Origin of the sequence: Neobacillus sp. 19 (assembly GCF_049463095.1) — a bacterium.
Taxonomy (GTDB): Bacteria; Bacillota; Bacilli; order Bacillales; family Cytobacillaceae; genus Neobacillus.
Genome location: NZ_JBMPZU010000085.1, coordinates 1 through 52,694, shown reverse-complemented (window position 1 = coordinate 52,694; position 52,694 = coordinate 1). Strand labels below are relative to the sequence as shown.

At 39.1% G+C, this 52,694-nt stretch carries 53 protein-coding genes, 1 pseudogene and 1 riboswitch; of the genes and pseudogenes, 39 read left to right on the top strand and 15 right to left on the bottom strand.

Annotation, left to right across the window (positions count from 1 at the left end):
- A pseudogene (locus ACO1D1_RS24975) lies at positions 1–528 on the bottom strand (hypothetical protein); the annotation flags it as partial.
- 447 nt (positions 529–975) lie between these two features.
- Between ACO1D1_RS24975 and hisC the strand changes: the two are divergent.
- A complete protein-coding gene (hisC, locus tag ACO1D1_RS24970) occupies positions 976–2,088 on the top strand; it encodes a histidinol-phosphate transaminase (protein WP_149870467.1) in 1,113 nt (370 codons plus the stop codon).
- Positions 2,089–2,102: 14 nt separating this feature from the next.
- Positions 2,103–3,080, top strand: coding sequence for a C-terminal binding protein (locus ACO1D1_RS24965; RefSeq protein WP_423337507.1), 978 nt, complete (start codon positions 2,103–2,105; stop codon positions 3,078–3,080).
- Positions 3,081–3,322: 242 nt separating this feature from the next.
- Here the strand turns inward: ACO1D1_RS24965 and ACO1D1_RS24960 are convergent, their stop codons facing one another.
- The 5 genes from ACO1D1_RS24960 to ACO1D1_RS24940 all read right to left on the bottom strand — a co-directional run bounded on the left by ACO1D1_RS24960 (position 3,323) and on the right by ACO1D1_RS24940 (position 7,756).
- Positions 3,323–3,949 (bottom strand): cell wall hydrolase, encoded by a 627-nt coding sequence (locus ACO1D1_RS24960; RefSeq protein WP_317845662.1) that lies wholly within the window; start codon positions 3,947–3,949, stop codon positions 3,323–3,325.
- A 339-nt stretch (positions 3,950–4,288) separates the two neighbouring features.
- The gene (locus tag ACO1D1_RS24955) at positions 4,289–4,999 is read right to left on the bottom strand and encodes a DUF421 domain-containing protein (RefSeq protein ID WP_423337506.1); all 711 of its coding nucleotides are present in this window, start codon (positions 4,997–4,999) and stop codon (positions 4,289–4,291) included.
- 129 nt (positions 5,000–5,128) lie between these two features.
- Positions 5,129–5,332 carry a hypothetical protein gene (locus ACO1D1_RS24950; protein ID WP_423337505.1) on the bottom strand — a complete coding sequence of 68 codons (204 nt, stop codon included), beginning with the start codon at positions 5,330–5,332 and terminating at the stop codon, positions 5,129–5,131.
- Between the two features lie 106 nt (positions 5,333–5,438).
- Positions 5,439–6,794, bottom strand: coding sequence for a D-serine ammonia-lyase (locus ACO1D1_RS24945; protein ID WP_149870463.1), 1,356 nt, complete (start codon positions 6,792–6,794; stop codon positions 5,439–5,441).
- Between the two features lie 89 nt (positions 6,795–6,883).
- Complete coding sequence (locus tag ACO1D1_RS24940) at positions 6,884–7,756, bottom strand: molybdopterin-dependent oxidoreductase (protein ID WP_423337510.1); 873 nt, start codon at positions 7,754–7,756, stop codon at positions 6,884–6,886.
- A gap of 491 nt (positions 7,757–8,247) precedes the next feature.
- Here ACO1D1_RS24940 and ACO1D1_RS24935 point away from each other — a divergent pair, with 491 nt between their 5' ends.
- The 17 genes from ACO1D1_RS24935 to ACO1D1_RS24855 all read left to right on the top strand — a co-directional run bounded on the left by ACO1D1_RS24935 (position 8,248) and on the right by ACO1D1_RS24855 (position 24,151).
- Positions 8,248–9,471, top strand: coding sequence for an MFS transporter (locus ACO1D1_RS24935; RefSeq protein ID WP_149870461.1), 1,224 nt, complete (start codon positions 8,248–8,250; stop codon positions 9,469–9,471).
- A 184-nt stretch (positions 9,472–9,655) separates the two neighbouring features.
- The gene (locus tag ACO1D1_RS24930; RefSeq protein WP_149870460.1) at positions 9,656–9,979 is read left to right on the top strand and encodes a BC1872 family protein; all 324 of its coding nucleotides are present in this window, start codon (positions 9,656–9,658) and stop codon (positions 9,977–9,979) included.
- 155 nt (positions 9,980–10,134) lie between these two features.
- On the top strand, positions 10,135–10,524 hold the full coding sequence (locus ACO1D1_RS24925; protein WP_149870459.1) for a GntR family transcriptional regulator: 390 nt from the start codon (positions 10,135–10,137) through the stop codon (positions 10,522–10,524).
- Between the two features lie 46 nt (positions 10,525–10,570).
- Complete coding sequence (locus ACO1D1_RS24920; protein WP_149870458.1) at positions 10,571–11,662, top strand: DUF1648 domain-containing protein; 1,092 nt, start codon at positions 10,571–10,573, stop codon at positions 11,660–11,662.
- A gap of 125 nt (positions 11,663–11,787) precedes the next feature.
- The gene (locus ACO1D1_RS24915; RefSeq protein ID WP_423337504.1) at positions 11,788–13,044 is read left to right on the top strand and encodes an aminopeptidase P family protein; all 1,257 of its coding nucleotides are present in this window, start codon (positions 11,788–11,790) and stop codon (positions 13,042–13,044) included.
- Positions 13,045–13,271: 227 nt separating this feature from the next.
- Entirely contained in the window at positions 13,272–14,030 is a 759-nt protein-coding gene (gene fabG / locus ACO1D1_RS24910; RefSeq protein ID WP_149870456.1) for a 3-oxoacyl-ACP reductase FabG, read from the top strand.
- A gap of 48 nt (positions 14,031–14,078) precedes the next feature.
- Positions 14,079–14,858, top strand: a complete 780-nt coding sequence (locus ACO1D1_RS24905; RefSeq protein ID WP_423337503.1) for a DeoR/GlpR family DNA-binding transcription regulator — start codon at positions 14,079–14,081, stop codon at positions 14,856–14,858.
- A 67-nt stretch (positions 14,859–14,925) separates the two neighbouring features.
- Positions 14,926–16,188 (top strand): aspartate aminotransferase family protein, encoded by a 1,263-nt coding sequence (locus ACO1D1_RS24900; protein WP_149870454.1) that lies wholly within the window; start codon positions 14,926–14,928, stop codon positions 16,186–16,188.
- A 22-nt stretch (positions 16,189–16,210) separates the two neighbouring features.
- On the top strand, positions 16,211–17,224 hold the full coding sequence (locus ACO1D1_RS24895) for a phosphotransferase enzyme family protein (RefSeq protein ID WP_423337502.1): 1,014 nt from the start codon (positions 16,211–16,213) through the stop codon (positions 17,222–17,224).
- A 41-nt stretch (positions 17,225–17,265) separates the two neighbouring features.
- On the top strand, positions 17,266–17,592 hold the full coding sequence (locus ACO1D1_RS24890; RefSeq protein WP_423337501.1) for a hypothetical protein: 327 nt from the start codon (positions 17,266–17,268) through the stop codon (positions 17,590–17,592).
- A gap of 55 nt (positions 17,593–17,647) precedes the next feature.
- Entirely contained in the window at positions 17,648–17,932 is a 285-nt protein-coding gene (locus ACO1D1_RS24885; RefSeq protein ID WP_149870451.1) for a BMC domain-containing protein, read from the top strand.
- Between the two features lie 134 nt (positions 17,933–18,066).
- Positions 18,067–19,668: an APC family permease gene (locus ACO1D1_RS24880; RefSeq protein ID WP_149870450.1), complete on the top strand. Its 1,602-nt coding sequence runs from the start codon at positions 18,067–18,069 to the stop codon at positions 19,666–19,668.
- A gap of 37 nt (positions 19,669–19,705) precedes the next feature.
- Positions 19,706–20,380: a metallophosphoesterase family protein gene (locus tag ACO1D1_RS24875; RefSeq protein ID WP_423337500.1), complete on the top strand. Its 675-nt coding sequence runs from the start codon at positions 19,706–19,708 to the stop codon at positions 20,378–20,380.
- Positions 20,358–20,639 (top strand): metallophosphoesterase family protein, encoded by a 282-nt coding sequence (locus tag ACO1D1_RS24870; protein WP_423337499.1) that lies wholly within the window; start codon positions 20,358–20,360, stop codon positions 20,637–20,639. Before ACO1D1_RS24875 ends, ACO1D1_RS24870 begins: the two co-directional genes overlap by 23 nt.
- Positions 20,640–20,688: 49 nt before the next feature.
- Positions 20,689–21,588 carry an acetamidase/formamidase family protein gene (locus ACO1D1_RS24865; RefSeq protein ID WP_149870448.1) on the top strand — a complete coding sequence of 300 codons (900 nt, stop codon included), beginning with the start codon at positions 20,689–20,691 and terminating at the stop codon, positions 21,586–21,588.
- A gap of 41 nt (positions 21,589–21,629) precedes the next feature.
- Positions 21,630–22,730, top strand: coding sequence for a P1 family peptidase (locus tag ACO1D1_RS24860; RefSeq protein ID WP_149870447.1), 1,101 nt, complete (start codon positions 21,630–21,632; stop codon positions 22,728–22,730).
- A gap of 146 nt (positions 22,731–22,876) precedes the next feature.
- Complete coding sequence (locus ACO1D1_RS24855) at positions 22,877–24,151, top strand: serine dehydratase subunit alpha family protein (RefSeq protein WP_149870446.1); 1,275 nt, start codon at positions 22,877–22,879, stop codon at positions 24,149–24,151.
- Between the two features lie 90 nt (positions 24,152–24,241).
- On the opposite strand, the gene ACO1D1_RS24850 is transcribed toward ACO1D1_RS24855, so the two are convergent.
- Positions 24,242–25,276: a CAP domain-containing protein gene (locus tag ACO1D1_RS24850; RefSeq protein WP_423337498.1), complete on the bottom strand. Its 1,035-nt coding sequence runs from the start codon at positions 25,274–25,276 to the stop codon at positions 24,242–24,244.
- 310 nt (positions 25,277–25,586) lie between these two features.
- Between ACO1D1_RS24850 and ACO1D1_RS24845 the strand changes: the two genes are divergently transcribed.
- The gene (locus ACO1D1_RS24845; RefSeq protein WP_423337497.1) at positions 25,587–27,044 is read left to right on the top strand and encodes a protein adenylyltransferase SelO; all 1,458 of its coding nucleotides are present in this window, start codon (positions 25,587–25,589) and stop codon (positions 27,042–27,044) included.
- Between the two features lie 69 nt (positions 27,045–27,113).
- On the opposite strand, the gene ACO1D1_RS24840 is transcribed toward ACO1D1_RS24845, so the two are convergent.
- Positions 27,114–27,380: a hypothetical protein gene (locus ACO1D1_RS24840; RefSeq protein ID WP_423337496.1), complete on the bottom strand. Its 267-nt coding sequence runs from the start codon at positions 27,378–27,380 to the stop codon at positions 27,114–27,116.
- 93 nt (positions 27,381–27,473) lie between these two features.
- Positions 27,474–27,582, top strand: a riboswitch (TPP riboswitch).
- A gap of 66 nt (positions 27,583–27,648) precedes the next feature.
- Between ACO1D1_RS24840 and ACO1D1_RS24835 the strand changes: the two genes are divergently transcribed.
- The 7 genes from ACO1D1_RS24835 (at position 27,649) to ACO1D1_RS24805 (ending at position 32,887) form a co-directional block, all read left to right on the top strand.
- Positions 27,649–28,335, top strand: a complete 687-nt coding sequence (locus ACO1D1_RS24835) for a thiamine phosphate synthase (RefSeq protein WP_423337495.1) — start codon at positions 27,649–27,651, stop codon at positions 28,333–28,335.
- Positions 28,319–29,449: a glycine oxidase ThiO gene (gene thiO / locus ACO1D1_RS24830; RefSeq protein ID WP_423337494.1), complete on the top strand. Its 1,131-nt coding sequence runs from the start codon at positions 28,319–28,321 to the stop codon at positions 29,447–29,449. The genes ACO1D1_RS24835 and thiO overlap by 17 nt, the downstream gene beginning before the upstream one ends.
- 10 nt (positions 29,450–29,459) lie before the next feature.
- The gene (gene thiS / locus ACO1D1_RS24825; protein WP_423337493.1) at positions 29,460–29,663 is read left to right on the top strand and encodes a sulfur carrier protein ThiS; all 204 of its coding nucleotides are present in this window, start codon (positions 29,460–29,462) and stop codon (positions 29,661–29,663) included.
- A gap of 1 nt (position 29,664) precedes the next feature.
- A complete protein-coding gene (locus ACO1D1_RS24820; RefSeq protein ID WP_423337492.1) occupies positions 29,665–30,432 on the top strand; it encodes a thiazole synthase in 768 nt (255 codons plus the stop codon).
- The gene (locus ACO1D1_RS24815) at positions 30,429–31,448 is read left to right on the top strand and encodes a thiazole biosynthesis adenylyltransferase ThiF (protein WP_149870440.1); all 1,020 of its coding nucleotides are present in this window, start codon (positions 30,429–30,431) and stop codon (positions 31,446–31,448) included. The genes ACO1D1_RS24820 and ACO1D1_RS24815 overlap by 4 nt, the downstream gene beginning before the upstream one ends.
- Positions 31,449–31,636: 188 nt before the next feature.
- Entirely contained in the window at positions 31,637–32,494 is an 858-nt protein-coding gene (locus ACO1D1_RS24810; RefSeq protein ID WP_149870439.1) for an HAD family hydrolase, read from the top strand.
- 207 nt (positions 32,495–32,701) lie between these two features.
- Positions 32,702–32,887 (top strand): DUF2187 family protein, encoded by a 186-nt coding sequence (locus ACO1D1_RS24805; protein WP_149870438.1) that lies wholly within the window; start codon positions 32,702–32,704, stop codon positions 32,885–32,887.
- Between the two features lie 193 nt (positions 32,888–33,080).
- On the opposite strand, the gene ACO1D1_RS24800 is transcribed toward ACO1D1_RS24805, so the two are convergent.
- The 3 genes from ACO1D1_RS24800 to ACO1D1_RS24790 form a co-directional block, all read right to left on the bottom strand.
- Positions 33,081–33,311 (bottom strand): ABC transporter, encoded by a 231-nt coding sequence (locus ACO1D1_RS24800; RefSeq protein WP_423337491.1) that lies wholly within the window; start codon positions 33,309–33,311, stop codon positions 33,081–33,083.
- A gap of 265 nt (positions 33,312–33,576) precedes the next feature.
- Positions 33,577–33,936, bottom strand: a complete 360-nt coding sequence (locus tag ACO1D1_RS24795; RefSeq protein WP_149870436.1) for a Lin0512 family protein — start codon at positions 33,934–33,936, stop codon at positions 33,577–33,579.
- Positions 33,937–34,092: 156 nt separating this feature from the next.
- Positions 34,093–34,335: a glutaredoxin family protein gene (locus ACO1D1_RS24790; protein WP_423337490.1), complete on the bottom strand. Its 243-nt coding sequence runs from the start codon at positions 34,333–34,335 to the stop codon at positions 34,093–34,095.
- Between the two features lie 136 nt (positions 34,336–34,471).
- Here ACO1D1_RS24790 and ACO1D1_RS24785 point away from each other — a divergent pair, with 136 nt between their 5' ends.
- Positions 34,472–34,645, top strand: a complete 174-nt coding sequence (locus ACO1D1_RS24785; protein ID WP_423337489.1) for a hypothetical protein — start codon at positions 34,472–34,474, stop codon at positions 34,643–34,645.
- Between the two features lie 268 nt (positions 34,646–34,913).
- Here the strand turns inward: ACO1D1_RS24785 and ACO1D1_RS24780 are convergent, their stop codons facing one another.
- The 3 genes from ACO1D1_RS24780 to ACO1D1_RS24770 all read right to left on the bottom strand — a co-directional run bounded on the left by ACO1D1_RS24780 (position 34,914) and on the right by ACO1D1_RS24770 (position 36,528).
- Entirely contained in the window at positions 34,914–35,102 is a 189-nt protein-coding gene (locus tag ACO1D1_RS24780; RefSeq protein WP_149870434.1) for a hypothetical protein, read from the bottom strand.
- 45 nt (positions 35,103–35,147) lie between these two features.
- On the bottom strand, positions 35,148–35,852 hold the full coding sequence (locus ACO1D1_RS24775) for a YhcN/YlaJ family sporulation lipoprotein (protein ID WP_423337488.1): 705 nt from the start codon (positions 35,850–35,852) through the stop codon (positions 35,148–35,150).
- A 271-nt stretch (positions 35,853–36,123) separates the two neighbouring features.
- Complete coding sequence (locus ACO1D1_RS24770) at positions 36,124–36,528, bottom strand: YkvA family protein (RefSeq protein WP_149870432.1); 405 nt, start codon at positions 36,526–36,528, stop codon at positions 36,124–36,126.
- Positions 36,529–36,841: 313 nt separating this feature from the next.
- Between ACO1D1_RS24770 and ACO1D1_RS24765 the strand changes: the two genes are divergently transcribed.
- The 7 genes from ACO1D1_RS24765 (at position 36,842) to ACO1D1_RS24735 (ending at position 45,220) form a co-directional block, all read left to right on the top strand.
- On the top strand, positions 36,842–38,188 hold the full coding sequence (locus tag ACO1D1_RS24765) for a sigma-54 interaction domain-containing protein (protein ID WP_423337487.1): 1,347 nt from the start codon (positions 36,842–36,844) through the stop codon (positions 38,186–38,188).
- A gap of 108 nt (positions 38,189–38,296) precedes the next feature.
- Entirely contained in the window at positions 38,297–39,292 is a 996-nt protein-coding gene (gene speB / locus ACO1D1_RS24760) for an agmatinase (protein ID WP_423337486.1), read from the top strand.
- Between the two features lie 72 nt (positions 39,293–39,364).
- Entirely contained in the window at positions 39,365–40,768 is a 1,404-nt protein-coding gene (locus tag ACO1D1_RS24755; RefSeq protein WP_223820779.1) for a sodium:solute symporter family transporter, read from the top strand.
- A gap of 140 nt (positions 40,769–40,908) precedes the next feature.
- Positions 40,909–41,685, top strand: coding sequence for an arylamine N-acetyltransferase family protein (locus tag ACO1D1_RS24750; protein ID WP_423337485.1), 777 nt, complete (start codon positions 40,909–40,911; stop codon positions 41,683–41,685).
- Between the two features lie 252 nt (positions 41,686–41,937).
- Complete coding sequence (locus ACO1D1_RS24745) at positions 41,938–43,143, top strand: quaternary amine ABC transporter ATP-binding protein (RefSeq protein WP_423337484.1); 1,206 nt, start codon at positions 41,938–41,940, stop codon at positions 43,141–43,143.
- A gap of 1 nt (position 43,144) precedes the next feature.
- Positions 43,145–44,872: a glycine betaine ABC transporter substrate-binding protein gene (locus ACO1D1_RS24740; protein WP_149870427.1), complete on the top strand. Its 1,728-nt coding sequence runs from the start codon at positions 43,145–43,147 to the stop codon at positions 44,870–44,872.
- 141 nt (positions 44,873–45,013) lie between these two features.
- Entirely contained in the window at positions 45,014–45,220 is a 207-nt protein-coding gene (locus tag ACO1D1_RS24735) for a hypothetical protein (protein ID WP_149870426.1), read from the top strand.
- A 73-nt stretch (positions 45,221–45,293) separates the two neighbouring features.
- Here the strand turns inward: ACO1D1_RS24735 and ACO1D1_RS24730 are convergent, their stop codons facing one another.
- Positions 45,294–46,682, bottom strand: a complete 1,389-nt coding sequence (locus ACO1D1_RS24730) for a sigma-54 interaction domain-containing protein (RefSeq protein WP_423337509.1) — start codon at positions 46,680–46,682, stop codon at positions 45,294–45,296.
- A gap of 267 nt (positions 46,683–46,949) precedes the next feature.
- Between ACO1D1_RS24730 and ACO1D1_RS24725 the strand changes: the two genes are divergently transcribed.
- The 4 genes from ACO1D1_RS24725 to ACO1D1_RS24710 all read left to right on the top strand — a co-directional run bounded on the left by ACO1D1_RS24725 (position 46,950) and on the right by ACO1D1_RS24710 (position 52,690).
- Positions 46,950–48,299, top strand: a complete 1,350-nt coding sequence (locus ACO1D1_RS24725) for an aspartate aminotransferase family protein (protein ID WP_423337483.1) — start codon at positions 46,950–46,952, stop codon at positions 48,297–48,299.
- A gap of 39 nt (positions 48,300–48,338) precedes the next feature.
- On the top strand, positions 48,339–49,763 hold the full coding sequence (locus tag ACO1D1_RS24720) for an aldehyde dehydrogenase family protein (RefSeq protein WP_423337482.1): 1,425 nt from the start codon (positions 48,339–48,341) through the stop codon (positions 49,761–49,763).
- Between the two features lie 284 nt (positions 49,764–50,047).
- Positions 50,048–51,502 (top strand): aldehyde dehydrogenase family protein, encoded by a 1,455-nt coding sequence (locus ACO1D1_RS24715; RefSeq protein ID WP_423337508.1) that lies wholly within the window; start codon positions 50,048–50,050, stop codon positions 51,500–51,502.
- A 24-nt stretch (positions 51,503–51,526) separates the two neighbouring features.
- Positions 51,527–52,690, top strand: a complete 1,164-nt coding sequence (locus ACO1D1_RS24710) for an SDR family NAD(P)-dependent oxidoreductase (protein ID WP_423337481.1) — start codon at positions 51,527–51,529, stop codon at positions 52,688–52,690.
- The last annotated feature ends 4 nt before the right edge of the window (positions 52,691–52,694 follow it).

The window sequence follows — 52,694 nt, the reverse complement described above, 5'->3', positions numbered from 1 at the left end:
CTGTTTTGTTACTCGTTCAGTTGTTATGAAGCCGATATTGGCCCAAACCCAACAACCTAGATAGGCGTTTTCGCATTTATCGTGAAACGCTTTCGCGTTTTTCGTGCGCCGCTTCACTCGCCGGTCTATTTTCATCCGGTCGAACAGCTGGAGTAAAGGAGGGATTAGAATTGGGATAAAGGCAATGTGTACAGGGACTAAGTTTTGTGAAAAACTGGATATTCCAGCAATCACTAACAGAATAACTCCCCGTTTCCCTTTCATGAATTTCAATAATTTTTTTACTAATATCCCCGTAATCCCAGAATATTTAATCATGACGGCAAAAATCCCTAGTAAAATAACACTTAATGCCGTTTCAGCTTGCCCGCCCATTCCTGAAATGAGCATGTTCATCGTTTCAATTGTGGAGAGTCCTCCTATTAAGCCTGCGCTAAGTGCAGCTAGTAAAATACTTATTAGCACGTTCACCCGCAACATGCTTAATACCATTAGAAGCAATACAGAAATAATCACAGCATACATGATTCGTTTCCTCCTTTTCACGTTATCAATAGTAGAAATACGCCGCGCCACGGATCAAAAGCATAATTGAACAATACTTATTTTAAAAAAATAGGTTCATTTTAAATCCTCCTCCTCGCAATTGTTACAATATTATGAATCTTTTTAATATTACCTTATCAATTCACATTCAGATAGTACTCTTTTTTATGAAATACTATAGTTTTTTAGCTTGGTTGAAGGGAAGGCAGAAAAGGTTAACTATATTCGTTGGAGTATTTTCTTCATCAACTAAATTATTGTTTTATTGTGAACTTTTTTGACTTAAATAGTGAAACAGCTTAGTTTTATTCTGAATATTGTGTAAAATATGTATGAGTTTAAGAATATGACTCTATGTATGTGAAATAAATTTAACTATCAGGAACCGGTTTAAACATTGATGAACCATTTTTCAAAGGAGGATTTACCATGTCAGAACATTTATGGCGTCATACCATTCGAAATTTGGAACCATATATACCTGGTAAAGCAGCTGAGGAGGCTAACGAATTATCAAAATTACATGAAGTGTTTCGACTTGCTACGAATGAAAATCCGTTAGGACCTTCGCCAAAAGCAATTGAAGCAATGCAAAAGGCAGTCCTAGAGGGGCATTTTTATCCGGACCTTACCGGTTTGGAGCTTCGCAATAAACTTGGAAGGCTGCATGGAATCGACCCTGAAAACTATGTCATTGCTAATGGAGCAGACAATATTATTAACCTAGTGATTGCCTCATACGTGAATCCCGGTGAGGAAGTCGTGTATTGTACGCCTACATTTTCCGAATATCAAAAAAACACACTCCTTGTTGGGGGAAATCCTGTAGAGATTCCTACGACAAAGGATCACAAGTTTGATCTTGAAGCCATTCTTGATGCCATAAATGAGCAGACCAAACTTGTAATCATTTGCAATCCTAATAATCCGACGGGCACAATAGTAGATGGGGAAGAGCTTCAATTATTTTTCAGAAGATTGCCAAAACATGTTATTGCTGTCCTAGATGAAGCATATGGGGAATTTATCAGCAGCAAGGACTATCCAACTGGGGTAGAGTATATCAAGGAAGGGTACCCAGTGATTACGATTCGTACGTTTTCCAAATTGTATGGGCTTGCTGGAATGAGAGTTGGCTATGCGATGGCGCAAGAAGCACTGATTAGGCCACTACAAATAGTTCGCGAGCCATTTGCTTGTAATAGAGTAGCCCTTGCCGGTGCGGTAGCTGCCCTTGATGATGAGGTATATAAAGAAAGGGTCCTGCTGGAAAATAGAAAAGAAATGGAAAAATTAGTGAATGTATTCCTATCTCTTGGGTATAGTGTAGAAAAAACGCATACGAATTTCCTTTTTATTGACATGAAGCAAGATACTGCTAAACTAGCAAAACAATTATTATCACAGGGTTTTATGATTCGTCCATGTGCCGCTTGGGGATTTCCAACTTTTGCACGGATTAGTATCGGTTCAGCCAAGCAAAATGAAAAGCTCATCACGGTACTGCAGGAATTGAAGATTCAAGCTTCACACCATATTTAACGAGGGTGGATGCAATGAAAAATGGAAAACATTTAGTTTGGATCCTTGATGATGAATGGATAGATCATAGTGTGGAAAAGGTCATTTTTGAGCAAAATGGTTTTGAAGTAAAGGTTACCCGCTCGGAGACAATGGAAGCGGATCTGCCGCATTATGCTCCATATGCGGACGGTGTTATCGTCCAAGTAGGTTTTCCCTGTCAAGCTGATTTAATAAAAAAGCTAGATTCGTGTCGTGTTATTACCGCATCGTCTGTTGGATATAACACCATTGATCTTGAAGAGGCTACAAAAAAGGGGATTAAGGTAACCCATGTGCCGGAATTTTGTACGGAAGAGGTTTCTGATCATACAATTGCCCATATGCTCACGATTACCCGACGATTCCCAGCGTATCACAGACAAGTAAAAGAAGGGAAATGGGAGCCAATGGATACCCTTCCAATTAAGCGCTTCAGTTCAAATACGGTAGGATTGCTTGGCTTTGGAAAAATTGCTCGCATGGTTGCAAAAAAATTGAAACCTTTCGGCGTTCGCCTGATAACCTATGCACCTACAGCACCACAAGAAGTATTCACTAACTATGCCGTGGAAGCAGTGTCATTCTCAGAATTACTGAAGCAATCAAACATTTTGAGTCTGCATGTTCCTCTTAAACCAGAGAATCGAAATATCATTAGGTACGAACAACTTAAAATGATGCAAAAAGGCTCATTTATTGTGAACACTAGCCGGGGCGGGCTGATCCATGAAGAGGACCTGTATCAAGCGATTTTTGAAGGCCACATTGCCGGTGCAAGTCTTGATGTACTCTTAAATGAACCGCCAAATCCCAAAGATCCATTGCTTAATATGGATGAGGTGTTTGTCATCCCTCATTCCGGCTATATCTCCGTGGATGCTCTTCGGGAACTTAAAAACAAAACCTGTCAAAATATTATCGACGGAATTGCTGGAAAACCTTTAGTGAAAACCTTGAATCCGGTGAAATAGATCAATTGCAACCATAATTTTGCGTTTGTTTTTTAGAGGATATTCTACTTGTAGAAAGTATCATATTCCAGATGAATATAAATAGATTTATAGTGGAATCGGAGGGTATGGAGTAAAAAAATTTATTTATAAGCCATCCGCCTTTGGATGGCTTATAAATTTTTCAAGAAAATTCATTGGGCTTGTCTCCATTAAAATTGGTCTCATTCTTGAATGGAAAGGGCAAATTCTTTTTCAAAAAATCATTGTTTAAATACATGCTGCCCAATGACAAGTGTTGTTGCTTTGGAATCGAGCCAACGACTCGTAGCAATGGCGGGGTTATAGAAAAATAGCGACCCGGCAGCGACATTCCGGTTCTCATTCAAAGCTTCGTGTACAGCCTTGATGGATTCTTCATCCGCTTGCTTATTTATTTGTCCATTCTGTACTGGCTGAAATTGCCCCTGTTGATAAATGACCTCTTTAATTGTGTTCGGAAAAGATGGGCTATCAACTCTATTAAGTACAACACAGGCTACAGCAATTTTACCTTGATAGGGCTCATTTTGGGCTTCGGCTCTTACTAACCTGGCAAGCAAGTCAATTTCGTTTTCTGAATACCCCACAACCATTGCTGATTCTGTTGATTGCTCCTCTTGTTTAGTTGTATTCTCAGCTGCTTTAATTGTATGTACAGTTTGACCAACATAGATTAAATCAAGATTTTGTATTTGCGGGTTAAGCCTTGATAGCTCTTCCAAAGTGAGACTATTTTCTCTTGCAATCTCTGTCATCGTGTCACCACTTTTAACGGTGTAAGCAAAAGCAGGGGAGGCAAATAAGAGTGTGGCAGCTACTGTTAGTGCGGCAATTAGTTTTTTCATCATTTCATTCCTCCTAGTTGATTTCTCGTAAATCACTGATTAGTTTCTATTTCTATGAAATAATTAAATAGATTAGTATTACAGTTTCTTTACGTAGAAAAGACAAGGATGTCATTTAAATAGAAATAAATGGGTTTAATAAATGATTGATTATTCATTCATTTTTGTATAAAGTGAAATGCAGGGTTCTGAAAATTCGAACAGAAGAGGTAACTACCAAAGGAGTGTACAGGGATCAGTCATGATACAAGTGTCAACAAAAGAGGATGTTATTTGTGTCTCCCAAATGAAAAAAAGCCTTTCCAAGTGATAATAGGCTTTTTTCTTCATTTGCTGCACCATTTATTCAATATCAATTGGCGAATCTAAGTGATCATCATAAAGATCGATAAACAAATGACCAGTGGAAGAAATGACAGCATATTGGACGTCCTTTAAACCAATTTTCCTTAATGTTAATTGGTCAATAAGCCATGAATTAGAATAATGATCATTAAAATTCTTCGTAATCAATGTCCCATTCATAATGAGCTCTTTCGGAATCAAGACATCGTTATTCCGAATGGTTGGATTGATATCTTGCTTCGTTATATTTTGATATTTTGTTTTTTTTAATACAGATAGCTTCCCACTTACCTCCAAAATTGCAAACTCCACTTCGATGATATCGAATATTCCTAATTCCCTAAGCTGTTGATTTAAATCATCAAGCGTATACCTTATTTTTTTCATATTCCCATCAAGAATTTTTCCCTTTTCCATGATAACTGTTGGGTGGCCAGATAACCATTTACGGATCATCCTATTTTTGGAAGAAATGAAGGAAAAGGCGAAATAGATGAAAATTAGTGTTAAAAAAGACAGCAGCATAGGAAAAAATTTAAGATTAGTATCAAAACCCATATTGGCTATAAATGAACCAATGGTGATTGACAAAGCAAAATTATACAGATTAATATGAGCGTTAATCTGTTTCCCAAACCAAAGGGAGGAAACCATCAAGAGTAAGATGGAGACGACTGTGCGAATTATTGCAAAAAGTATCTCATCCATTGCGATTCATCCTTACTATTTAATCAGTAATCTTTTTTATTTAATATGTACTAGGTACTTTAAATTTATATAGTTGAAAGAAAATTAAAAGCCTTTTCTATACAATTGTGTATAAAAAAGGCTTTTTCCTTATTTTTTTATTGGTGGATTGTTGATGTCAACGTGAAAAGGAAGGGAATTTCCAAAATTGCCATTACCATAAAACTGTTCCTGAATTTTAAGATTTGCAGTGTCCGCCTCAGAATCCCCAATAATGTTCCTATAATCTGAGTCATTAAAGTAATCATCCATTTTTTGATTTGCTTCTACAGCTTCTTTTTCCTTTTTATGCATTGTTAAAACCCCCCTTATACTAGATGATTGTATGTTTCCCATTTTTCACAAATTAATTAGAACTTAATAAGCAAAAAGCGGAGGGGGTTCAAATAGCACTTTACTTCTATTTCTCCAACTCAATATTCAAGCCTTTTTGATAATATTCCGCCATTATTTCTTTAGGAACCATATTTCCGCCAGTGCCCCAAATAATGTGTGTACTCTTACTCATCTTTTCCATTAATTGATGCTGTTGTAAATATTCGGTTCCCTCATTAGCCAATTTAATGGGTCCGATCATGCCCGCTAATGCTGAAGGTTCTAAATAAAGTTTCTCCGTCTCAACTAGGTCTTTTAGCAGTTTATACATCTGTTCATCACTAATCGTATAATTTCCACTCAAAAATGGTTCGATTGTTTTACCTACAAATCCTGATGGTCTTCCGACAGCAAGCCCATCAGCATCAGTTATATTATCAATCCCAACTTCTTGTACAGATATTTGATCATGAAGTCCTGTCATTAATCCAAGTAACATACAGGGAGAGTGGGTGGGTTCCGCAAAGAAACAGTGTACATGATCTTGAAATAATAACTTCAAACCAAAGGCAATTCCTCCAGGACCACCGCCTACTCCACAAGGCAGATAAACAAACAATGGATGATTTTCATCTACTGTGATCTCAAACTCTTCTAATTGTTTTTTCAATCGAGAGGCTGCCACCGCATACCCTAAAAAAAGGTCGTGAGAATTTTCATCGTCCACAAAATAACAGGAGGGATCTGCCTCTGCTTGAGTTCGACCTTCCTCAACTGCTTTACTATAGTCCGCTTCATATTCCATAACCTGAACATTTTTACTGCGAAGCAAGTCTTTTTTCCATTGCTTTGCATCAGCTGACATATGAACAGTCACATTAAAACCTAGCTTTGCACTCATAATGCCAATACTCAGTCCTAAATTTCCAGTAGAGCCAACTGCGATAGAGTAATGCGAGAAGAATGTTCGAAAACGATCACTATCTAAAATCGAATAGTCATCATCGACCGTTAACAAGTCATGTTGTATAGCTAGGTTTTCTGCATGTTTGAGAACTTCGTAAATTCCGCCTCTAGCTTTTATCGACCCCGATATAGGAAGGTGACTATCGCATTTCAATAGTAGATCTCCCAAGACAGGTTGTTGATAATTAAGTTCCAAGGATTGTTTCATTGCAGGGATTCTGACTAAAGGAGATTCTATGATCCCATTCATCTTTTTTGTTTCTGGGAAAACCTTCGCGATATAAGGAGCAAACCTGTTTAACCGTTCCTCTGCATCCCGTACATCTTCTTGTGTAAGTGGAGCTTTTTTGATTCCTGTTGTAAATTTTTCCATATTAGGATTGGTCCAAAATACTTCCTCTAACGAAATAAGTCTGCTTAGTAATGGAACCTGCTCTTTCCAAGATTGTAGATCTTTGCTTGCAATTTTCTCCATTAAATTGAAACTCCTTTAAAGTAGGCAATTATATTTTAAAAAAACAATCTAGTCTTATTTTATAATGAAAATGTTGTTGGGGGAAGAATTCATTCTATTAGTATTTTAATTTGTGAAATTTCATTAAACCCATATCCCTTACGATTCCAGAATGCTTGATCGGGTTGGGAGCGGCCATTTGAATCGAATGCACGAACTTTAATAGTGTACACTTGTTTTTTTTCGAAAATATGCGAATGGGACCACTTCACCCATTGGTATTTCTGAGGTTTGTCTTGAATGACTGCAGATTTCCAAGTATCCCCATTGTCTACACTGATTTCAACAGCAGTAATAACACCTTCTCCCGTCCAAGCTAAACCCGATATTTTATGCTCCCCAGGTATAAGTATTTGCCGGTCAAGAGGTTGTTGAACAACAGAATTAATCTGGTTAGTCGTCACGGGGAAAGAATCTTTGTTATGGTCATTGTAAGGATAATAGACATAGTCATCTGTTTGGAAAGGTCCAGAAAAATGATGGTGAATGACTCGAATGGTTTTTAACCATTTTACTGACGCCATGCCATACCAGCCTGGAACAATTAAACGATATGGAAAACCGTGCTTAAGACTAAGGGGTTTTTGATTATGCTCCCAAGCTATAATTACATTTGGATCGATTGCTTTTGCTAACGGAAGACTTCTTTCAAAATATTGCTGCTGTTTTTTCTTAATTCCGGAATCTTCCCCTTGAAAAACAATTTCCCGTGCTCCGGCATTTAATCCTGTAATTGATAGGAGAAAGGAGAGGGGGACACCCGTCCATCTCCCCTGACTCATTGCCCCTCCTGTCCATTGCTCACCGAATACTTTTGGTGAAAAATGAGCCCTCTTGTTTCCAGAACATTCTAATAAGACCATAATGGTTTTTGTAGGCATAGAAGTTATTTGATTGTATTGAAAAGCAAGCGGTTTTTTCACAGCACCTGTGATAGTGAGATAGAAAGGCTGAATAGGAGGTTCGGGATATGGAAAATGATTTCTTCGAAAAGATAAAGGAATTGGTGTTTCATGATCCTCCAGAAAATGAATGGGGGTTTCCTGATTTTCCGGGGTTAAACTGCGTGTGATTAGGTGAGGCTTTGCTTTAAAAACCCGGCCGTGATAATACAAGGGATACACTCCTTTCTGTTTCTAAAATGTATTAATTCAATGCGGATTTTATGTGCTAGTGACTAGCGATTGGACAGTTTTAAATTTTTTTATTGTCACATTTATTCTATCGTGGTAGTATTAGTTGAAAATAATTTTCCTTTAATCTGGTCCAGAGAGGCCAAAAAGGGCAAAATGTAAACATCGTATATATTTCCTTTATATATGATACCCTTTTGTCCTTTGGATGGAAGGGTATTTTATTTTGCCTAAGTATCTTTTAATCATAGTCCAGAGAGGCTTGGAAGGAGACGACAACATTGAATTATCAGAAGAAAACGGTTGTAGCATCAGTTGCAGGATTAACTTTAGAGGGTATGGACATTATGTTCATTTCCTTCGCCATGTCCATGATTATTGCGGAATTTCATATTGACTTAGCAACGGGTGGACTTATTTCTTCCATTACCAATATAGGTATGCTAGTTGGGGGAATGATTTTCGGTATTCTAGCAGATAAGTTTGGCAGAGTGAAGGTTTTTACTTACACGATTGTTTTGTTTGCCATCGGGACAGCACTAACCGGATTGGCGACAAATATTGAACAAGTTTACTTATTTAGATTTATTGCTGGTTTAGGTGCTGGAGGCGAATATGGAATTGGAATGGCGCTTGTCGCAGAAGCGTGGCCAAAGAGCAAACAAGGACGTGCATCTTCATATGTAAGTGTCGGCGCTCAATTCGGTGTCATCTTGGCAGCCCTCCTTAGTGCAATCATTCTTCCAACGTGGGGATGGAGAGGATTATTTTTCGTCGGGGTCATCCCAGTTATCTTTGCCTTTATCGTTCGTAAAAATTTAGATGAGTCACCAGAATGGCTCGCCTCGAAAAAAGTAAAAAAACTTGTACCAAAACAAGGAAACTTGAAGCAATTGTTTGCAACAAAACGAATCGCCTTAACAACAGTGGCTTTAGCAATTATGGCCACGGTCCAAATTGCCGGTTATAACGGCTTGATGATTTGGCTTCCGTCCATGCTACAAAAAACACAAGGATTGTCAGTTTCAAGTTCTGCGCTTTGGACAATTAGTACCGCTGTGGGAATGATTGCCGGTATGCTGACTTTTGGGCAAGTAATGGATCGTCTTGGAATGAAGAAGGCGTATGGAATATTCCTTTTCGCATCAGCGATTGCAGTATTCTTATATTCCTTTGCAACCGGAAGTACAGGGGTTTTAATTGGCGGTGCCATTGTCGGATTTTTCTCAAACGGAATGTTTGCGGGGTATGGGGCATTAATCAGTAAATATTACCCTGTTGAAATAAGAAGCACTGCCACTAATACGATTTTTAACTTCGGACGAGCATTAGGTGGATTATCTCCTATTTTAGTAGGATTCATTTTAGAGCACGCTACAGTCACCCTTGCAATGGGCTATCTTGCCATCCTTTATTGCGTATCCTTTATCGCTATGATTAGTTTGCGGAAAAGCAAGGTCGACCAGAGGCAAGAAAGTATTCCTGTGCTTACTGAAGCTATATGATGAACATAACAATAAAAAGCCAGGCACTCTCCAGAAAATGGGAGAGTACCTGGCTTTTTTATTTTTAAAATTTTCTAATAAATACTGGAAATCGAATGTAATGTGTTATATAATTACAATTAATTAATCAAACTGTTATATAACATATAAGGAACAATAAAATTAACGAAAAGGGGAAAAAAAAATGATGAAGACCGACTCAATTGCCCGGAGAATACTAGGATGGAAGTTAAATAGATGGGACCGATGGTATGACTTTGAAAAGGGGATGTTTATTCATGAGTCTGATTTCCAGCCAGAGCAAAACATTGACCATGCAATGAAAATTGTGGAGCGATTAGAAGAGTTGGGGTTTACTTACAGTATAAAAGACCTTACCAAAGTTTGCTTTAATGAGATTTGTGCAACGGGGGAGACACTGGCACAAGCAATTACGAATGCCGCTTACACAATCGTCGAACTCGGTTCCATTCCCGATAACGCAAGAATATGGCAGAAATTATGCTAATAACCCCTTTAAAACTATATTCACGGAACTAGAAGCTGTCGAGAAATTACTCGACAGCTTTTTCTATCCTTAACACATAATAAAATCAAATCTGTTCTAGATTGTATAGAACAATTTTGTTATAATAAATATAGAACAGATTGGAGGTCTAAAAAGTGATTATCCGAATTGAAGCTAACTCTGATATCCCAATTTACACACAACTAACCAACCAAATTATTGAAGGGATAGCGAGAGGCGATAGCCAATCCGGAGATACTCTTCCATCCGTGAGGGCTTTTGCGGCCGACCTAGGTGTGAATATGCATACAGTAAATAAGAGCTATCATGAATTAGAAAAAAAGGGAATTATTCGGATTATGCCAAAGTCGGGAGCTGTTATTTCTACACCTGAAAAATTATTGAATCACAGTTCCATATCTTATCAAAGGATTTCCACAGATTTCAGGCCCTTAATTGCCGAAGCACTTGTTTTAGGCATGACCAAAGAGCAGATTCAGAAGCTCGTAACATCGATTATTCAGGACATAAAAGGATCCGATTAACTTAAATTTGTTTAAATGTAAACGCACGAACAAGGAGGGGCGGTCAATGTCATTCATCATTTTTCTGATCATTTCTATTTCACTATCCGCTATACAAACAGCCATTCCGTTTTTAGTGAAACGAACAATCGTATTTGGGGTAACGATTCCTGAGTCATATATTAAAGATGAAAAAATCGCGGCCTATAAAAAAAGGTATAGCCTTATTGTTTTCTTCATGTCAATTATCACCCTCGGATTTTATACAATTTGGGCTTTAACAACAGGACCAGCAGAAGAACAAATTGTGTTAGCTGGAAGTGCTATACAATTTGTCATTATTTTAATCAGCATGTCCCTCTATTTTTACTTTCACGGAAAGACTGTTCAGTTAAAGACAGCACGGAAGTTTACAGAGGATTTACAACAAGTACAAGTAACGGATTTATCGATCCGATCCCAAGATGAGATGCTTCCATGGTATATTTATATATTGCCGATCATCATCACCATCGGGTTAATTAGTTATACTTTTCTCAAATATGATATCTTGCCTGAACAAATCCCCACACATTGGGGGCCTAATGGGAAAGCAGATGCCTTTACAGATAAAACTCCATTTTCGGTTATTTCGCAGCCATTGACTTTAATGCTTATGCAGTTCATGTTTCTTGGAATCAATTTTACGACCAAAAATTCTGGTATTAAATTAAGCGCAACAAGCATTCAAGCTTCAAAAGTTCGACAATTATCGTTACGAAAATATTCAAGCTGGTATATGTTTCTGGCGAGCCTGTTAATCACCTTGTTGTTTAGTTCCCTACAACTATCGACTATCCATCCAGGCTTATTTTCCAATAATGCGCTGATTGCCATACCAATATTATTCTTACTGTTGATATTAGTCGGAAACATTGTTTTCGCTGTGAAAGTAGGACGTTCTGATAAAAATTTAAAAGAAACTGCTGCTGGAAAAATCACCGATTATGATGAGGATTCATATTGGAAGGGCGGTCTGTTTTATTTCAATCGGAACGATCCGTCCATCTTTGTGGAGAAACGGTTTGGCGTTGGCTGGACGTTGAATTTTGGCAATCCCATCGGGTATCTAATTGTGATCGTGCCTCTCATTTTAATCATACTTATCACAAATTGGTAAATTACTTCACCTATGGAAACAGGAAAAAGTCGGTCATGATAGCCGGCTTTTTTTTATGGAAAAATAGAGTAAATTAGGGTTATAGTTAATTGAGGAACAAAAATAAAACGAAATGAGGTAAGAAAATGAATAAGGAGTTTTATACGAATAATCGCAATCGTTTATATGAGAAACTCGATGACCGGTCACTGCTGGTAATGTTTGCCGGAAAAGCACCGCAAAAATCTGCGGATGAGGCCTACATGTTTGTCCCAAACCGTAACTTTTATTACTTAACTGGTATGGATGAACCAAATATAATTCTATTAGCCTTAAAAACCAATAATAAAGTGGAAGAATATCTTTTTATCGAAAAGTCAGACCCGGTAATGGAAAAATGGGTCGGAAAAACAATTTCAGAAAAGGAAGCAGCCGAGGTCTCAGGAATAGGAAATATTCAATTAATCGATCAATTTGAATCTATTTTGTCTCGAATTCTACTTACAACCACGCTGTCTACAATCTATTTGGATCTTGAGCGAAGAGAGTTAGACCAAAACACGACGAAAGGCCAACAATTCGCCAGCAGGATACAGGCAAATTATCCATTCTTAAAAATAAAGAATGTATATCCAGATATTTGTGAGCTGCGAGTTTATAAAGCTCCAGAAGAAATCGAAGAGATGAAAAAGGCTATTGACATTACATATAAAGGCATTAAAAATATCTTGAGTCATGCGAAAACAGCAGCGAAAGAATATCAGCTTGAAGCCTATTTTGATTTCAGCCTTAAATCAGAAGGTGTAAAAGATTATGCGTTTCCAACAATTGTTGCAAGTGGCAAAAATGCTACAATCCTTCATTATGAGAAAAATAATGCAGACATTGAAGAGGGTAGCCTTGTCCTGCTTGATTTAGGTGCACAATATAACTATTATAATGCAGATATAAGCTACACCTTTCCTGTAAGTGGTAGATTTACTGATAAACAAAAAGCGTTTTACAATATTGTGTTAAAAGCATTAAAAGAAACGACAGCCCTTATCAAACCGGGTCTCCCATTTGCAAAATTGAATGAGCAAACAAAGAAAATCCTGGCCGAAGAGTGTATCAGGGTTGGATTGATCAAGGAAGAAAGTGAAATTTCTAATTATTATTATCACAGTGTCAGTCATTTCCTCGGCCTTGATACGCACGACGTGGGCAATTATAAGGACTTAATCCTACAGCCTGGTATGGTGCTAACGGTTGAGCCAGGCCTATATATCGAAGAAGAAGGAATCGGAATCCGGATTGAAGATGATGTTTTAGTAACAAAAGAAGGTCATGAAATACTTTCAAAGGATATTATTCGTTCTGTTGAAGAAATTGAAGCATTCATGAATGATAATGGAAGAAAATAGCATATTCAAAGTGTAAAGATAGAAACTGTCAGGAGGAAATCTTCCTGGCAGTTTTCTTTTTGTTTACAGAAAATCACACTGAATATTCAGTACTAAATAAACATACACATAACTATCAATTGAAATTCACAAGATTTCACACCACATCCCACAACTTCAATCAAAATTGTGTTTGTATTCTGTTGTTTTTTAAATAAGCCCAATTAAATTGGTGAGGAGCTGTTACAATGTTTAGTTCATTAAATAGTAAGACCGTTATCGTGACAGGAGGCAGTAAAGGGATAGGAAAAGGAATTGCCCGTGTATTTGCGAATCATGGTGCAAATGTAGCATTGGTAGCACGGAATCTAGCTGCTGCCGAGGACTGTGCTGCTGAATTGAAAAGTGAAAAAGGAAAAGTAGCTGCATTTTCAGCGGATGTTCAAGATCGTGAATCAATGAAAGCGGTAGCAAAAGAAGTCTATGAAAAGTTTGGAAGCATTGACGTTTTATGTGCCAATGCAGGAATCTTCCCTTCGGCAAACCTGGAGGATATGACAAATGAACAGTGGGATACAGTCATGAACACGAATGCGAAAGGCACTTTTCATGCGGTACAGGCGTGTATCCCTTACTTAAAGCTCGCTGAATTTGGACGGATAGTGATTACCTCTTCGATTACAGGACCTGTCACAGGTTACCCTGGCTGGTCTCATTATGCTGCAAGTAAAGCGGCTCAATTAGGTTTTATGCGGACAGCATCATTGGAGTTGGCAGGTAATCAGATTACGGTAAATGCTGTGCTGCCGGGAAATGTGCTGACAGAAGGGTTAGAAGGATTAGGGGAGGATTATTTGCAGGAAATGGCATCTGCTATTCCGATGAAAAAGTTAGGCACTGTGGAGGATATTGGCTATGCAGCACTTTTCTTGGCCTCAAAGGAAGCCGGCTTTATCACAGGTCAGACCATTATTGTTGATGGTGGACAAATTTTGCCTGAAAATTAATATGCCAAAAAAAGATTCCCATTTTTTACAAAGCAGGTGATAACATATATGTCTTTATCCTTTGAAGAACGCAAAACAACTATTATGGAATCTTTAGAAAAAGAAGAGAAAGTGCAAGTAAGGATGTTGGCTCATATACTCCAAGTTTCAGATGAAACCATTCGCCGCGACCTAGACCGGCTTGAAAAGGAAGGATTTCTGAAAAAGGTTTATGGAGGGGCAGTCAAAACAAAAATCCATAGCTGGGAATTACCTTTTGATGAAAAAACAATGATTAATAATATTGAAAAACATGCTATTTGCAGGGCGGCTGCCAGTCTTATTGAGGATGGCGACATCATTATGATTGGAAATGGGACTACGCCATTAGACATGATTCCATACTTAGTGGACAAAAAAGATATTACCTTGATTACTCATTCTGTGCCGATCATGCTCGGTGCGATGGATGTATTTAAAGGCCGTGTTATTTTTATTGGTGGTGAAATTGAAAGAAACCAAAAATATACAAGTGGTCCTCTTTCTGAGAGAATGCTAGAGCTGCTCCAGGCAAATAAAGCCTTTATTTGTGCGGGGGGAATTTCTACCGTTAATGGAATTACTGATTACGATATCAGCGGCTCAAGCATCTCACGAAAAATGATGGAACGTGCGGAAGAAGTAATCATATTGGCGGATCATACGAAGTTCGGGAAAACTACCTTCGCCAATATGTGCGCCTTGACAGATGCATCTAAGATAATCACCGATTCTAGCTGCTCGATTGAATGGAGGAAACTTGTAAGTGAAAGAGGAATTGAATTAATTGTTGCAGATGAAATGAATTAGCCGAAATAACAATTGTGATTTAAACAATCATGGCATAATATTTTAAGAGAAATGAGGATAGAAGTGTATGGTTGAATTTGCAAGTAAAAAAACAGTCATTGATCAATCGATTCAATGGTGGAATCCTGGGAAAACCAGTCAATGGCAAAAAGATGGTATTGACTTGGTTATGGGGAAACGAGAAGGGTATTACTTTTACGATATGAATGGAAAAAAATTAATGGATGTCCATTTAAATGGTGGGACCTATAATCTGGGACATCGTAATCCTGAAATTATTGCTGCATTAAAGGAAGCCTTAAATGAATTCGATATCGGAAATCACCATTTTCCGGCGATGACACGTGCCCAGCTTGCAGAACAACTGTCACAATGCACACCTGACGGACTACACTATTCGATCTTATCTGCAGGTGGAAGTGAAGCCATCGATGTCGCCTTAAAATGTGCAAGATATGCTACGAAAAGAAAAAAAATCGTCTCCATCATCAATGGGTATCATGGTCATACCGGACTCGCTGTCTCATTAGGGAATGAACGATATTCACGCCCTTTCTTAAGTGAAGGGGATCCGGCAGAATTTATTCATGTACCATTTAATGATTTACATGCGATGGAGAGAGCGCTAATAAATGAAGATGTTGCCTGTGTCATTATCGAAACCATTCCGGCAACCTATGGATTCCCGCTTCCGGAAAAAGGATATCTATCTTCTGTTAAACGATTGTGTGAACGGTTTGGATCATTATATATCGCTGATGAGGTGCAAACGGGTTTAATGCGGACCGGAAAACTTTGGGGCGTTGAACATTATGGAATCGAACCAGATATTTTAGTTACCTCCAAAGGCTTCAGTGGTGGAATCTATCCGATTGCAGCTACCGTTGTGAGTAAAAAGGCTGGCAATTGGATGAATGAAGATGGGTTTGCCCACATCTCCACATTCGGCGGTTCGGAATTAGGCTGTATTGTGGCGATGAAGGTGTTGGAAATCTCCAGACGGAGGGAAGTACAGCAAAACGTAGATTTTGTAGCCCGTTATTTACGGACAGGACTTGAGACGATTAAGAACCAAAATCCAGACTTTTTTACAGGGATTCGCCAATTAGGTGTTGTAATGGGGCTGGAGTTCAGCCATCCACAAGGCGCCATCTTTGTCATGCAGCAGCTGTTTAAAAATGGAGTTTGGGCCATTTATTCCATGCTTGATAATCGAGTTCTTCAATTTAAACCTGGTTTACTTTGCGATCAAGACTATTGTGATGAGTTACTTTCAAAATGCGAACTTAGTATAAAACAGGCAGCAAAAATGGCTTATAGTTATAGCTGACCATTAGAAGGGAGAAATGAAAATGAGCAGCTCCTCAGTTGATCCATTACATGAATCATTAAATAAATTTAATGAAATTGCGAATTCCGCCCTTCCCTGTTACCCATTTTTATCGCAATCTACGATTCAACTATTAAATTATTCAGAAAATGCTACGTATCTCGTTCATGATTCAGCTGCAGGTAATAAATATATATTACGTGTTGGGCGCCCAGGATATCATACAAAAAAGGAAGTAGAGAGTGAGCTTGAATGGTTGATGTCAATTGATGAACATTCATCTATTCAGGTTTCCCTGCCTATTTTAGGAGGAAATAATGAATATATACAAGTAGTTGACTATCAAAATGATCTTTATTACTGCACCCTTTTCACATTTTTAGACGGTCAGGCCCCCAATGAAGAAAACGAGAGTGAACTTATCAGTCAATTTAGGAAGCTTGGCGAAATTACCGCGCAATTGCATGGACATAGTATCGATCACCGGGAAAATCTTCGGAAAATCCGCAGGCTCACCTGGGATTACGATACCATTCTAGGCTCCAATCCAAAGTGGGGCAGATGGCAAGATGGCCTCGGGATGACAGCGGAGCGAACAGAATTGTTTACGGATGTTTCAGAAAAAATTAGACAAAGACTGAACCAATTTGGAAAAGGACCTGATCGATATGGCTTGATTCATTCCGATTTACGGCTTGCTAATTTATTGGTTGAGTGCGAACAAATTAAGGTGATTGACTTTGATGATTGTGGATTTGGCTGGTATCTCTATGACCTGGCTACCTCTTTAAGCTTTATCGAGCATTTACCATATGTACCTTCCCTAATTGCCTCATGGTTGAAAGGTTATCGTGGGATTCGCCCCCTTTCAGAAGAAGAAGAGGCTGAAATCCCTACCTTTATTCTGATGAGAAGACTTCAGCTGATTGCTTGGGTAGGGAGTCGTGATAATGAGACTACGAGGGAATTAGGAAGCGGATTTACAGAGTCTACTGATGAATTGGCAAAGAGATACCTGCAGGACGGGAAGATATAGGAAATGATCATAACGATAGTGCTTTTTAAGGTGGTGTAGGAATGGACGCGGAGTTAGTTGAAAAAATTACGAGATTAGTACTTTCGCGGCTGGAGGAAGAATCGAAACGTTTTGTTCAAAATGGTTGGAGTGAACAATCTTTCGAGGTGGATGAAAGGGTAGAATATCCCCCCCTTACGAACGAGGAGATAAAACAATGGAACAATATTACCTCCACAGTGGGATTTTCAAAAAAAGTGGATGAAATCCCTTCGCACATAGTTCCGCTAACGATGGAAGAATTGAAAACTTGGAAAAACCTCTCAGTTTCCATGAGCCCAAAAGAACGGGAACATAGTCGGGTGAAATTTTCCTCGTATCACGAGTGAGGGGGGAATAGGAACGGGACAAATGGATTTTTAAGAAAAGTAGGAGGAATGAAGCATGGCTATTAATGGCGCACTTGGCATGATCGAGACAAGAGGATTAGTGGCATCCCTTGAAGCAGCGGATGCGATGGTAAAGGCGGCAAATGTCAATCTAATAGGTAAGATTCATGTTGGCGGTGGGATTGTGACCGTCCTTGTAACGGGGGACGTGGGCGCAGTTAAAGCAGCGACGGAGGCAGGAAGTGAAGCGGCTCAGCGTGTGGGAGAGATTCTATCTATCCATGTCATCCCTCGTCCACATAATGAACTGCAAATGATTTTGCCAAAATTTGAAGGATAACAATCTTAATATTTTTAACATATAAGGGGGTGAATGATTGTTCTAATCCCTGATGGTGAATGAAAGTGGTGCCGTAAACAGTCATTGTGATTGTCAACTCGATTGCTAACTTTTAAGGAGAGAAGGGAGAAAAAATGTCTAAAGCTGGTCTCGCTTTGTTTGAACAGAAATCTACCGGTGGAATCGCTCGGCAAATTAGTCCCATTGACACGATGATTTACTCTGCTGCAAATCCAGGGCTGATGTTTGCGCTCGTTTATATCATGTGGGCGCCGTTTCTGTATCCAGGTGCCCATATGGTCTGGGCCATTTTGGCTGTGGCACAGATGTTCATTATTGCAGGTCTTTACTGGTTATTATCAGTCTCGATGCCTAGGTCTGGCGGGGAATATATCTATATTAGCCGGATTCTCCATCCCTCGCTTGGTCTGATGGCAAGCTTTATGATTACTTTTACCTCTATCTCATGGACTGGAATTCTTTTAAACTGGATCATTAAATGGTCTGTAGTCGAATTCTTCTATTCAATCGCATTAATTAATGGAAATGATGGAGCATGGCTGAATTTAGCAGAGTTTTTCAATAGAAATTATATGCATGCGATTATTGGCACGGGCTTGCTGTTGTTTATCTACTTTATCTATTATAAAGGAACAAAGTGGATGGTAAGATTGGCGTACCTAACTTTGGGTGCTACTCTTGTTGGAGCTGTTGTCTTTATCATTGCAAACTTAATCACTGGGCAAGGAACGTTTGCAGCCAATTTTACACAGCTGACAGGTTTAGCCTATGGAGATGTCATTCCAATCGCTAAAGCTGATGGATATACAACGGAGTTCCTCTTCGGTGCAACGGTTATGGCAGGTTCAACCTACATCATCCTAAATACACTTGGATCAACCTTTGGAGCGAATCTGGCTGGAGAAGTGCGAAACGTTCAAAAATCTCAGTTAATGGCATTATTTGGATCATTGGCGATTTTAATGGTAGTATGGGCGATCTTTTATGCGATGTCCTATATTAACTTCGGGGATATCTGGTCCAATAGCCTGTATTATTTATATAATTCTGGCCATGAAGCCTATCCATTTAAAGGTTATGATCCATTTATTACCATAATGATTGGGATCATGACAAAGAATCCTGTGTTTGTGTTCTTAATTGCCATCTGTTTTGCTGTTGCTACCTTTGGATCAGCTGCTGGTTTAGGCTTTGGGCCATCACGTAATATGGTTGCCTGGTCATTTGACCGTCTGATCCCTAGTAAATTTATGGAACTAAATAAAAAGACAAATTCACCTACGTATGCGCTAAGAACCGTTATTATTGGTGCCTGGTTTTTCTTAATGCTGGATATTTTCGTCCCTGCTTGGACAGCAAATATTGCTTACACCATTTTTACATGGTTCCTAGCTTGGATATTCCTTGGGATTGCCGGTATTGTTTTTTCAACAAGAAAGAAAATTTTGTTTAATTCCTCACCACCTATCGTAAAGACAAAATTTTTAGGTATCCATTTAGTCACGATTTTAGGCTGGCTAACCTTAGCGATTAGCGTCTCGATTTGTTACTATCTCCTAATCCCATTCTTAAGAGGGGATTTACCATTTACGATGATTGTGGTCTCCCTGTGTTTAATGTTGATCCCGATCATCATCTATTTTGTGATGAAACGTCACCATGCTAAAAAAGGAATAGATATTGATATTCAATTCCAGGAGATTCCATCAGACTAATCAATTTTTCAAAAATTAATAGGATGAGGTGGGGACTTTGAAAATTTTTTATGCAGGCGATCTGCACGGAGGAGAAACCGCGTTTCGAAAATTCACCAATGCCGGTAAGTTTTATCAAGCGGATTTAGTTATTTATGGCGGGGATTTTACAGGGAAAATGGTCGTCCCGATTGTTGAAAAGTCCGGCATTTATACATGCCGATATTATGGCTCCACGGTGAAAGTAAAGAAAGCAAATGAACTGCCAGACTTGGAAAGAAATTTAAGGGATGCGGGATTCTATCCATTCTTAGTGACAGAAGAAGAGCTAAATCAACTAAAAGAGAGCGACGCGGAGCGAATTATTAAAGAAAAGCAAATAGAAGTGGTTAAGGATTGGGTCGATTTGGCTGATGAAAGGTTTAAAGCAGCAGGAATTCCTTGTATCATGATTCCGGGCAGCGTGGATGACTTTTATCTTGATGAGATACTCAATGACGGAAAGTTTGTGCAAAATGGGGATGGAAGAGTGATTGAGGTAGACGGATTTGAAATCCTCTCAGTGGGCGGCGGGAAGCCAAGTGTATTTAAGTATCCGCGTGAATTTAGTGAGGAAGAACTAGCGGAGAAAATTGAAAACGCTGCCAATCAGGTTCAGGATATGAATAAATGTATCTTCAACATTCACATTCCTCCCTACAGACACCGATTTGGATCAAGGGACTTTGTATGATGATGAGTTGAAGCCTGTTCTCGACGGGGATTCCTTAGCAACAGCGCCAATTGGCAGTAAAGCTGTTCGTGAAGCCATTGAAAAATATCAACCCCTTCTCTCCTTACACGGGCATGTTCATGAAAGCCGGGGAGTGACCACTATAGGAAGGACAATATGTATTAATGCGGGAACAGATTATGATCAAGGCCTCCTTAGAGGCGCTTTAGTGGACGTGAATAAGGATGGAAAAGTGTCATATTCACTAACAGCCGGGTAAGCAATGCTTTATATGAAACTACTTCATTATTAAAAACGGAGTTGAGGTAATGGAAATTATTCACAAAGACCAATGTGTGCTGAAAATGTCACGCAACAATCCAGCGGTTAAAAAAGTAAAACCTGGGAGTATGGTCGTTTTTGAAACATATGATTGTTTCAGTAATCAAATACAGGAGGAAGATCAGCCGTTTAGCTCAGTAGGCTGGGATCAAATTAATCCTGCTACTGGCCCATTATATATTGAAGGGGCGGAGCCGGGGGATATATTAAAAGTGGAGATCTTAGAAATTAATATTGAAAGCAAAGGGGTTATGACGACGGCCCCGAAGCTTGGTGTTCTTGGTGATATTGTGACTGGGGAAACGACAAAAGTAATCCCAATCGAAGAGGGGAAAGCCATTTTTAATGAGATCATTCACATTCCCATTAAACCGATGATTGGGGTCATTGGGACGGCACCGGCAGTCACAGAAATTCCAACTGGCACTCCGGGAGAACACGGCGGGAATATGGACTGTAAGAAAATCGTCAAAGGCTCAACATTATATCTGCCAGTCAATGTTTCCGGTGCGCTCCTGTCAATGGGAGATTTACATGCGGTGATGGCGGACGGAGAAATTGTTATCTGTGGTTTGGAAATTCCAGGAGAAGTAACGATAAAGGTTGATGTGGTAAGAGGCGAAACTTATCCATTACCAATGCTTGTTAGTGAAGAGAAACTAATCACCATCGCATCTGCTAAGACATTGGATGAAGCGGCTAAACAAGCAACCATTAATATGCACACGTTTATTGTTGAACACCTTGGACTGCCGATTGATGAAGCAGGAATGCTATTATCCTTAGTGGGTGACTTAAGGATATGTCAGGTTGTTGATCCGCTTATGACAGCTCGAATGGAGCTGCCGCAATGGATATTGGATCAATATAAATTGAGAATAAAATAGAAGTATGCATGTGTTCGATGTGCTGAGGAGTGAGTTTTTGTATGAAAAAAAAACGTGGGCGTGATCTTGGATTGCCGTTTCCGGGTATACCAGGGGAATTTAATGCCATAACAGATGTTCCGGGTGTGGAAATTGGCTTTACTACAATTATTGAAGGTGAAGGGCAAGTACAAATCGGAAAAGGTCCAATACGTACAGGAGTAACAGCCATTTTGCCTCGCGGTAAAAAGGAAAAAATGGAACCAGTTTGGGCAGGTTTCTACAGTTTAAATGGGAATGGTGAAATGACAGGGGTCCATTGGATAAATGATGGCGGATATTTTCTGAGCCCAATCTGTATTACAAATACCCATTCAGTTGGAATTGCTCACCATGCTACAACAAAATGGATGGTGAATAACTATGAAAAACAATTCACTGATGAACATCTATGGGCAATGCCGGTAATAGCTGAAACGTATGATGGTGTTCTTAATGACATAAACGGCCAACATATCACTGAAGGGCATGTTCTTTCTGCAATTGACAGCGCTAAATCAGGACCAGTCGCTGAGGGGAATGTTGGCGGGGGGACCGGAATGATTTGCTACGAATTTAAAGGAGGAACGGGTACATCATCACGGGTTGTCACGATTAATGGTCAACAACAACATATCGGTGTGCTCGTTCAAGCAAACTTTGGATTACGTGAGTGGCTGACCATTCTAGGGGTTCCATTGGGAAAACATATGAGTAAAGAAAGTCTTTTAGAAAAGGAACAAGGTTCGGTTATTGTCATTATTGGGACTGATATTCCGATGCTTCCCCATCAACTGCAAAGGGTTGCAAAGCGTGCTGCCATAGGCATTGGCAGGAGCGGGAGCCCTGGGGGAAATAGTTCTGGTGATATTTTTCTTGCCTTTTCAACTGCCAATGAAATGGAAATTCCCCAATTATCAAAAGAGAAATTAACGATGGAATTTGTCAATGATGAGGTATTTGACCCCATTTACGAAGCTGTTTGTCAGGCAGTTGATGAATCAGTCGTTAACGCGATGATTGCTGCGGAATCGATGACCACTGTTAAACCATTTGGGAAAATCGTCCCTGCAATCAACCACGAAGAGCTTATGCAAATTATGAAAGAATATCATCGGATTTAGGTAACAACTTGCGTCAAGTAAGAGGCCTGTTCAAATTTGAGCAGGCCTCTTACTTTTACCTGAATGAAACTGGAAATAAAACAGTAAAAAATATGGAGCATGATTATGTTAAAATGATAGAAAGTCAGCATTTTCTGGAGGGAATAATGGGGAAACATAAAATAATGGCAGTTTTAGAAAAAGAATTAGTGATTGCACTTGGTTGTACAGAACCAGTTGCCATTAGTTTAGCTGCCGCAACAGCAAAGAGCAAAATTAATGGACAGATCAAGTCTATCAGTGTAAAAGCAAGCGGAAATATTATTAAAAATGCCAAGTCGGTTGGAATTCCTGGTATGTCGGCAAAGGGTCTAGAGTTCGCTGCTGCTCTTGGAGCGGCTGCCGGTGACCCAGAGAAAAAATTAGAAATATTAGATGGGCTTACAATGGAAGACGAACTGGCGGCATTGAAACTTATAGAAGCGGGAAAAGTAGCTGCCGGCCAGGCAGATACTCCGAAAAGGCTGTATATTGAAGTCATAGTTGAAACAGAAAAGCAGACTGCAATGGTTGTCATTTCCGATAATCATAGTAATATCACCTTAATCGAAGTGGATGGAAAGCCTGTCTATCTTGGCGGATGTGAGAATATCGGAATCCAGACTGAGGAAGAGGAATTGGAAGCGTTAACAATCGATGAAATATATGAATGGGTGTTAACCACGGACATTGACGACTTAGCACTTGTAAAAAAGAGTATTGAATTAAATAAAAATATTGGTTTAGAAGGACTTTCCGGTAATTATGGTCTAAATGTTGGAAAAACGATTCAAGATAATGTGAAAAAGGGGATTTTATCCAACGATTTAGCCACTGCGGCCATGTCGCTTGCAGCAGCGGGTTCAGATGCCAGAATGGCAGGATCAACACTTCCGGTAATGGCGAATACAGGGAGTGGAAACCAAGGGATTGCGGTTACACTTCCAGTTGTCGCCGCAGCAGAAAAGCTGCAAGTGTCCGAGGACAAGATGATTCGGGCGGTTGCTCTTAGTCACCTGATAACCATCCATATCAAATCTAGATTTGGCCGCCTTTCTGCCTTATGCGGGGTCACCGCAGCGGGAATGGGGGCAAGTGGAGCAATTGTTTATTTATTGAACGGGGGCCTTCAACAGATAAAGGCAGCCATTCAAAATACAATTGGCAACGTGTCAGGAATGATTTGCGACGGAGCAAAGGCAGGCTGCGCCATGAAGGTTTCAACTTGTTCCAATGTCGCTGTCCAGTCCGCATTACTTGCCTTGAACCATCAGGAAATACAGTCAACAGACGGCTTTATTCACGATGATGTCGAAAAAAGTATTGAGAGCTTCTGCAAACTTGGAAATGAAGGTACAAGGCAAACAGATGAACTGATATTAAAATTAATGTTGGAAAAATAAAACGAGGTTCGCATTCCCGTTGGAGGACTTTTTACTTCTCGATTTCCTGTGAAAGTCCTTCATCATGGTTATGAAGGACATTTTACTTGATTATTTTGCATAAAAATTTTCGGTATAGTAGGGCTGTGATTGATCATTAAAAGCAACGCCTACTCCTAAATACTTATATCCCTTACGTAAAATATTTTGGCGGTGGCCAATCGAGTTCATTAACCCTTCATGGGCAAAAATACTGCTAAATTGACCATAAGCAAGGTTCTCTCCAGCAAGATAAAAGATAATTTGATCCTCCTTCATCCGATCAAATGGCGATTGCCCTTTAAGGTTTGTGTGATCAAAATATTGATTAACAGCCATATCCATGCTATGTTTCCGAGCAGTTTCTTTTACTTGATTATCCCATGACAGAATGGGAAGCTGGTGCTCCACACGAGATGCATTTGTTAAATCGAATAGCTGGTATTCAAATCCTTCCTTCAATTCCGGACTTGCACTAGTGTAGAGTTCATGTTTCTTTTGTTCCAAATCTTTGTTGATTAATTGCATGGCAGTCACTGTATTGTTTTCGTGTTTGTCGTAGAAAATGGTAACATAGACTTCGTCTAGCAGATATACATCATAGTCCGCATTTTCTTGTATTTGCAAAATAGTCAGCCCCTTTTGAATCCCGGACAGTGGTTTTCCAAGCACAGCTCGAACGGTTTCTTTCGAACTACCTCCCTTAATCCCATTGCTAGAGGCAATTAAATCTTGATTTGTGTATAAACCAACTGCTTGATTTTTATCATCGAACATGACCATAAAAAAGCTTTGATAATTGTTGTGAAAAGCATACCACTTTTCCCCATATTCATTCAGCGATTCCCGGTTTGCCTGGCCAAGTTTGTTTTCAATATCTTTTTTGGTGGCGCCGAGCTCTATATTATGAATGGAAAAGACTTGATCAGCTGGGGTTTTTAACGTTACCTTTTCTCGATCAGCTGGCTCTTCCGTTAGCGGATTTTTATCTAAAAAAAGGCCAAGCTGCTCTACAAATTGTTTGACCTCTCCAGATAGAGATTCGATGGCTGCCTGAATTTCAGGATTTTTCTTGACATCATTTAATTTAGTTTCAATTTGTTTCATTGAAACTGCGTAATCGGAATTTGCAAATTTTTGTTTAATAAATGGTCCAGAAACATATAGTATAAATAGTATGACTAGAATTGAAAAAATTCGCCCCATCATCTCTCCTCCATTTCTATTAGAATTGTAACCAAACGAATTTAATTGTATAAGCAATATGCTTACGTTCAATACAAGCGTATTAGTTAAAATTCGTGAAAAAAACGGGTTTACTATATTATGATAGATGGATTTATGAAATCAAGTGGAAAAAAAATGAATCGATGTAGTGGAACGCACAAAAAATTTGAAAACAACAAAAGGAGATACGATGTTAGAAACTGGATGGAATTTTGAAAATAGTTATGCCCGTCTCCCAAATTCTTTTTTTACTTTACACAATCCAATACCCGTCGAGGAACCAGGGTTAGTTATTCTCAATGCGCCTTTGGCGGAATCACTTGGATTGAATATAGAGGCGCTGCAGAGTGAGGATGGTGTGGCGGTTCTTGCCGGCAACCGGGTACCCCAGGGAGCTGAGCCGCTTGCGCAGGCATATGCAGGTCATCAATTTGGGCATTTTACAAAGTTAGGGGATGGACGGGCTGTGCTGCTGGGAGAGCAGATGACGTCTAAAGGAGAACGAGTTGATATTCAGCTTAAAGGGCCAGGGAGAACACCATATTCCCGCGGCGGTGACGGACGTGCGGCACTCGGACCGATGCTGCGAGAATACATCATCAGTGAGGCCATGCATGCCTTGGGTATTCCTACCACCCGTAGTCTAGCTGTCGTCACAACCGGTGAAGCTGTCCAGCGTGAAACCGCTCTTCCTGGTGCCATCCTTACTCGTGTTGCTGCTAGTCATATTCGAGTAGGTACCTTCCAGTACGTGGCAAAATGGGGAACAATGGAGGAGCTTCGGACACTCGCAGACTATGCAATTAGCCGACATTATCCCGACATTGAAGCGGATGAAAATCGATATCTACGGTTTCTTGAAGAAGTAATCAAACGCCAGGCGGCACTTGTAGCCAAATGGCAATTGGTTGGCTTTATACATGGGGTGATGAACACTGATAATATGACAATTAGTGGAGAAACAATTGATTATGGTCCTTGTGCCTTTATGGATACATATGATCCCGCAACGGTTTTCAGTTCTATTGATACTCAAGGACGCTATGCCTATGGCAACCAGCCTTATATGGCGGGATGGAATCTCGCACGGTTCGCTGAAACTCTCTTACCGCTGCTAGATGAAAATCAAGAGAAGGCGGTTGAAAAGGCTCAAGATGCAATATCTCACTTTTCAAAAATATATGAAGCGAATTGGCTCGAGGGAATGCGAGCGAAACTTGGAATATTTAACGAAGAATCTGATGATGAAAAGCTAATAAATGACCTCCTTAGTTTGATGGAGAAGAATCATGCGGATTTTACCAATACATTCAGGGCGCTAACATTGGCTAATAATGAAGAAACTGGTTTGAATGGTGAGCCAGAATTTGCGGAGTGGTACGGTAAATGGAAAGCTAGATTAGACCGGCAGGAAGAATCGAAAACCTCTGTAGAACAATTAATGGGAAACAGTAATCCTGCGGTAATCCCACGAAATCATCGGGTAGAAGAAGCGCTGGAAGCGGCAGTGGAACAAGGTGATTTAATAGTGATGGACCGGCTGCTTAAAATTCTTTCTAATCCTTATGCCTATTCCCCTGAAAAGGCGGAATACTGCACACTTCCTGAGCCATCAACTGGTAGATACCGTACTTTCTGCGGAACCTGATATTAGTTTTAAAAAAACAGTCACACATTTAAGTATTTCATCATATAGTAACTTCTGTGTGAGAAATAATCAGGAAGGAAGTATGATGATGAATAACAACCAAATCATTACACCAACTAAAAATGATTTCAAGGATGGAGAAAATGGCTTCAAGATCGTTGAATTTAATGTCACTGATCCCACCGAAAGTTTATTTTCAGTAGTTACTCCTATTAAAAAGCAATAAGAGCGTTTTAAACTATCTTTTACATAGAAAGATGGTTTCGAATTTTTGGGCCCAAGTGCCAGGTATCTCATTTTTTCGAGGGTGATTGGCACTTTTGGTTCAGTTAACATGAGAGATTTTGCGACAAAAAAATAATTTGACATTTTCGCCTAACATGTTAACATTATCCATGTAAGGTAATCAATACAAATTAATAATTGAAGTTTATCCGCTAGAGGTGCCTTTTTAAAGGGCTGAGATTGAAGTGCTACTTCGGGACTCTATGAACCTGATCTGGATCATACCAGCGTAGGGAAGTGGAAACATGAATATTTGATGAACAAAAAATGTTCTTTTTTCAAATTTTCAACCACTTTCTTATCTAAAGGAAGTGGTTTTTTGTTTTTCACAGTATGCAATAAATGGCGGAATCTTCTGAAAGGGGTAACTTGTATTTTCGAAGATAAAGAATTTCATATCATATCCAATGGTAAGATGCCGATCGAGCAGTTTCAGGAAATTGTAAAGGATATCGAGCCCTATGTGACAGCAATACATTTACGGGAAAAACAAAAAACAGCCCGTGAACTATATGAAATGGTCCAACAATTAATTTCTGCAAACATCCCGCTAGCAAAGATTATTATTAATGACCGCCTGGATGTGGCCTTAACAGCAAAGGCCGGTGGGGTGCAATTAGCTTTTCACAGTTTAGAACCAGGTGTTGTGAAGGAAAATTTTCCTCAGATTCGGATAGGGAGTTCGATTCATTCTTATCAGGAAGGAGTGGCTGCAAAAGTAAATCGTGCAGATTATGTGATTTACGGTCATATTTTCCCTTCTCACTCAAAACCAGGAATGGCCCCGAAAGGCTTGGAGGAATTATCAAGGATAACACAACTTGACATCCCAGTTATTGCAATTGGAGGTATAACACAAGAAAATGCAGCGAGGGTAATACAGGCAGGAGCACAAGGAATAGCAGTTATGTCGGGTGTTTTAAATGCAGGCGATCCACTGGCAGCAGTTAAGTCATACATAAAAGTGTTGAAAAATGGAGGTGGAAAAAGTGGGGAATTCAGCTGATGTAATTATTATCGGTGGGGGAATCGTCGGAACTTCCATTGCCTATCAGCTATCAAAAATGGGAAGAAAAGTGATTATACTCGAAAAGGATCAACTAGCGTGCCAAGCAACTAGAGCTGCCGCAGGAATGCTGGCCTCACAAGCGGAAATCGAACAAGATGGTCCATTATTCCAAATGGGGTTAACAAGTCAATCTATGTTTTCAACTCTCGCAAATGAATTATTGGAATTTTCTGGAGTAGATATTGAGTTTGTCAATAAAGGATTGTTAAAAATTGCTGAAACCGAAGAAATAGCATCCGAAGTAAAAAAACAGGTTGATTTTCAAAGGGAGTGGGACCCTGCTATAACTTGGCTTGATAAAAAGGAATTATTAGAATTGGAACCATCCTTATCTCCAAGCATTTCAGGGGCAATGCTCATTCCTAACGATGGACATGTGCAGCCGGCAAAGTTAGCAAAAGCATTTACACAAGCAGCTGCCTATTTTGGGGCCGAGATTCGAGAACATACGGAAGTCGTTTCTTTAATATATGAAAATGGTCAAGTTAGAGGGGTTAACACGACCAATGGTGCTATCCGCAGTGAACAGGTTGTCGTTGCCGCCGGGGCATGGGCTTCGAAACTATTGTGTGAAGCAGGTCTGGAGATAAATGTTTATCCAGTAAAAGGAGAATGCTTTTCTGTCAGACCGGAAAAGCCGGTGATTAGCATGACCATTTTTTCCGACAAACGTTGTTATCTTGTACCAAAACGAAATGGGGAAATTTATATTGGTGCCACCATGATTGAACATACATTTGATCAAACAGTAACACCTAAAGGGATTGCTAGCTTAATTGAAAGAGCAACAAATCTGGTTCCACAGCTGAATGAAGCAGCATGGGAGCGCGTATGGTCCGGTATTCGGCCACAGACAGGAGATGGGTTGCCATACATTGGCGAACATCCCAGCCGGAAAGGGCTATACGTTGCAGCAGGGCATTTCCGAAACGGGATTCTATTAAGTCCCATAACAGGGAAACTGATGGCAAACCTTTTAACTGGGGGAATAACTGACCAAACGCTACTCTCAGCTTTTCATTTAGAAAGACATAAAAAAATAGTTGTATAGGAGGCACGGTATGAATGTTGTCTTAAATGGTGAGTTAATCCAACTCCCTGAACAAGTTGTTTGTATTGCAGATGTTCTAAATCATTTTGAAATTCAGGATAAAATCGTTGTCGTAGAAGTTAATGGTGAAGTCATAACGAAATTAGAACACCAGATTACCAGATTAGCAGATAAAGATCGAATTGAAATAGTCCATTTTGTAGGAGGCGGTTAATATGTTGAAAATTGGTCCTATATCCTTTCACTCTCGTTTATTATTAGGAACAGGAAAGTATCCAAGCTATGAAATTCAAAAGGAAGCAGTGGACGTATCTAATGCTGAAATCCTCACATTTGCTGTAAGACGTATGAATATTTTTGACCCAACCCAACCCAACTTTTTAGAACAGTTGGACACCACTAAATATACGCTTTTGCCAAATACTGCAGGGGCAAAGAACGCTTCAGAGGCTGTGCGCATTGCAAAATTAGCAAAAGCCTCGGGTCTTTGCGATATGATTAAAGTGGAAGTCATTGGCTGTGATCAAACCTTACTCCCGGACCCAGTTGAAACCCTAAAGGCAACAGAGGAATTAGTAAAGGAAGGATTTATTGTTCTCCCATATACCTCAGATGATGTGGTTTTAGCCAGGAAGCTTCAAGAAATTGGCTGCCATGCGGTCATGCCAGGGGCTTCGCCAATAGGTTCCGGTCAAGGGATTATCAATCCAGTAAACCTAAGTTTTATTATCGAACAGGCTGAAGTGCCTGTTATTGTGGATGCTGGAATTGGCTCACCAGCCGATGCTGCCTTTGCGATGGAATTAGGGGCCGATGGTGTGTTATTAAATACTGCAGTGTCAGCGGCAAAGAATCCGGTAAAAATGGCAAAAGCGATGAAGCTTGCGATTGAAGCTGGACGATTAGGATATGAAGCCGGTCGGATTGAGAAAAAGCGGTATGCAGCAGCAAGCAGTCCTAAGGAAGGAATGAGTATCGGGTGAATCCACGCTACTCAAGACAAGTATTATTTTCACCAATTGGAAAAGTCGGACAGCAGCTAATTTCCACTAAGCATGTACTTATCATAGGAGCAGGAGCACTTGGTACAGGCAGTGCCGAAGCATTGGTCCGCGCGGGAATTGGTAAGCTAACCATTGTTGACCGTGATTATGTGGAATGGAGTAATTTACAGCGGCAGCAGTTATATACAGAAGAAGATGCTAAAAAACGAACCCCTAAAGTCATTGCAGCCAAACGACGCCTATCGGAGGTTAACTCAACAGTGGAATTGGAGGCAATAATCGAAGACGCTTCAGCCTTTGAGCTTGAAGAATGGGCTAAAAATGTGGATCTAATCATCGATGCTACGGATAATTTCGAAACAAGAATGATGATAAACGATGTATCGCAAAAGGTTGTTGTTCCATGGATATACGGGGCTTGTGTCGGAAGCTACGGCATTTCCTACACATTTATTCCCGAGAAATCGCCTTGCCTTTCTTGTTTATTGGAATCAGTTCCTCTCGGAGGATTAACCTGTGATACCGCCGGAATTATAAGTCCAGCCGTTCAAATGGTTGTTGCTCAACAAATAAGTGAAGCAATGAAAATTTTGGTCGGTGATTTGGAAGCATTGCGAAACAAACTCGTTTCCTTTGATTTATGGAAAAATCAGTATAGTGCGATTAATGTTGATAAATTAAAAAGAGCGGATTGTCCTTCTTGCGGGGTAAACCGGTCCTACCCTAATTTATCTTTTGAAAACCAAACGAAAACAGCAGTACTTTGCGGAAGAGATTCTGTTCAAATCCGTCCACCCAGTCCAACCATCAGGGATTTGTCTGGGCTAGAAAAAACATTGGCAAAACAAGAAGGAACTGTGCAGTTGAATCCTTATCTCTTATCATTTACGGTGAATTCTCATCGATTGGTATTTTTTAAAGACGGAAGAGTCCTCATACACGGAACGAAGGATATTTCTGAAGCAAAGGCGCTATACCATCGATACCTAGGTTAAAACTGACATTGAAAAAGGTGTGTAAACTGACACACCTTTTTTTAGTATCCGCTATTTTTCAGCGACTTGGACGCCATGATTCCTTACATACAAATAATCCAAAGGCAATAAATTGTTTTTCTAAAACGCTTCAGAACTTGACCCCAGTAATGTAATTCGTTAAAGTGATGGGGCAGGAGGTAATAATAGTGGAAAGAAAACCAAAGGCAATTTTTTTAGATATGGATGGGACGATCTTAAACCATCAAAATAAGGTAAGTATACATACAAAAGAAATTATAGATGATTTACGAAAACAGGGTTTTTTTATTTTTATTGCTACAGGAAGAGCTTTTGGCGAAGTTGAAGGGTTAGTACCGCCGGGCTTTCAAGTGGATGGAATTGTTACATCTAATGGTATGGCAGGGTATGTTACGGATGAGGTTGTTTTTAAACATACACTTTCGCTTGAATTGGTGGAAATGGTTATTCAAAAAGCGAGAGAACATAAGGTGTACTATGAACTTTTTCCATACGGATCCGCCCGTATCACACTAAAACAGGATCAGGCGTATGTTGTAGCAGAAATAAGAGATCCTAAACCGGAAACTGTCGGAATGAATGAGTGGCTTTCCCGGAAACAAGCGATAAAAGAAGACATTGCTTGGAAGGATCATATAGAAGGCAACGAATTCTCCAAATTTTATTTTTTTGCCAGGACAAAAGAACATATCGAATGCTGGAAAAAAGAACTGGAGCAATTAAAGAAGGAAATTGATTTTACGATGTCAGTCTCTTCGGAGCACAATGCCGAGGTGATGGTGGCGAACGTCAATAAAGCAACCGGTGTTCAAGAAATGTTAAATCACTTTGGCTTGTCTTTGAAAGATACGTTGGCAATCGGCGACAGCGACAATGATTTGCCAATGCTAAGGCTCGTTAATTACGCTGTAGCAATGAAAAATGCACCCGATCGCATTAAAGAAATCACTGATGACGTAACGGATTTTACCTGTGATGAAGACGGTGTTTACTATTACCTGAAAACTAAATTTGGTGTTTTATAAAGATTGCAAGGCAATCTCCTGTTTTTTGGAGTGAGCCTTGCTTATTTTATAAGTTTTAACCGTCCTGTAACTAAAATTGCAAGAAACTTCAATCTTTTAGCATTTCGGTTAGCTAATAAAAAAGTCCCCCAACTCTTTATTTTACTAATGAGTAAAAAAAGGATTTTCTATTCCTGTTTTTGGGTATTCTAAAGACGAGGTGATATAATGGCTGCTGTAAAAATAGGCGATATGATTTCCTTTAAACGTGAGGGGAAAAACCTTGAAGGGGTCGTTTCTGGCATAAGGGAGAATTCTGTTATAGTCAATTACGGGTATTCAAAAGACAAAGACGAACCACTCACAACCATTGTGAATCATAAAAATTACAAAATAGCAAAATCAAATAGTTGACAGAATCTCCGTTAATTTCAAAAAAAGGTCTCAGACACCATCACATTATTAAATATTGGAAGGTCATTTGTAAAAATTGTTTCTCATTATTTATTTTTATAACAATACGAAGCAGTAGAGCCAGTCCCTAGGTGAACGCATTCACTGGGAGACTGACCCATTTTTCATACACATGCATTAGCACAGGATTATATTAGCGGCTGCGTCTCCACGCTTCCTTAAACACGAATAAACCGAAAACAATAAAAGCAAGGAAACCAATTATCGCGATAAGAATGTTTAAAATATTGCCGAGATTTCCTAGGCCAAGTAACTCGAAAAACTGGGTATAAGTTCCCGATCCCGCAAGCAACAGCCAAACTGCTCCTGTTATAAACCCAAGAAAAATTCCAAAAATACCCCAGGAAGATTGCCCATGACTCATAGAATATCACCTCCTGTCTAAGGTTGTTCACCATTAATGTATGCGTTTACTTAATACCTTGACTATGATTATACAAAATGTGGGCTCAACCCTGGGCGAAAATGAGACTATGGAATCAGATCCTAGAAAATGATTGGTGAAATACTAAAAATGCCTCCATGAAAAGTTGGAGGCAGAGTGTGTTAAACTGTTTTTGTAATGTTACTTGATTCCTTAAGTGTGCATTTAATATTGATTTTGGCTTTTAATCACTGATTGATTAAAATTAATAGCCAACTTCAACCGATGCTACAACTATGTACATCAAATCATTTTTATCTCCCTTATCTTCAAGGACTATCCCGCTAGTCGTCTTCATTCCGCCATCCATTACTTCTACCGAAACTTCCCCATATGGGAGGGCTTCTTTTACAGCCGCAATGTCGAGCTTTTCTTTGTCGCAAGGAACGGCGAGTTTCACATTCACTCTCATATTATCTAAATTGTTTTCAGGGAGCACCGAACGAATACCAGGCATCGAATTAAAGTGAATCGCATTTTTTACAGCACGAACTGCCGCGTGGGTAATATTTTGACCGTGCACATCAATCCCCATCCCAGTTTCAATAAACATTAATTTTTCCATGATTATACATCTTCCTTTCCAATTGCTTTCACCAATTTATTTTACCGTTTTTTATTGAGTATGTTAAATACTCGCGTATAGGTAGCGGAATTATCCTTTATAGAGGGAAAAAATCCAAAAAATAAAATAAAGTTCTTGTTCACACGCCATTTATCACTATATTCCCAGTATTTCAGCCAATTTCGCTTGATCAAATCCCATGATAATCTCTTCACGATCTTCGTCTTTGATAATGGTTGCTGGTGTAGCCGCAGCCCCTAGTTCAATAAGTTCTTGTAAATATTGATCGTTTTTACGTATATCTTTTTCCTCAAACTCAATCCCATTTTCTTTTAACCATTGTTTTTCCGCATGACAAGGCGGGCACGTCTCTTGAGAATAAATAATCACTTTTTTCATTTTACTACCTCCCTTTCATTACAGCTATTGTACAATGAAATCTGATTCCATGGGTAAAATAATGTCCCATAGATACATATTCACCATCTTCAAAGCATGCAGTATATGGAAGGATATGGCTAAAAAGGTAAGCATATTGCTGATAATTTCTCGAGTTTGGATGACAGACCATTATACGGCAAAATACACTGTTTTTACGACTTTGTATGACCTGGAAATCAATGATAAGATAAAAACCAACGTAAAAAGAACAATTCGCCAAGTGAAAAAAACTGAAAGGAATGATTTAAAATCGATCATTTACAATTAAGTTATACGAGCGAAATGGAAAAAGCGATGCATAGTGCTCATGGTGTAGGTTATGAAGAGTATATGAGGCATCATTCTGTAAGAATGAGGGTCGAAAAAAGCCGTGAAATGTATTATAATTCGTGTCGTAGAATGGTTGCTGAACTAGACCGCCTTGTTCATTATAATAATCGTTTAAAGCTATGAATGAAAAGGGAAACCAATGTGAAAGAATGAACAATGGTTTCCCTTTTTGATAGTAAATTTTTATAAAAATTGTGGATTTTATTTCATAATCCGCCACAAGAAGGATTCCTATCGTTCTCACTTTGATTGGAACTCGTTTTTTCTAAATTGGCAACAGAGACTGACTCCATCCCATATCCAGTAGAACTTATTTCAAGCACTTGTTCATTTCCTTTTTTCTTTAAGTTTGTGTTTGTTTCATTTTGAAATTGATCAAAATTTTCTTTTTCCAACAGATAAACCTCCTTGATATTTATTAACTCGTTAAAAAATATATACTATCTAAAAACACCATTAATCGCATTGTCAAAATCGTTCCAAATACGATCTCTATTTCGTCCTTTTCTAAGATCGTTCGAATAGTTTGTCATACGGCCAAAGAAATCGGTATCGTAAGAAATATAGACAGTATCAATTGAGTTATCAGCCGCATGAACTTGTTTTTCTATTCGCTTGTCAAGTGGAGAGGATACTTTCTTATAGTTGGTGTTATCACCAGTTCCAACCTTACGTTCGGTGGTTCTAGTAGTACCCCTTCGTTCGCTCCCAGTTATTTCAGTATTATCAGTCCCCGTAGTACCATCATAATTCCGTTTAACATCCGCCCCGGAATTTCCAAGTTTAAGACCTGTACCTGTATCTCTTGTACCAGTCATTCCAGATGTTCCTGGAGCTATTCCTCTATTACCGTCCAGATGATTTTGATTTAAACTCACCGCAACATATGCATCATTATTTCGAATAATGACATGGGCCTGATCTACTTCTTTTAAGAGTTCCACATTCTTACTCGCCCGGCTGGATAAACGTAAGTTTTGATTTGTTTTATTGGTTGGAAAGAAGTCATTATTTTCGTTATTTCTAACATTTTTTGCTCCCAAATTCTCATTTCTGTTTCCTGCGACATTATCATTATTGTTACAACCGGTTATACCCAATAAAGCAGTTGCTAATACGAAAGTAAGTACCCCTTTTTTTGCCAAGAAGATCACTTCCTATAAATAGTCTTAATTATATATTGACCATTTTTTGCGCTTCAATTCTTGTCTTCAGCAGGAAATATATTTTGTTGCTCTAATCAAATTCTTCAATTTATGCAATGTAGACTGGAATTAAAAGCAGAAATGTCCCATTTCCATGTGGAAGTGGGACGAAATATAAAATGTGTTATGGGAGATAAGAAAAGTACAAACAATTGATTCCAGCCTGACCCCTAGAGGAGTAAGCATAACTTCTTTAAGGGACTGGTCCTTTTTAACCCAGTTTCCCATCAATATCTGATGTATCTACATGATTGCCAAACCAGTCTTTTAATTTTTCTTTTGCTTTATCTTTAATATCATCATCAATGTACATTGCCACTTGGAGGAGGGCTACTCCTAATGCTCCCAAATCATCTGTGAAACCTACTCCAACCGCAAAATCAGGAATTAAATCAAAAGGCAGAATGAAATAACCTAAAGCTCCAATAATGATGGTTTTAGCTTTCCTTGGGACTTCTGGCTTTTGAAGAGTAAAATATAAGAGTAAAACTGCATACACAACGGATGAACCCGCTTTTTTGCCGAATCTCTTCAATTTGTTCCAAAACTTTTCATCAGTGAAATTTTTACCTGCGGCTTCCATGCTTTTTTTGAATTCTTCTTCATTCTTTGACATTTCACCAATCCCTCCTATGTCTTAATGTTATTTTACAATATAAAAGGAAAAAAATATGTTATTTTAACTTATTAAACACGGATCATATCGGGCAAATACAATCAAGATGCCTTTAGGCAAGCAGGTTTAAATGTATTTTACCTAACACTAACTACAACAAAAAAGGATATTTTGAACTGTGTAGAGAATTTTTTATCTACCATTCATAAAAGATATTTCCTTTATACGCGTATAATAGAGACTATTTCTTTTTTTGATAGTCAAATGTGACTAAATAGTACCCGAAAATGACTAGAGAACAGGAGGGAATGATTTGGCTGCTCAAAATATCGATGAAATTTTATTGAAGGAAATTATTACTCACTCCTTTGACGAGATTTTTATTACAGATGGTGAGGGGAATGTTTTGGAGGTGAGTCCCTCGTGCTATGAATTATATGGAGTAGATCCGGATCAACTGATTGGGGGAAATGTGATAGACCTTGAAAAGAAAGGTTTTTTGAATCCATCTGTTACAGCCCTTGTACTAAGGTCCAGTCAGCCACTTACAATAGTCCAAGAGACAAAGGCAGGAAAGAAAATTCTGGTGTCTGCCTATCCTATTTTTAAAAATGGCAGCTTAGTTCGAACGTTAAGTTTTTCGAGAGATATTACAGAATTTGAAAAATTAAAGGAAAGGAATGAACAAGTTGCTGATACACTAGCAATCTACAAAAGGGAAATAGAAAACATCAAGAGATTGGAATCCCTTCTTTACGAAAATTCAAAAATGACCGAAATCAATAGTCTTGTTTCTAAGGTTGCCAATCTTGACGTTACCGTTTTAATCGAAGGTAAATCTGGTGTTGGAAAAAGCCGAATTGCTCAATTACTGCATAATCAATCTGTAAGAGCTAAAGAACCTTTTATTGAAGTGAATTGTGGTGCTATTCCTGAAACATTATTCGAGTCAGAGCTTTTTGGATATGATGAAGGCGCATTTACTGGTGCAAAACGGGGAGGAAAAAAAGGGTATTTTGAATTAGCTGCGTCGGGTACGATATTTCTCGATGAGATAGGAGAGATGCCTCTTAACTTACAAGTAAAGCTTTTAACCGTTTTGCAAAACCGAAAGATAACTAGAATAGGAGGGAGCAGGGTCATTGATATCAACTGCCGGATTGTTTGTGCGTCCAATCAAAGCCTTAGAAAGCTGGTAGATGAGAAAAAATTTCGCGAGGATCTTTATTACAGAATTGATGTGGTCAAACTGGTGATTCCACCACTTAGAGATAGAAAAAATGAGATTCCTACTCTGATTCATGAATTTGTAGAAGTTTTTAATAAAAAATATAATATAACGAAGCAATTTTCCCCAGAAATGATTGATTGGCTTTGTCACAAGGATTGGCCAGGGAACGTTAGGGAACTGCAAAATTTCATCGAGAAAACCTTGGTTACTTCAAATGAGGATATCATACAATTCACACCTTCTCAGCAAAAGCTTCAAGTAACGAATGGTGAATCCTCTCTCACATCATATATGGAATCAATCGAAAAGGAGTTCATCAAGCGAATGTATAAAAAGTATCCAACCAGTATTGCTCTTGCAAAAGCATTACAAATTAGTCAATCATCAGCAAACCGAAAAATTCAAAAATATATTAAAAAACCGTGTTAGTCATTATTGACTAACATTTTCTATAGAAAGATTGTTTTAAGCGTTTTTTCAGTTTGGCATAGTACTTGCATTAACATTAAGAAGATACACATATTAAAGGAGGTATTTATGGCTTTGAAATATGAACCGATCAATTCTCAAGAATCCCCTCGATTTTGTGGTGTGAAAACATTTATGAGATTGCCGTTTGTGAAAACAGAAGACGATATTGATTTTGCCGTCGTTGGTGTACCTTTTGATACTGGTGGCACTTTTGCAGTCGGTACCAGATTTGGTCCTGAATCAGTTCGCTCCATGTCCTCGCTTCTTAGACCTTATAATCCCGGTTTAGAGATTGATATATTCAAATATTGTTCAGGGGTAGATTATGGTGATCTTGCAGTGAATCCCGGTTATATTGAAGAGTCTTACCAAATGATTGAGTCCCAATTGGAATCTTTGCTGAAAAAAGATGTGGTACCAATCTTAATTGGTGGGGATCATTCTGTATCTCTCCCTCATTTACGTGCCATGGCGAATCGCTATGGTAAGGTGAGCCTTGTTCATTTTGATTCCCATGGGGATACGTGGGATTCTTATTTCGGAAAAAAATATTCTCATGGAACCATGTTCCGCCGGGCAGTTGAAGAGAATATCGTGGACCCATTTAAATCAATTCAAATTGGAATGCGAGGGAGCTTATACGCACCAGATGATATTAAAGATGCGGAAAACCTTGGATATCAGGTGATAACCACTCAAACATTGAAAACGATGACAGCTAGTGAATTAGGAGAAATCATTAGGAATCGGGTTGGGAATAATCCTACTTTTGTCTCATTTGATGTAGATTTTCTCGATCCTGTATTTGCTCCAGGAACAGGCACACCCGAGGTTGGCGGTTTTAGTACCTTTGAAGCTCAACAATTTGTTAGACAGTTAAAAGGAGTAAATATCAAAGGATTTGATGTCGTAGAAGTTCTTCCGGATCGTGATCCTGCAAGAGTCACCAGTCTAGCTGCAGCAAATATTTGTTTTGAATTTATTTCACTGATAGCTTGGAATAGGAGGGTGGATGTAAAATCAGGTTACTCGGAGCCTGCCAAAAATGGGGATCAAACTTAACATCGGAAACGCTTACAGAGTCTTTTTTTAAAAGTAAATGGGGATTTTTTATAAAAGGAAGGGGTATGTAAGTTGACATCTCTCGATTTAATGATTGTCCTTTTCTATTTTGCCATGCTCATAGGAGTCGGGATTTATAGTTCCAAAAAGATTGGAAATGAAAGCGATTTTTTGGTGGCAGGGAGAAGGCTCGGATATGGATTGTATGTCCCTGCTATGACTGCAGTTGTATTAGGTGGAGCATCGACATTTGGAAGTACGAAATTAGGATATCAATATGGTATTTCCGGGCTATGGTTGGTCGGGATGATAGGTCTGGGTATTTTAGGTATGGGCATCTTTTTTACTAAAAAACTTAGTAAACTTTCAATCTTCAGTGTAAGTGAACTGCTAGGAAATAGATTTGGAAATAGCAGCCGCTATATTAGCGGATTGGTCATGGCTGTTTATGACATCATGGTAGCTGTAACCGCTGTTGTTGCGATTGGTGTTATGTTTTCTGCATTATTTGGCTGGAGCAGTACAACAGCCATCCTAGTGGGTGGACTTATTGTCGTCTTTTACACCATGTTAGGGGGAATGTGGGCTGTAACGTTAACTGACGTGATTCAGTTCTGGATTATGTTTATCGGTTTGATAGGCATTTTAATTCCTATTGGAATCTATCATGCTGGTGGGGCATCGGGACTAGTGAATCAAGTTAGTCCGGAATTTCTAAATCTGACGAATATCGGTGGTAAAGCTATTTTTGCTTATTTCCTCTTATTTTTCTTTGGTATGATGATAGGTCAGGATATATGGCAGCGTGCGTTTACTGCCAAAGATGAAAAGATTCTGAGGAGAGGGACCATCTATGCAGGTGTACTTTGTATCATTTACGGTATTGCGGGTGCAGTAATTGGAATGGTAGCAAGTGTAGTCGTACCTGGCCTTGCCGATCCTCAACAAGCACTTCCACAACTGGTCATAAAAATCCTTCCAACAGGTTTGATTGGAATTTTAGTTGCAGCTGTATCTTCAGCTGTTATGTCCACAGCATCCGGGACCATCATGGCTTCTTCAACTATCATCGTAAATGATTTTATCCTATTTAAAAGTAAAAAAAATCGGACTGAAAAAGAGAAAATAAAGTTAACTCGAATTGTTACATTGATTGTAGGTTGTATTGCTATATTAATATCCCTTGTTCTTCAAGACATTATTGTTGCGCTGGATGTTGCCTATGCCATCCTTTCTGGCAGTATATTTATCCCGGTAATTGCTGCGTTGTTTTGGAAAAGAGTGTCAGCAAAAGTGGCCCTTTCATCAATGGTCATTAGTGCAATCGTCGTCATTGGTGATTTAATAATTGAAGGAGTTTCTTCACTAAACGCCATTATTTGGGGCATTGTTGCCTGCGCATTAGTAATGGGAATAGGGACTTTATTTCAAAATAAAAATACTCCAGTTGTTGAAGAGGTTAATAAGAATATGTAGCACTTAAAAAGCGCCAGACACCGTCCAAAAATAGGAAGGTGCCTGGCGCTTATTATTGTTTTTAGTTGTTGATAGATCTAATATAATAAACTGAGAGGAAATCAGAAAATTAAGCTTTAAAAGGTCTTGGAGGGGTAGAAATGAAAAACCTAGTGTCATTATTTCATAAAAGAATAGGCATGCCGAATAATGAAACAATTACCTTCGAAAAATTAGCTGAGGTTCTAGAAAAAACAGCACAAAGCATCCCGTTCGAAAATTTAAATATTTTTGAAGGAAAAATACAAACAATTACCAAGGAAAACTTAATGAAGAAGATCGTGGAAAGAAATGAAGGCGGTCTTTGTTACGAATTAAATCCAATTTTCTATTTTTACCTATTAGAAAATGGATTTAACGCAGTCTTAACAGACGGTGTTGTTTATAACCATGCTGCAGAGGAATATCATCAACTTGGAAGGACGCATGTAACAATTCTTATTAGTCACGAGGAACAAACGTATTTAATTGACACGGGATTTGGCGGGAATTTACCGTTAAAACCAGTTCCTTTGTCCGGTGAAATCATATCATCTTATAATGGGGAGTTTAGAATTAAAAAAGTAAACCATCAATATGGTAAATATTGTTTAGAAATGAAATTAAAGCATAAAGATAGAGATTGGAAAATTGGATATGCTTTTGATTCCAGGAAATCTATTGAAGATGCAGCAAAATTGAATGAGATCCAAACAATTATTTCCGAACACCCGAAATCTTCATTTAACAAACATCCACTATTGACCCGACTTACCAAAAACGGAAATATCACCTTAACAGATACCACATTTACTAAATGGGCTGATGGAATTATTTCTAAAGAGGCCATTAATACCGAGAAATACAAAGAATTGGCAAAGCAACATTTTGGGCTGTGAAACATAAGATTTTAAATGCCAATATAAAAAGCAAATAAATTTTTTAATTGAATAATATTTGTCCCGAACTCTTCCCTTCCTAAACGAACATGTCCCATGTTCGTTTTTTTTTAGGGAGAGAGATGAGGACGTTTACAGTGCTTCCATTACTATAGTAGCAGGGTACATAACTTAATCACCAAAAGTAACATAAAACAACAACATCTGGAAAAAATGTATTTGATACGGTCATTAATAGAATGAGGTGACAGCATGAATCCTTACATTGAGGTCAGAAGTGTCTCTAAGATTTTTGGTAATAATTCGAAACCTGCGATTGAACTATTGAAACAGGGTAAGACCAAAAAGGAAATTTTGAAAGCAACAGGTCAGACAGTTGGGGTGAAAAATGTTTCCTTTGAAATTTATCCCGGTGAAATTTTTGTCATCATGGGTTTGTCTGGAAGTGGGAAATCCACATTAATACGAATGTTTAACAGGCTGATTGAACCGACAATCGGAGAAATACGGATCGAGAATGAAGATATCGTGAAGATGAGTGAGGTAAGACTGAGGGAAGTCAGACAGAAAAAGATTAGCATGGTGTTTCAAAACTTTGCGCTGTTTCCTCATAAAACGATTGTGGAAAATACAGAATATGGGCTGGAAATACAGAAAGTTCCGGCTGAACAGCGCCGGAAAACAGCGCTTAGTGCGCTCGAAATTGTTGGTTTGAAAGGTTACGAAAACCAGCTGCCTAAACAATTGAGCGGCGGCATGCAGCAACGGGTTGGACTGGCCAGGGCTCTTGCAAGTAACACGGCAATAATTTTGATGGACGAGGCCTTCAGTGCACTGGATCCACTAATCCGGAAAGATATGCAGGATGAATTGCTGGAAATCCAAGAGAAATACAAGAAAACGATTATCTTTATCACCCATGATTTAGATGAAGCCCTGCGCATCGGCGACCGGATTGCCTTGATGAAGGATGGCAGTATCATTCAGCTGGGAACACCTGAACAAATTTTGATGAGTCCCGCCAATGAATTTGTCGAGAAGTTTGTAGAAGACGTTGATTTATCCAAAATATTAACCGCCTCTCATGTGATGAAACGGGCTGAAAAAATCGCTTTCGATCGAGGGCCGCGGGTAGCGTTGGAAATTATGCGGAAGCAGGGATACTCCAGCATTTTTGTCGTTGACCGCCATCGGAAACTTCTGGGCGCCATTACTGCTGAGCAGGCACGGCAGGCCATTGAACAGGATCAAACCATTAGGGATGTCATGACAACCAATATTCCAACTGTCTCTGGTGAAACATTACTGACTGATCTAATGGATGTTATGGCCACATCGCTACTGCCGATCTCCGTTATCGATGAAGAAAACAGATTACAAGGAATTGTCATTCGCGGCGCCGTCATCGGGGCTTTGGCAGGAAATAAAGATTCCTTGAACGATTTGGAGAGTGAATGAGATGAATATACCGAAAATCCCTTTAGGAGATTGGGTAGACGCTCTGGTCAGGTGGGTCACCGTTGCCCTCTCAGGATTTTTTTCCGTGATAACCACCGCCATCGAATCCTTATTAGATATCATAGTAAGTGTTTTAAGTGCGGGTCCACCTATCATCTTAATCATCATCTTAACTCTGTTAGTCATCTATACCAGCAGATGGCCAGTAGGAATTTTTGCGCTCATTAGCTTGCTCTTGATTGATAATCTCGGTTATTGGGATTCCAGTATTCAAACCATTGCGATTGTATTATTATCAGGATTACTTACCATTATCATCGGGATCCCTGTTGGAATCTGGTGTGCGCAACGAAAAACGGTACATCGAATCGTAACGCCGATTTTGGACTTTATGCAGACCATGCCGGCATTTGTCTATTTAATTCCTTCTATATTATTTTTTGGAATCGGGGTGGTACCGGGAATTATTGCCTCGTTTATTTTTGCGATTGCACCAACGATCCGAATGACCAATCTGGGCATTAAGGAAGTCCCGAATGATTTAATTGAAGCAGCAGATGCATTTGGTTCCAGCAACAGTCAAAAATTATTTAAGGTTCAATTACCAATTGCCACACCAACGATTATGGCCGGGGTCAACCAAAGCATTATGCTGGCCCTTTCAATGGTGGTGACGGCATCATTAGTCGGTGCCCCGGGGCTGGGGGCAGATGTTTACCGGGCTGTCAGTCAAATTGACGTCGGAAAAGGTTTCGAAGCGGGATTATCCATTGTGTTTATCGCCGTTATTCTCGACCGGATTTCGCAAAACTTACGGAATCCAGCTTATGAGAATATGTTCAAGAAAAAATTCGCCTTTTCGATTTTAGCTGTTCTGATTATCGTGACAGCGATTGTAACAGGAGTTACAAAAGATACGGCAAAAAATAAAGACGGCAACAGCATTGGTGCCCAAACGGATTTTCACATTATCGGGATTGAACCCGGTGCGGGAATAATGACACAAGCGAATAACGCTATCAAGGAGTATAAGCTGGATAATTGGGAGCTGGCAGAAGGTTCATCTGCCGCCATGGCAGCTGAATTAAAGAAAGCTTATGATCATAAGAAACCTATTATTGTCACCGGATGGGCACCTCATTGGATGTTCTCAACTTACGATCTTAAATTTTTGAAAGACCCAAATAAATCCTTTGGGGAAGTTGAAGATATTCATACCATTGTAAGAATAGGACTGGAACAGGATGCGACAGGTGCCTACACAATCCTCGACCAATTTAACTGGGAACCAGCTGATATGGAAAAAGTGATGGTGGATATAAAAGGCGGGATGGACCCAGTTGAAGCAGCGGATAAATGGATTAAAGCTAACGGAAACAAAGTGGCGCAATGGACAAATGGTGCCAATCCAGGTAATGGAGAAAAAATCAATCTTGTCTATGTTGCTTGGGATACAGAAATCGCAAGTACAAATGTCATCGCGAAGGTTCTAGAGCAGCATGGCTATGAAGTGAAATTAAGCCAAGTGGAGGTTGGTCCTATGTTTGCCGGTGTGGCCAACGGAAGCGCAGACGCTATGGTGGCCGCCTGGCTGCCTAGTACCCATAAAGAATTTTATAAGCAGTATAAAAACGATTTTGTTGATTTAGGAACCAACCTCCATGGAACCAGGAATGGATTGGTTGTGCCAAAGTATATGGACATTGATTCAATAGAAGATTTGAAGTAGATTACATGGCCAGCCACCAAACTTGAATAAGCACATGTGTCACAAAAAATTTAAGATTTTTGGTTAAAATCCAAGAGGTTTTTCACCTGCTGTTATAGAATTACTCATATAGTAATACTATTAGATAGGGGTGGGGGAAAAGTGAAAATTAAAGTGGTAATGGACTCTGGGAAAGAATACGTTATATGTGAAAAAAATTATTCCTTAAATGACTTCACAAATCCATTTTTTAATGAATTGCCAAATGGAGAAAGAACCCTGCAGAATACTCTCGTATATTTAGATCAAGATGAAAAAATTGTGATCAATCCAACTCGTATATCATCAGTAGAAGTGATTGAAAAGTAAAGCTGCACATCCTTTCAAGGTTTTTAAGTGGAAATTTTAAAGCGAAATCATAATTGATTTCGCTTTTCGTATTTTAATGATCAAACTGATCCTTATATTTCTTTAATTTGTAAATGACAGAGGGTTGACTGATTCCTAGATATTCGGCCATTTGATATGTCGTTTGGCAGCGTTTGTATGCTTTTTCAATTAATTGCTTTTCGACTTCTTCTAAGGTGTTTTTTAAATTTAGTTTTCCTTCTACTTCCTCCTTACTAATGAGGTCATGATGATCTTCTGTCTGCTCGGAATTTCCCCGTATGGCGGGAGGGAGATGTGAAGGATATATCATCGGTGCTTCCGTTGTCAGGATTAATCGCTCGATTAAATTTTCAAGTTCTCGAATATTTCCTGGCCATTCATAATGCATTAATAATTCATAGGTAGACGGGTGAAACTTTTTTAGCGTTTGATATTTCTCATTTATCTTTTCAACATAATGTTGAATGAGAATAGGGATATCATCGGTTCGATCTGATAATGATGGGATTAGTATAGGTACGACATTCAAACGATAGAATAAATCCAACCTAAATGTACCCTTTTTCACCATATCTTCTAAATCTTGGTTTGTGGCAGTAATTAACCGAAAATCAAGGAGAAGCTCTTTGTTTCCACCAATTCTTACCATCTTTTTTTCTTGCAGAACTTTTAGTAATTTAGCTTGGAGAGCAAGTGAGAGTTCTCCAATCTCATCCAAGAATAATGTTCCACTATCCGCTTGTTCAATTAATCCTTGCTTTCCTTTTTTATTTGCTCCCGTAAACGCACCGGTTTCATAGCCAAACATTTCTGATTCAAATAAGCTTTCGGGGATTGTGCTGCAATTGACTTCGATAAAGGGTTCTTTACTTCGGTTGCTCTGATTATGGATGGCACGAGCAAGTGTGCTTTTTCCAACTCCTGATGGACCTAAAAACAGAATCGTAGCATCCGTTTTTGCAACATTATTAATTGTTTTTATTATTTGCTGCATTGTATTACTTCTAGCTAGAATGGATTGAAAACCAAATTCCTTTTCCCTTAGGTCCTCCACCTCTGTTTGATATCCCTTTAATTTTCGTTGTAATTGCTCATACTCCTCCTTTAATTTCCATATTTCCGTCTGATCTTGACTATAACTTACTACTCTAACAAGGCGGCCCTCTTTATCAAATATAGGGTATCCCGTTGACATCACAACGTGACCTGTTTTCGTATGCTGCATAATACGAACTGGCTTTTTTTCTTTTAAAACAATGGCATTAATGGAAGGGGAGAGAAGACCATCTTTTTCTAGTTCGTATACAGATTTGCCTATATACGAACCGGGTTCCATCCCATAAATCGACCAATGACCGGGGTGGGAGCGTTGAATAATTCCATTTTCATCTGTAATGGTTATATTGTTGTTCGACGTTTCAATAATTTTATTTAACTCCATTTCAAATATTGAATGATCCAAAGGTACTCCTCCTTTTAATCTCATCACCTTATTTTTGAATGGTCAGAAAGTTAATTAAAATATTAATCAAAAATGACAGAATAATCAATAATTAAATCAAATATCTATATATTTAATTAAAAATTAAATCAATAGAGTTGATTGGTTTATACTTTATGATCATTTTTCAAAAGAAATATTGGCACGGAAATTGCATTATTAAACATAAGCAATCGAAATATTTTATTAAAGGGAAGGATGTTGATTATGACAAGAAGTAATGAATTAGTTCAAGAATTAATCGATTTAGATAAAAAGCATTTTTTTCATCCCACATCACCAATTAAACAGCAACAAGAACAAGGACCAGCCTTTATTTTTACAGAAGGGAAAGGAATTCATCTTTTTGATGTTGCGGGGAATAAAGTGATAGATGGTATGTCTTCACTTTGGAATGTGAATGTAGGGCATGGGAGGGAAGAGTTAGCCAAAGCTACGATGGAGCAAATGACAAAACTTGCTTATAGTTCATGCTTTGCAACCTTTAGTAATGAGCCGGCAATTCGCTTAGCGGCGAAACTCGCTCAGGTTGCTCCGGGGGATTTAAGTGTAACCTTTTTTACTTCCGGCGGATCCGAGGCAAACGATACTGCCTATAAATTAGCTCGTCATTACTGGATATTAAAGGGAAAGCCTAATCGAAAAAAGATCATTTCTAGAACGAAATCCTACCATGGAGTTGCAATGGGATCCACTAGCGCTACTGGTTTGAAAGCCTTTAGAGATTTTACGAATTCATTAGCTCCTGATTTTCTATATGTAGACCATTTTTCTTCAAAATCATTACGTGAGACGATTGAAGCAGAAGGTGCAGATACGATTGCGGCCTTTATTGCGGAACCAGTACAGGGGGCAGGAGGCGTTCACGTAGCACCCGACCATTATTTTCAAGAAGTACGTCAAATTTGTAATGAGTATGGGATTTTATTTATTACTGATGAAGTCATTACTGGATTTGGCCGTACAGGAAAATACTTTGGAATCGAGCACTACGGAGTCGTGCCTGACATGATGTGCTTTGCTAAAGGAGTATCAAGCGGCTATGCTCAACTAGGGGGGGTAATGATTTCGAGTCGGCTATATAAAGAATTTACTGAACTATCCAATGGTACTCTTTTACATGGATACACGTATAGCGGGCACCCAACGGCATGTGCAGTGGCATTGAAAAACCTAGAAATTTTAGAACAGGAACATTTAATTGAAAACGCACAATTTATAGGACAGGAATTACTTAAAGGATTTCAATGGCTTCACGGAGAAAGATATATCATAGGCAAAGTAAAGGGACTTGGTCTAATGGCTGGTATTGAGTTTGTAAAAGATCAAAATAAGAATGAAAATTTTTCAACACCAGTTTCCCCTGCTGTCGTGAACGAGGCAGCAAAGCGGGGACTTATTTGTCGGGCAGTCGTTTTAGATGGTCAAGATATTCTAGTATTTGCACCACCATTAACGATAAACAAAGAAGAGATTGGAAAAGTCATCGAGATTTTGAACGATTCTATCAAGGCTATCGAAAAAAATGTTTTTGAAAGTTTCGCGACAAAAGAGTGATAGAATACTAGAAATGATATTGGACATAGGAGTGAATGAATGATGAAGAAGAAGTTATTTATTAATGGAAAATGGTTAGAGGCAAAAAACTACGCGCCTTTACGTTCTCCCTATAGTGGGGAAGTAATTGCAGAGATCCCGTCAGCGACGATTGAAGAAGTTGAAATGGCATTGGCTGCGGCTTATGAAGCTAGAAAAGTTATGGCTGCAATGCCAAGTCATCAACGCGCCAAGATTTTGGAAAATATCGCAAACTTGCTGGAAAAAAGAGCATCTGAAGCAGCAGAAATCATTGCTGCCGAAGCGGCTAAACCGATCTCGACAGCCCAGGGAGAGGTGGCACGTACGATACAAACGTATAAATTTGCTGCGGAAGAGGCAAAGCGTATTAAAGGGGAAACCATACCAATGGATGCTGCGCAAGGCGGAGAGGGAAGGATCGCGTACACAGTGCGTGAACCACTGGGTGTTATCGGGGCGATCACTCCATTTAACTTTCCAATGAATCTTGTGGCCCATAAGGTGGGCCCAGCGATTGCATCAGGCAATTCGGTTGTATTGAAACCTGCAACACAAACACCGCTATCCGCTTATTTCCTTGCTGAACTAATTGAAGAAGCCGGGCTGCCAGCAGGTGCATTCAATGTAATCACGGGAAGTGGGGCGTTAATAGGTGATAAAATTGTTACAGATGATCGAATTCAAAAAATTTCTTTTACTGGAAGTCCTGCAGTTGGAATTGGCATCAGGAATAAAGCAGGATTAAAGCGGGTTACGCTTGAACTCGGTTCAAATGCTGCGGTGATCATAGATAATGGAGTAAATCTTGATAAATTAATTTCACGGTGTGTGTCTGGAGCATTTGCTTTCCAAGGTCAGGTTTGTATCTCCCTGCAAAGAATTTATGTCCATGAAGAAATGTATGAAAATTTTGTAGAAAAGTTCGTTGCTGAGACGAAGACATTAAAAATTGGCGATCCGCTTGATCCATCAACAGATGTTTCAGCCTTAATTAGTTCAAAGGATGTTGAGCGGACGCTCCAATGGATTCAAGATGCGGAGCATAGCGGGGCGAAGGTGGCATTAGGAGGCACGTCAGAAGGGAATATTTTATTGCCTACCATTCTATTAGAGGCAGATTCTTGTCTAAAAGTTTCTTGCCAGGAAGTGTTTGCCCCAATTGTGTTAATTAATAAAATTAAGTCAGTCGGTGAAGGAATTGATCGTGTAAATGATTCCAAATATGGCCTCCAAGCAGGCGTTTATACAGATAATATCTATACGGCACTACATGCTGCAGAAAAGCTTCATGTAGGTGGAGTAATGATTAATGATATACCTACTTACCGCGTGGATCATATGCCATACGGCGGCGTAAAAGAAAGTGGGATTGGCAGGGAAGGCGTGAAGTATGCCATTGAAGAAATGACTGAGCAAAAGCTTGTTGTATTTAATCGGAACTAATTGAAGTGCGATCGGACAGTCAGAATTCCTCGATTTGAGGGATTCTTTTTTGTCTCTAATAAACTGGATTGAAAATGATGATGCAAAACAACATCAATTTTGATGCGTGATGGCATTATCATTCTGGTATTTCCTTGGTAATCTTGATACCTTTGTCCTTTTTTGTTGGCATCATTCTTGCATATATTAACAGGGAATGCATTAACGTTGGGAAAATTTGATGATATAAGAGGGGGGGATATGATTTGAGGGATGTATTACCCAAAGAAAATCAAATTCAAAAAATGTATATTGATGGAGAATGGCAATTTGGTAGTAGTGGTAAAACGAGAGTAATTAAAAATCCCGCCACTGAGGAAGTTATTGCTACTGTTACAGAGGGTGCAGCTGAAGATGTATGCAGGGCTGTTGAAGCAGCTCATAGAGCATTTTATGAAAGGGGCTGGATGGCGAGTAAAGCAAGGGAGAGGGCCGCAATTCTGTATCAGCTTGCTGACCGATTAGAGGAGAAAATTGAGGAATTTGCATTATTAGAAACCTTAAATAATGGAAAATCTATCCATGATTCAATCTATGATATGAATGATGCCGTCAACCAGTTGCGCTATTATGCTGGATTTGCTACAAAGCCCCATGGTCAGGTTTATGACGTTCCAGATGAGATGCAGGCTATGGTCATTGCCGAACCGATAGGAGTTGTAGGACAGATTGTTCCTTGGAATTATCCGTTGCTAATGGCAACACAAAAAATTGCACCAGCCATTGCGGCAGGATGCACAGTGGTCATTAAGCCAGCTGAACAGACACCACTTACTCTGATTCGTCTATTTGAACTAATTGACGAAATAGGATTTCCAAATGGGGTAATTAATTTAGTTCTGGGAGCTGGTTCTGTTGTAGGTGCAGAACTGAGCAGTAACTCATTGGTGGATAAAATTTCCTTCACAGGTGGAACTGCCACAGGGAAAATTATTATGAAATCGGCTGCTGATACAATTAAAAAGGTAAGTTTAGAATTAGGTGGAAAATCCCCTTTAATTGTTTTTGAAGATGCAGATTTTGAAACTGCTGTTGATTATGCCTCATTTGCAATTTTTGCTAACCAAGGACAAGTGTGCTCGGCTGGTTCCCGCCTTCTGTTACAGCAAAGTATTTACGAGAAGTTTGTCCCTGAATTAGTAAAGAAAGCCAAAGCGATTAAAATTGGTCCAGGAATTGATGAGAGTACTGATATGGGACCACTTATATCCGAAGTGCAGCTAAATCGAGTTTTAGGATACATTGATATAGGGATTAAAGAAGGTGCACGTGTTTTATGCGGCGGAAACAAATTGAATCGAAAAGGGTATTTTATCGAACCTACTATTTTTACTGATACCACTCCTGAAATGCGAATTGTTCAAGAGGAAATTTTTGGTCCAGTCCTCGTCATCCAAAAGTTTAAAACAGAAGAGGAAGCGATCCGATTGGCAAATGGTACAAATTATGGTCTGGCGGGAGGAGTTTTTACTACGGATTCTGCTCGGGCAATGAGAGTGATTCGTAAATTAAGAGCCGGAATCACATGGATTAACACCTATCATAATACTTTTAATGAAGCACCGTGGGGAGGCTATAAACAAAGCGGTATAGGAAGAGATCTAGGAACTTACGGTTTCCAAGAATATTTGGAAATGAAACAGGTCAATATCAATTTAGATATTAAACCGAGTGGTTGGTTAAAAGCAGAAAATAAATAGTTTTTAAAAAGGGAGGACAAATGAATGAATAAAGTAGTTGTTTTAGGTGCTACAGGAACGATTGGGAAAGTAATAGTAAAGGATTTAGTGGAAAGTAATGTAGAGGTAATTGCAGCAGATTTAGAGCTAAACAAATTAGAAGAGTTAAAGAAATGGACAAATCATCGAATTTCCATTATTCCCTTGAATATTAAAGATGAAGAAAAAACAAAGGACGTCCTTCGGCAAGGAAATGTGTGCGTGAATGCTACAAATTATGTTTTTAACATTGATGTAATGAAAGCGGCTGCAGCTGTAGGAGTGAATGTCCTCGATTTAGGTGGACTTTTTAAACGGACAAAAGAACAATTAAAACTTGATAACGAAATGAAAGCGGCTGATATTTTATCTATCGTTGGAATGGGTTCTGACCCTGGAACCTCCAATGTTTTTAGCCGTTACGGTGTAGAAATGTTAGATGCTGCAGAAGAAATTCACATTCGTTATGGATCGACAACATCAGGTGCTACATTCGCATTTGCCATTGATACGATCATCGATGAAGCCGCGAAAAATGCATTAGTTGTAAGAGATGGAAAACTCCTAGAAATTCCTCCGCTGGCTGATGAAGAATATACTGCTTTTCATGAAGAAATTGGCGTTCAAAAAACATACTCGATCATCCATTCAGAATTAGCAACATTACCTGTCAGCTTTCCGAGTGTTCAACAAATTACGTATAAAGATACTTGGGATCCTGCTACCATTGAAAAATTAAAAATACTAGATTCATTAGGTCTGCTAGAAACAGAGCCTGTAGAAATTGCCGGAAATAGCGTGGTGCCTAGACGCCAAACCGTTTCATTGCTTCAAACAGTCTTATCTGCAAAGGAAGAGCCACAGTGGGGGAAAGATGCTTTATTGGTGGAAGTAAAAGGAATGAAGGATGGTAATAAGGCATCTGTAAAATTAGAGCTGGTTACAGATTACCAAGAAGATTGGGGCGTTAGCGCTACTCAATATGCAACAGCCATTCCCGCTTCAATTGTTGCGCAAATGCTGCTCAAAGGTGAAGTGACAGAAAAAGGCGTTAAACCACCAGAGCAGTGTATTGACCCTGAGAAATTTTTATCCTATCTAAAACAGAAAAATGTTGAGTTGTACATTACGTATAGTGAAACGAAAAAGAATAGTATTGTTTTTGCGTAACAAA

What these genes read in the sequence shown, in the direction of transcription:
- ACO1D1_RS24865 (WP_149870448.1), top strand. Translation starts at nt 20,689, where the DNA reads ATGGAAATTATTCACAAAGACCAATGTGTGCTGAAAATGTCACGCAAC.
- ACO1D1_RS24955 (WP_423337506.1), bottom strand. Translation starts at nt 4,999, where the DNA reads ATGGATGAGATACTTTTTGCAATAATTCGCACAGTCGTCTCCATCTTA.
- ACO1D1_RS24750 (WP_423337485.1), top strand. Translation starts at nt 40,909, where the DNA reads ATGAAAAACCTAGTGTCATTATTTCATAAAAGAATAGGCATGCCGAAT.
- ACO1D1_RS24945 (WP_149870463.1), bottom strand. Translation starts at nt 6,794, where the DNA reads ATGGAGAAAATTGCAAGCAAAGATCTACAATCTTGGAAAGAGCAGGTT.
- ACO1D1_RS24710 (WP_423337481.1), top strand. Translation starts at nt 51,527, where the DNA reads ATGAATAAAGTAGTTGTTTTAGGTGCTACAGGAACGATTGGGAAAGTA.
- ACO1D1_RS24845 (WP_423337497.1), top strand. Translation starts at nt 25,587, where the DNA reads ATGTTAGAAACTGGATGGAATTTTGAAAATAGTTATGCCCGTCTCCCA.
- ACO1D1_RS24855 (WP_149870446.1), top strand. Translation starts at nt 22,877, where the DNA reads ATGGGGAAACATAAAATAATGGCAGTTTTAGAAAAAGAATTAGTGATT.
- hisC (WP_149870467.1), top strand. Translation starts at nt 976, where the DNA reads ATGTCAGAACATTTATGGCGTCATACCATTCGAAATTTGGAACCATAT.
- ACO1D1_RS24860 (WP_149870447.1), top strand. Translation starts at nt 21,630, where the DNA reads ATGAAAAAAAAACGTGGGCGTGATCTTGGATTGCCGTTTCCGGGTATA.
- ACO1D1_RS24960 (WP_317845662.1), bottom strand. Translation starts at nt 3,949, where the DNA reads ATGATGAAAAAACTAATTGCCGCACTAACAGTAGCTGCCACACTCTTA.
- ACO1D1_RS24890 (WP_423337501.1), top strand. Translation starts at nt 17,266, where the DNA reads ATGGACGCGGAGTTAGTTGAAAAAATTACGAGATTAGTACTTTCGCGG.
- ACO1D1_RS24770 (WP_149870432.1), bottom strand. Translation starts at nt 36,528, where the DNA reads ATGTCAAAGAATGAAGAAGAATTCAAAAAAAGCATGGAAGCCGCAGGT.
- ACO1D1_RS24930 (WP_149870460.1), top strand. Translation starts at nt 9,656, where the DNA reads ATGATGAAGACCGACTCAATTGCCCGGAGAATACTAGGATGGAAGTTA.
- ACO1D1_RS24840 (WP_423337496.1), bottom strand. Translation starts at nt 27,380, where the DNA reads ATGTTAACTGAACCAAAAGTGCCAATCACCCTCGAAAAAATGAGATAC.
- ACO1D1_RS24790 (WP_423337490.1), bottom strand. Translation starts at nt 34,335, where the DNA reads ATGAAAAAAGTGATTATTTATTCTCAAGAGACGTGCCCGCCTTGTCAT.
- ACO1D1_RS24850 (WP_423337498.1), bottom strand. Translation starts at nt 25,276, where the DNA reads ATGAAACAAATTGAAACTAAATTAAATGATGTCAAGAAAAATCCTGAA.
- ACO1D1_RS24885 (WP_149870451.1), top strand. Translation starts at nt 17,648, where the DNA reads ATGGCTATTAATGGCGCACTTGGCATGATCGAGACAAGAGGATTAGTG.
- ACO1D1_RS24950 (WP_423337505.1), bottom strand. Translation starts at nt 5,332, where the DNA reads ATGCATAAAAAGGAAAAAGAAGCTGTAGAAGCAAATCAAAAAATGGAT.
- ACO1D1_RS24805 (WP_149870438.1), top strand. Translation starts at nt 32,702, where the DNA reads ATGGCTGCTGTAAAAATAGGCGATATGATTTCCTTTAAACGTGAGGGG.
- ACO1D1_RS24720 (WP_423337482.1), top strand. Translation starts at nt 48,339, where the DNA reads ATGATGAAGAAGAAGTTATTTATTAATGGAAAATGGTTAGAGGCAAAA.
- fabG (WP_149870456.1), top strand. Translation starts at nt 13,272, where the DNA reads ATGTTTAGTTCATTAAATAGTAAGACCGTTATCGTGACAGGAGGCAGT.
- ACO1D1_RS24730 (WP_423337509.1), bottom strand. Translation starts at nt 46,682, where the DNA reads ATGGAGTTAAATAAAATTATTGAAACGTCGAACAACAATATAACCATT.
- ACO1D1_RS24900 (WP_149870454.1), top strand. Translation starts at nt 14,926, where the DNA reads ATGGTTGAATTTGCAAGTAAAAAAACAGTCATTGATCAATCGATTCAA.
- thiS (WP_423337493.1), top strand. Translation starts at nt 29,460, where the DNA reads ATGAATGTTGTCTTAAATGGTGAGTTAATCCAACTCCCTGAACAAGTT.
- ACO1D1_RS24920 (WP_149870458.1), top strand. Translation starts at nt 10,571, where the DNA reads ATGTCATTCATCATTTTTCTGATCATTTCTATTTCACTATCCGCTATA.
- ACO1D1_RS24725 (WP_423337483.1), top strand. Translation starts at nt 46,950, where the DNA reads ATGACAAGAAGTAATGAATTAGTTCAAGAATTAATCGATTTAGATAAA.
- ACO1D1_RS24880 (WP_149870450.1), top strand. Translation starts at nt 18,067, where the DNA reads ATGTCTAAAGCTGGTCTCGCTTTGTTTGAACAGAAATCTACCGGTGGA.
- ACO1D1_RS24915 (WP_423337504.1), top strand. Translation starts at nt 11,788, where the DNA reads ATGAATAAGGAGTTTTATACGAATAATCGCAATCGTTTATATGAGAAA.
- ACO1D1_RS24740 (WP_149870427.1), top strand. Translation starts at nt 43,145, where the DNA reads ATGAATATACCGAAAATCCCTTTAGGAGATTGGGTAGACGCTCTGGTC.
- ACO1D1_RS24800 (WP_423337491.1), bottom strand. Translation starts at nt 33,311, where the DNA reads ATGAGTCATGGGCAATCTTCCTGGGGTATTTTTGGAATTTTTCTTGGG.
- ACO1D1_RS24965 (WP_423337507.1), top strand. Translation starts at nt 2,103, where the DNA reads ATGAAAAATGGAAAACATTTAGTTTGGATCCTTGATGATGAATGGATA.
- ACO1D1_RS24905 (WP_423337503.1), top strand. Translation starts at nt 14,079, where the DNA reads ATGTCTTTATCCTTTGAAGAACGCAAAACAACTATTATGGAATCTTTA.
- ACO1D1_RS24895 (WP_423337502.1), top strand. Translation starts at nt 16,211, where the DNA reads ATGAGCAGCTCCTCAGTTGATCCATTACATGAATCATTAAATAAATTT.
- ACO1D1_RS24745 (WP_423337484.1), top strand. Translation starts at nt 41,938, where the DNA reads ATGAATCCTTACATTGAGGTCAGAAGTGTCTCTAAGATTTTTGGTAAT.
- ACO1D1_RS24795 (WP_149870436.1), bottom strand. Translation starts at nt 33,936, where the DNA reads ATGGAAAAATTAATGTTTATTGAAACTGGGATGGGGATTGATGTGCAC.
- speB (WP_423337486.1), top strand. Translation starts at nt 38,297, where the DNA reads ATGGCTTTGAAATATGAACCGATCAATTCTCAAGAATCCCCTCGATTT.
- ACO1D1_RS24820 (WP_423337492.1), top strand. Translation starts at nt 29,665, where the DNA reads ATGTTGAAAATTGGTCCTATATCCTTTCACTCTCGTTTATTATTAGGA.
- ACO1D1_RS24715 (WP_423337508.1), top strand. Translation starts at nt 50,048, where the DNA reads ATGTATATTGATGGAGAATGGCAATTTGGTAGTAGTGGTAAAACGAGA.